We start from the raw sequence: 56889 nt of genomic DNA, 5'->3' as shown, positions 1-56889 counted from the left end.
CGGGTGCGGTCGAGCGGGTCCCGGGACTGCGGTGCCTTGTGCGACGGCCCGCCCGGCGGCGTCATTCGGGCACCACCTCGCCGAGGTCGGGTACGACGACGTCGGCCCCCGCCTCGGTCAGCGCCTCGACGCCCGCGCCCCGGTCGACCCCGATGACCAGGCCGAAGGCGCCGGCGCGGCCGGCCTCGACGCCGCTGATCGCGTCCTCGATGACGATCGACGTGGCGGCCGTCGCGCCCAGCTCCTCGGCGGCGTGGAGGAAGGTGTCCGGCGCGGGCTTGCCGGTCAGGTGCAGCTCCGCAGCGACGCCGCCGTGCACGACGGTCGCGAAGTAGTCGGTGACGCCGGCCGCGGCGAGCACCGCGGGCGCGTTGCGGCTCGAGGAGACGATCGCCATCGGCATGCCCTGGGCGCGCAGCGCGTCGAGCAGGCGCACCGATCCCGGGTAGGGCTGCACGCCCTCGTCCGACAGCACCTTGCCGAAGAACTCGTTCTTCCGGTTGCCCACCCCGCAGATCGTCTCCGCGGTGGTCGGGTCGCTCGGGTCTCCCTCGGGGAGCGTGATCCCGCGTGAGGCGAGGAACGAGCGGACCCCGTCGTAGCGCGGCTTCCCGTCGACGTAGTCGTAGTAGTCCTGGTCGGTGTAGGGCGGGTGGGGTGGGATCCCCGCCGCTTTCGCGTGCTCGACCAAGTAGGCGTTGAACATCGCCGACCAGGCGCGCATGTGCACCTCAGCGGTCGGCGTGATCACCCCGTCCAGGTCGAAGAGGGCGGCGGCGTAGCGGTTCCAGTCCACGGTGTCGTTGGCCGGCACGATGTCAGGGTAGCGGGGCGGGCGCACCCTGAGTGTTCCCTGGGATCCCGCCAGAACTGGCAACCAGGGGGGTGAGGTCTGGTGGAATGTGCGCCATGTTCCCCTTCGGTCTGGCCGGGTCGGTGAAGCGACGGGTCGGCATGTGGCTGCTCAACCGGACGATGCGCGACGGCATCGACCTGCGGAAGCTGCGCTTCCTGCCCGACGGCGTGACCCTCCCGCTCAAGCGCGACGGGCTCGACCCGCTGCCGGAGCTGATGAAGGTGCAGGCCGAGGCGCCCGTCTCCAAGCTCGCGACCCTCTTCGGCAAGGGGGTCTGGCTCGTCAGCGGCTACGACGAGGCGCGCCAGGTGCTCGCCGGCGGGGCCGAGGTGTGGTCCAACGACCTCGGTCAGTTCGTGTCGCAGGAGGGCCGGGCCGCGGAGGAGCAGATCGGGGGACTCGGCATGACCGACCCGCCGCTGCACACCGCCCTGCGCAAGTACCTCACCCCCGAGTTCACGATGCGCCGGCTCGCCCGCCTGCAGCCGGGCATCGAGAAGATCGTCGAGGAGCGGCTCGACGCGATGGAGACCGCCGGCGAGGGCGGCAAGGTCGTCGACCTGGTGCAGGAGTTCGCGTTCGCGGTGCCGTTCGACGTCATCTGCGACCTGCTCGGACTGCCGGTCGAGGACCGCGCGCGGTTCCTCGAGCTCGGTGTCGCCCGCTTCGACCTGACCGAGGGCGGCGCCGGTGCCTTCGGTGCTGCGGCCCACACCCGCGAGTTCCTGATCAACGCGGTGCGCGAGCAGCGCGAGGAGCCCGGTGACGGCCTGATCGGCGCGCTCCTGAAGGAGCACGGCGACGAGCTCGACGACGTCACCCTCGGCGGTGTCGCCGACGGCGTCTTCCTCGGCGGCTACGAGACCAGCGCCTCGATGCTGGCGCTCGGCGCCTACCTGATCGCCACCAACCCCGAGGCCGGGCGGATGCTGCGCTCGGACCCGGAGTCGGTCGACCGCGTGGTCGAGGAGCTGCTCCGCCACCTGTGCGTGGTCCAGCTGGCGTTCCTCCGGTTCGCCAAGCAGGACGTCGAGGTCGGCGGTGAGCTGATCAAGGAGGGCGACGCGGTGGGTGTCTCGCTGCTCGCGGCCAACCGCGATCCCAAGCTGGGTCCGGGCCTCGACGACTTCGACCCGACGCGCGAGCCGACGCGCCACCTGTCCTTCGGCTGGGGGATGCACCGCTGCGTGGGCGCCGAGCTCGCCCGGATGGAGCTGCGCACCGCGCTGCGGATGATGGCCGAGCGCTTCCCCGACCTGGCGATGGCCGCCGACATCGGCGACCTCGACTTCCGCAAGCTCTCCGCCGTCTACGGCGTGGAGGCGCTCCCGGTGCGACTGTTCGGCGCGGAGCTCACCGCCGCGCGCTGACCGCTCGGTGGCGGTCGGCGCGCGGCGGCGGCACCGTCCAGCAGACGTCTCTCAGCGCTCGCCTAGTGCCAGACCTGCGCCTGGGTGGTGGCGATCTCGACCCGTGCTCCGACCGGCAGCCCGGCCCTTGCGGTGTCGAGCACGATCAGCACGCCGATCGTGCGGTAGGCGTGGACCATCCCGTTGCGCACGACCTTCCGGTGCTGGTTGATCGTGACCTTGCCCAGGTTGGCGATGTGGAGCGTCGTGTTGGGCGCGACGTCGAGCGGGATCTCCTCGCCCGCGATCCGCAGGGTCGCGAACGTCATGTCGCCGTCCATCGTCGCTCCACGTGGCGTGATCCGCACCTGCGAGCGGGTGCCGAGCGCCTTGGCGGAGACCAGGCCGTTGAACAGGCTCAGGCTGGCGATCGTCGTCGACTCCGTGACCTGGGAGAGCGCGTCGGAGCGGATGCCCCGCTGCTCGCTGTGGATCGCACCGACGTTGAGGACGCCGCCCAGGTTGACCCGCGCGGTGGAGTTGCTCTCCTCCTGGCCCGCGGTACCGCCGGTGCGCATGTGCACCATCGCGGTCTGGCCGGACTCGACCTCGACCTCGTCGCCGACGTTGGCGGTGACGTAGGAGCCGTACGCCGTGCCGCCGAGGGCGTAGCCGCCCGGGTCGCCGCCGTTGCCGAGCGAGAGGATCTGCGACACGGGGTTGACCGCCACGGTCGCCCCGGCCGTCGTACCGTTGCGGGCGCCGAGGAGCGTGACCCGCAGGCCGGCGCCGAAGATCGCGGCGGAGTCCTTGGCAGCGCCGGTCTGCTGCTGGTTGAGCATGATGCTCACGACGCCGGGGATGGTGATCCCGGTGTTGGGCTTGATGTCAGCCTCGTAGGGCTTGCCCTGGATGGTCAGTCCGAGCAGGCGGGTGGTCATCCGCGTCGTGGGCGTGCCCGACCCGTCGGCGACGATCCGCGCCTTCGTCACGATCGCCGACGCCCTGATCAGCCCGCCGAGGAGCGAGACACCCGCGGTGCGTGACGTCGCCACGAGCCGCAGCCCGTTGGTCTCGGGGTTGCGGTCGGCGATCACCTCGGTCCTCGCGACACCCGCGCTGAGCAGGGTGCCGGCCCGGGCCGAGACGATCTTGTTGCGCTTGCGCTGACTGGTGTTGCCGACGATCTTGGCCTCGGCCGTCGCGTCCGACTGGACCGCGACGCCGAGCGCCTGCACCTGGGTGGCGCCGGCATAGACGTTGTAGGAGTACTTGGGGGGTGCCGCCTCGGCGGCGGGCACGCTGGCAACGACGGCCGCCGTCGCCACGATGGCCGCGCTGGCAGCGCAGATGAGTCGCTTCACCACTTACCTCAGATCTACCGTCGGGAGCATGAAGGGCGAGGTCTGCGCCCGAGTCGCAGTGGACGACGGCAGACCTACGTGTCGATCTGATCAGGAGTATGGCGCATCCGCGCTCATCGGGTCCTTTACTTGCTCGTCGTGCGCCGGTACTGCCGGACCGAGAGCGGGATGAAGACGGCGAGGATGATCACGATCCAGAGCAGCGTGTAGAGCACCGGGTGCTCCATCGACCACGCGTCGGAGCCCGCGAGCATCCGCGGGTCGGCGTTGCCGAACAGCTGACGGGACGCCTCGGTGAGCGCCGAGACCGGGTTCCACTCGACGAGGAACAGCAGCACGCCGTCGAAGTCCTTGAGCGGGACGAACGCGTTGGACAGGAACGTCAGCGGCATGATCACGATGAACGACGCGTTGTTGATGACCTCGACGCTCGGCACGAGCAGCCCGACGTAGGCCATCACCCAGCTGATCGCGTAGGCGAACAGCAGCAGGAGCAGGAATCCGAAGATCGCGTCGAGGACACCCTCACGGATCCGCCAGCCCACCAGCAACCCGGTCAGCGCCATGATGATCAGCGAGAGCACGTTGTAGACGACGTCGGACGTCGTGCGGCCGACCAGCACCGCCGAGCTCGACATCGGCAGCGACCGGAACCGGTCGATGATGCCCTTCTGCATGTCCTCGGCGAGGCCGGCGCCGGTGAACGTCGCGCCGAAGACGACGGTCTGCGCGAAGATGCCCGCGATCAGGAACTCCCGGTAGGAGACGTCGCTCCCCGTCTCGATCGCGCCGCCGAACACGAACGCGAAAAGCAGCACGAACATGATCGGGCTGATCAGCACGAAGACGAGGATCTCCGGCACCCGCTTGATCTTGATCAGGTTGCGCTGGGCGACCACCCAGCCGTCGGTCAGGGCCTCGGCGGCGCTCATCGCGCGACCTCCATCTCGCTGTCGTCGGTGGTGTCGGTGTCGTCGGACCCGTCGACGTCGCTCTCGGCGGCGTGGCCGGTGAGCGCGAGGAACACGTCGTCGAGCGTCGGCCGTCGCAGCCCGACGTCGAGCACGGTCACGGTCTCGCGCTCGAACCCCTGGAGCACGCGCAGCAGGTCGTCGGTCGCCGTACCGCTGACGGCCGCCGTGAGCTCACGCCCGTTGTCGCCGACGCGGACCCCGTCGACGGCGACCTCGGAGAGCACCCGGTGGGCGGCGTCGCGGTCCTCGGCGTCGGCGAGCACGACCTCGATGCGCTCGCCACCCGTGCGGGCCTTGAGCTCGTCGGCGGTGCCGTGGGCGATCGCGAGGCCGTGGTCGATCACGACGATGTCGTCGGCGAGCTTGTCGGCCTCCTCGAGGTACTGCGTGGTGAGCAGGAGGGTCGCCCCGCTGCCGACCAGCTCGCGGATCACGTCCCACATCTGCTGGCGGCTGCGGACGTCGAGGCCGGTGGTGGGCTCGTCGAGCACCAGCACCGGCGGCTCGGCGACCAGCGCGCCGGCGAGGTCGAGCCGGCGGCGCATGCCGCCGGAGTAGGTCTTCGTGGGCCGGTCGCCCGCGTCGGCGAGGTCGAACCGCTCGAGCAGCTCGCGCGCCCGGGCCTGGGCCCGCGCCTTGCCGAGGTGGTAGAGCCGGCCGACCATCACGAGGTTCTCGTAGCCGGTGAGGTGCTCGTCGACCGCGGCGTACTGACCCGAGAGGCCGATCTTCGCCCGCGCGCCGGCGGGGTCGGCGACGACGTCGATGCCGGCGACCTCCGCCGTGCCGGCGTCGGGCTTGAGCAGCGTCGTGATGCACCGGACGGTGGTGGTCTTGCCGGCCCCGTTGGGGCCGAGGAGCGCGAGCACCTTGCCCTCCGGGACCGCGAGGTCGATGCCGCGCAGGGCCTCGACCTCCTTGTAGCGCTTGGCCAGCCCGCTCGCGCGGATCATGTCGCTCATGCCTGCCCCTTCTCTCCAGCCCCCGGGAACCCCGATGCTGCCACCGTAGGGACCGCCACCGACATCGGTTTTCATCGCGACGGGCCGGGCGATCGTGTGCGCTGGGTCACGCAGGGAAGGCTTCCTTGTCTGGAATGGTTCAAGAAAGCGTGGTTGACTGGTGGACATCACCAGCCGAGAAGTCACGAGGAGAGAGGACCCACGATGGCCGTTCTGCAGCACGAGAAGCACGTCTCCCACCCCGCGTTCCAGGCCGACGAGAAGTTCGCCCAGCACCTCCAGCAGCTGCTGGTCGACCTGACCGACCTTTCCCTCCAGGGCAAGCAGGCGCACTGGAACGTGGTGGGCCCCAACTTCCGCGACCTGCACCTCCAGCTGGACGAGATCGTCGACGCCGCCCGCGAGTTCACCGACCAGGTGGCCGAGCGGATGCGCGCGGTCTACGTCGTGCCCGACGGCAGCGCCGCGCGGGTCGCCGCCCGGAGCAGCCTGCCCGCGTTCCCCAACGGCGAGGTCGACAGCGCCGTCGTCGTCGAGAAGATCACCGCTTCGCTGTACGCCGTGGCCGGCACTGCGCGTGAGATCCACGACGACATCGACGCCGCGGACCCCACCACCGCCGACCTGCTCCACGTCGTCATCGAGCGCCTCGAGCAGCTCGCGTGGATGGTCGCCGCCGAGCGCCGCGTCGCCGGCCGGAGCGTCCCCGCGCCGATCCAGGCCTGAGCCCGACCCGTCCGAGCCCTCAGGCCACCGGCGCGCGGAACGCCGCCCGGTAGGCCTGGGGGCTCGTGCCGACCTGGGCCCGGAAGTGCCGACGCATCGACTCGCTCGACCCGAAGCCGGTGGCGTGCGCGACCTCCGTGACCGTCAGCGCCGAATCCTCGAGAAGCGCCCGGGCGCGGGCGACCCGCTGCCGGGCGATCCACGACTGGAGGGACTCGCCGGTCTCCGCGCGGAACCGGCGCTCCAGCGTGCGCGGGCTCAGGTGTGCCTGCCGGGCGACCCGCTCCAGCGAGAGCGGCTCGGGCAGGTTGTCGAGCACCCACGCCATCACCGGCTCGAGCGGTCCGGTCGCACGCACCTGCGGCTCCCGGGCGTACTGCGCCTGCCCGCCCACGCGGTGCGGCGGGCTGATCAGCACGCGCGACACGTCGTTGGCGTAGGACTGCCCGTGGTCGCTGCGCAGGATGTGCAGGCACAGGTCGGTCGATGCCAGCATGCCGCCGGCGGAGAGCACCTGCCCGTCGTCGACGTACATCGCGTGCTCGTCGAGCAGCACCGCGGGGAACGCCTCGCGGAACTCGTCGGCGAGAGCCCAGTGCGTCGTGACGCGGCGGCCGTCGAGCACGCCGGCCTGCCCGAGCACGAAGGCACCGGCGCACAGCGACACCATCCGCTTCCCGTCCGCCGCGGCCTGCTTGATCGCGGCCAGCACGTCGGGGTGCTGCGGCGCCCAGGGCGCCTCGAGCCCCGGCACGACGACGGTGTCGGCGGTCAGGATCTCGGAGACCGGTGCGACGTCGCCGATCGTGAAGCCGAGCGAGGTCTCCACTTCGGCGGGACTGCACACCACCACGTCGTACGGCGCCCGCGCCTCGTCGCGGATCTTCGTGAAGACCGACGGGCGGCGACCGAACGCCTGCGCTGCGACCGCGAGGTCGAGCACGAACGTGCCCGGCAGGGCGACGATCGCCACGCGGTGCCGCGGCTTCGTCATCGCCACCTCCGGGGTCGGGCTCGCTCGGGTGTCCCGATCTGTTCGAAGAATGGCGTCTCGCGTGGTGCCGCGCAGGGGAAACGCCCGAAAACTAGGGCGGACCCCGTCCCGAAAGGACCGCCCCATGCAACCCGATACCATCGTCCTCGTCCACGGCTTCTGGGTGACGCCGCGGAGCTGGGAGCACTGGATCACCCACTACGAGGCCAAGGGGTTCCGGGTGCTCGCGCCCGGCTACCCCGGGTTCGACGTGGAGGTCGAGGCGCTCCGCGCCGACCCGCAGATCATCGTCGACCTCACCGTCCCGAAGATCATCGAGGCCCTCGAGAGCGTGATCTCCACCCTCGACAGCCCGCCGATCATCATCGGCCACTCGGCCGGCGGCGCGTTCACGCAGATCCTCCTCGACCACGGCTACGGCGCCGCCGGCGTCGCGATGAACTCGGCTCCCACCGAGGGCGTGCGCGTCGTACCCCCGTCCCAGGTGAAATCGACGTTCCCCGTGCTCAAGAGCCCCGGCAACCGGCACCGCGCCGTCGGGCTGGACCTCGACCAGTGGCGCTACGCGTTCACCAACACGTTCCCCGAGGACGAGGTCGTGACGACCTTCGAGCGCTATCACATCCCCGCCAACGGCGGGATCCTGTGGGGCTCGGTGCTGGCGAACTTCCAGCCCGGCCACCAAGACACCTGGGTCGACTACAAGAACGACAAGCGCGCACCCCTGCTGTTCGTGTCCGGCTCCGAGGACCACATCATGCCGCCGGCGGTGCAGCGATCGAACGCGAAGCACTACCGGTCGGCGACGGTCACCGAGATCAAGGAGTACGACGGCTACGCGCACCTGCTGCCCGCGCAGGAGGGCTGGCAGGCCATCGCCGACGAGGTGCTGGAGTGGGCACTGGCCCACGCGCAGTGATCCGCGCGAGGATCGGCCGGTGATCATCACCCACATCGGCGGACCCACCGCGATCGTCGAGATCGGCGGCTGGCGGCTGCTGACCGACCCCACCTTCGACCCCGCCGGTGGCCACTACGCCTTCGGCTGGGGCACGTCGTCGGACAAGGTCACCGGCCCGGCGGTCGCGGCCGACGCGCTGGGCGCGGTGGACGCGGTGCTGCTGACCCACGACCAGCACGGCGACAACCTCGACGCTGCCGGCCGCGCGCTGCTGCCCTCCGTGCCGGTGGTGGTCACGACGACCGCCGCGGCGCGGAGGCTCGGGCACGCCGACCCCCGGGGCCTGGCGCCGGGGGCGACCGCGGTGCTCGAGGGTGACGGCCGGGAGCGGGTCGAGATCACCGCGACTCCCGCCCGGCACGGCCCGCCGCTCTCGCGGCCGATCGTGGGCGAGGTGGCCGGCTTCCTCGTGCGCTGCGCCGGCGAGATCGCCTGGGTCACCGGCGACACCGTGCTGTACGGCGGACTGCGCCGCGCGCTGGCCGGCGTCGACATCGACGTGATGCTGCTGCACGCGGGCGGGGTCCGTTTCCCGATCACCGGCCCGCTGCGCTACACGATGACGGGCGCGCGGGCGGTCGAACTGCTCTCGGTCGTGCGGCCGCGGGTCGCCGTACCCGTCCACTACGAGGGGTGGTCGCACTTCCGCGACGGCCGCGCCGGCCTCGAGGCGGCTCTCGCCGCCGCGCCCGCCGATGTCCGCTCCCGGGTTCGGTGGCTGGTGCCCGGCGACCCGACTGCGCTGTAACTCAGTGTGACGACCGCTACCTTGGCGTTGTGACCGGTCACAGCACCGAGGGTGCGGACGTAACACTGAGTTACCGCCCGGGTGGCGGCGAGGCCTGGCGCTCACCCTGGGCGTCCTACGCGTGGCTGCGCGACCACGACCCGGTGCACCACGTCGTGCCGGAGCGGCATCCGGAGCACGACTACTACGTGCTGAGCCGGCACGCCGACGTGGTGGCCGCGGCGGTCGACACCGAGACGTTCTCCAGCGCCCGCGGGCTGACCGTGGCCTACGACGACCTCGAGCGGATCGGCCTCGCCGACAACCCGCCGTTCGTGATGACCGACCCGCCCGTGCACACGGCCTTCCGCCGGCTCGTCGCGCGCGGGTTCACGCCGCGGCAGGTGCGGGAGATCGAGCCCGCGGTGCGGACGTTCGTGGTCGACCGGGTGGAGAGGCTGCGCCGCGACGGCGGCGGTGACATCGTCGCCGAGCTGTTCAAGCCGCTGCCGAGCATGGTCGTCGCGCACTACCTCGGCGTGCCCGAGGAGGACCGCCGCCGGTTCGACGACTGGACCGGCGCGATCGTCGCGGCCAACGCCGCGGAGGGCGCGGACGGCGCTGTCTCGGGCGCGGCGAGCGCGACCGCCGAGCTGCTCGCCTACTTCGGCGACCTCGTCGAGCGGCGCCGGCGCGACCCGGGCGACGACACGGTCTCCCACCTCGTCGCCGCCTCGGAGGCGGGGGAGGAGGGCGCGCCCGACCTCGTCGCGATCCTCGGCTTCGTCTTCACGATGGTCACCGGCGGCAACGACACCACCACGGGCGCTCTCGGCGGCGCCGTACAGCTGCTGGCCGAGGCGCCCGAGCAGCGCGTCGCCCTCGCGGCCGACCCCGCGCTGGTGCCGGACGCCGTGGAGGAGTTCCTGCGCCTGACCTCACCGGTCCAGTGCCTCGGCCGTACGGCGACGCGGGACGTCGAGGTGCACGACACGGTCATCCCGGCCGGTCGGAAGGTCCTGCTGCTGTACGGCGCCGCGAACCGCGACCCGCGCAAGTACGGCGCCGACGCCGACGAGCTCGACGTGCGCCGCCGCCCGACCCAGATCCTGACGTTCAGCCAGGGGCACCACCACTGCCTCGGTGCGGCGGCCGCGCGGATGCAGAGCGTGGTCGCGCTCACCGAGCTGCTGGCGAGCATCCCCGACTTCGAGGTCGACCTCGACGCGGTGACGTGGGCGCCCGGCGCCTACGTCCGCCGGCCGGTCACCGTGCCGCTCGTGTGCCGCTAGACGGCACCACGGCGAGCGGGTCGTCGTAGACCGCGCCGAGCCCGATGGTGCACGCGGCGATCGCCTGGATGCCCGCGCCGAAGCGGGTGAACGAGACCGGCAGCGGCGGCAGCGCGGTCGTGTCCTCGAACGCGAGCACCACCTCGTCGAGCACCCACGGGCAGCCGGTGAACGCCTGCCCGACGAGGATCACGCGGTCCGGCGCGATGATGTCGCGCACCGACGCCGCGACCTCGCCGAGCACCCGTGCGCGCCGGCGGAGGAGGGCGAGCACCGGGTCGGCGCCGGCGGCGCCGTACACGCTCTCGATCGTGGGCTCCGTGACCAGGCCCGCCTCGACCGCCTCGCGGACCACCGCCTCGTCGCCGGCGGTCGCCTGGAGGCAGCCGGTGCGGCCGCACTCGCAGGGGATGCCCGAGCCGGTGGGGAAGTGGGTGAGCGACCCCACCCGGGAGATCTCGGTCTGCACGCCCTTGTCCACCGCGACGGCGAACCCGAGGGTGTCGCGGGCGTAGACGTAGAGCGTCACGCCCGGTGTGCCGTGGCGGCGGTGGAAGAACTCGGTGGCGGCCACGGCGGCGATGTGGTCGCCCGTGCGTACGTCGAGCCCGGTGAGGTCGTGCAGGTCGCGGCCGAGTGCCTCCGGCTCGAGCTCGAGCTCGCGCCACGGGCCGACCAGGCCCGCGGCCAGCGGCTCGCGACCCGGCAGGCCGCCGAGCAGCGTCGCGGCGGCGCGGCTGAGGCGGTCGAGGTCGGGGTCGGCGCCCGGACGGCGCCGCACCGTGTCGTGCGCGACCACCTTGCCGGTGAGGTCGCCGAGGGCGACGGTCGCGATCCGCCGGCCCACGTGCACTCCGATGGTCACGTAGCGCCGGGTGTCGACCTCCACCGGCGTGCCCGGCCGGCCGACGGTGCCCAGCCGCCCCTGGTCGGGCCGCTCGCGGAGCACCCCCGACTCCACGAGGTGGCCGACCGCGCGGCCGACGGTGGCGACGCTGAGCCCGGTACGGGCCGCGATCTCGTCGCGGTGGACGACCCCCGCGGCGCGGACCTGCTCGAGCACCTGCGCGGCGGCGGAGCCGAACCTGCCACGGGCCACGGTGATCATCGGCGACGGTTGCACGTCTGCTCCTTCGGGGTCGGTATCCGGTTTCGACTCGGGATGAGTGCAATATGTCTACCAGATAACTCAACAAACACGAGTAGGCGGTCCGGGTGTCGATCGGGTGTCGACTCGGGCGGGGATCCGGGCGGTGGTCCGGACGGCGATCTCGACGGCCCGGCGGGCCCGCGCTTTCGGCGCAGCGGGATCCGAATCCTTGTCCGCGACGGCGCGGATCCGGACCTTTGGTGGCGGTGCGAAACGTCCCCACTTCCCATCCCGAGAGGACCGTCATGACCACCCTGATCGACCCCGAGTCCGCCACCCGCCCGGGCTACTCCGCGATCACCGTCCGCAAGCTGGGCAGCCGGATCGGCGCCCGCATCGACGGCGTCCGGCTCACCGGCGACCTGCCCGAGGAGACCGTCGCCGAGATCCGCGCCGCGATCCTGGAGCACAAGGTCGTGTTCTTCCGGAACCAGAACCACCTCGACGACGACGCCCAGATCGCGTTCGGCGAGCGGCTCGGCCCGCTGACCACCGCCCACCCGACCGTCAACACCGGCAGCGCCCGCGTGCTGTCCCTCAAGGCCACGCGCGGCATGGCGGCCAACTCCTGGCACACCGACGTCACGTTCGTCGACCGCGTGCCGGCGTTCTCGATCCTGCGCGGCGTCACGATCCCGGAGTACGGCGGCAGCACCAACTGGGCCAACACCGCGACGGCGTACGAGACCCTGCCGCCGCAGCTGAAGGCGCTCGTCGACGGCCTGTGGGCGGTGCACTCCAACGACTACGACTACGCCCACCAGTACGGCGAGGACGGCAGCACCCGCGACGAGGACACCGACTTCTACCGCCAGCAGTTCGCCGCGACGATCTACCAGACCGAGCACCCGGTCGTGCGGGTCCACCCGGAGACCGGCGAGCGGTCGCTGGTGCTCGGGCACTTCGTGAAGCAGTTCAGCGGCTTCAACCAGAAGGAGAGCGCCGTGCTCTTCAACCTGCTCCAGGACCGGGTCACCAAGCTCGAGAACACCGTGCGGTGGACCTGGACCCAGGGCGACGTCGCGATCTGGGACAACCGCGCCACCCAGCACTACGCGGTCGCCGACTTCGACACCCAGGTGCGCGAGGTTCGCCGGATCACGGTGCAGGGCGACGTGCCGGTCGGCATCGACGGCCGCACCAGCCGCGTGATCCAGGGCGACGCCAGCGTCTACAACCGCCTGGACGAGCTCATCCGCTGAGCGTCCTCCCCCGATCGTGGCGGCGAACCACACCACTCCCGCCGCTACGGCCCGAGCCCTCCCGCGCGCACCCGCGGGAGGGCTCGGTCGCGTCGGGAGTCCTCAGCGCGCGAGGTCGAGCGACGCCAGCACGTCGGGGTCGCCCAGCTGCTCGATCTCGACGATCCGGCCCTCGTCGTTGATGACGAAGCCGAACACGACCTGCGGCACCCGGTGCAGCTGCCAGACGCCCGCGGCGTAGCCGTCGAGCGTCGTCGTGAGCACCGCCCGGGCCTGCCCGTTGAACCGCTCGGCGACCGCCTGGGCACCGGCGATCACCGGCTTGCCGCCCATCTTGACGATGCCGCCGTCGGCGCGGATCACCGCGTCCGGGTCGAGCAGCTCGAGGAGCTTGTCGAACTCGCCGGCCTTCGAGGCGGCGAAGAACGCGTCGACGACCCGCTGCTGCCGGGCCTTCGACTCCGCGAGCTCCGCGGCCGACGGGTCCTGCACGCGCCGCCGGCCCCGGCTGGCGAGCTGGCGCACGGCGGCCGGCGTACGGCCGGTGATCGCGGAGATCTCGTCGAACGGAAGCGCGAAGAGGTCGTGCAGCACGAACGCCAGCCGCTCCGCGGGGGAGAGCAGGTCGAGCACGACCAGCAGCGCGGCGTCGACCGAGTCGGCCAGCTCGGCCTCCGACGCCGGGTCGGGCACCGAGCCCGGCAGCTCCACGGGAACGTCGTCCAGCGGCGTCTCGCCACGGCGGCCGCGGCTGCGCAGCTTGTCGAGGCAGAGCCGGGAGACGACGGTCGTCAGCCAGGCCGCCGGCTTGTCGATGTCGGCGCGGTCGGCGGTCGACCACTTCAGCCACGCCTCCTGCACCACGTCGTCGGCGTCGTCGGTGCCGCCCAGCATCCGCACCGCCACCGCGCGCAGCCGGCCGCGCTCGTTCTCGAAGACCTCGGTCGCCTCGTCCACGTGCCCATCCTCCATCGCTAGGTGCTCAGGGTGCTGACGTGTCGGGCTCGCGATGTGTGACAGCGACGCGATACCGCCAGAACACCGGTACGGCGAGCGCGGCCACGGTGACGAGCACGACGACGAGCACCCCGCCACCTGCGGCCGCGGCCGCCGTACCGACCATGACCGCGGTCGCTCCGTGGGCGACGTCGGCGATGCGGGGGCCGCCTGCGACCACGACGATGAAGATGCCCTGGAGGCGGCCGCGCACCTCGTCGGACGCCGACGCCTGGAGCATGCTCATCCGGAAGGCCGCGGAGGCCATGTCGGCGGCACCGCCGACGACGAGCAGGAAGACGGCGGCCACGAGGAACCACCGCGCGGCGGCGGGGAACGCGTCGGCCATCCCGACGGCGATGCCGAAGCCGGTCATGGCCAGGCCCCACGCGACGATCGACCAGACCACGGCCGCGCCCTGCCTGCTGACGCGGGAGACCCAGCCCGAGAAGATGCCACCGACGACCGCGCCGGCCGGGATGCCCGCGAACAGCAGCGCGAAGGCGAGGCCGCCCTCCTCGGGCCCGGCGAAGCTCTCGTGCGCGATCTCGGGGAAGAGGGCGCGCGGCATGCCGAAGACCATCGCGATGATGTCGACGAGGAACGACATCATCAGCACCGGGTGGCCGCGCAGGTAGACGATGCCCTCGATGACCGACCGCAGCCCGGGCGTCCCGCCTGCGGCGCCCTCGACCGGGAGCCGCGGCAGCCGGACCACGGCCCAGAGCGTCGCCAGCAGGAGCACGCTGTCGGCCAGGTAGAGCCAGGCGTAGCCGGTGAACGGGATCAGCACGCCGGCGACGAGCGGCCCGGCGATCGCGCCCGCCTGCAGCACCGTCATGTTGAGGGAGTTCGCTGCGGGCAGCAGGTCGGCGTCGAGCAGCTTGGGCAGGATCGCGTTGCGGGTCGGCTGGTTGACCGCGAAGAACGCCTGCTGCACGGCGAACAGCGACAGCAGCACCCAGACGTTGGCGCCGCCGAGCGCGGCCTGGAGCCAGAAGAGCGCGCTGGTGCCGATCAGGCCGGTCGTCGTGACGACCAGCATCGTGCGCCGGTCGAAGACGTCGGCGAGCGCGCCGCCCCACAGGCCGAACACCACCAGCGGGACGAGCCCGAACACACCGGTGAGCCCGACGTACGCCGACGAGCCGGTCTCGGCGTAGATCTGCGCCGGCACCGCGACCACCGTCAGCTGGGCGCCGATGACGGTGACGATGTTGGCGGTCCAGAGCCGCCGGAAGTGCGGGTTGCGGAGGGGGCGGGTGTCGGCGACCAGGCCCCTCAGGTTCACCAGAAGATGCTAGAGGCCGGAGGTTCCGAGGCTCGTCGCTGGGGCACCTGGGCGTTTCGCGTCCTGCGTCCTCAACCACCGACGGGGGGCCAACAGTAGCGGTAGTAGGGCACGTCGTCGAAGAGAGTTTTCTCGTCCCACTCGCCCTCGACGAAGCTGCCGACCGCCTCGACGCCGCGCAGCAGCTTGCCGAGGGCGCCCTTGTCGAGCCGGCTCTCCTTGTCGACCGGCGACCGGAGCCCGGTCCGGTTGCCGAGCCGGGCCTGGAGGACGTCGCGCTCGTAGGCCGCCCACCGCTGGCGGCCCTCGGCGTACGCCGGCGAGTCGCGGTAGACCACGACCACGCGCGACCCGCCGCGGAACCGCCTGCGCAGCTGCCCGTCGGCCGCGACGTCGCTCTCCGCGCCGGTGGTCGTCACGTGGCCGGTGCCGCCGACGAAGTTGTCGGGGCGGTCCTGCGTGACCTGCGCGCTGTAACAGTCCTGCGGCCGCACGCCCACGATCGACAGGTAGCTGTGCAGCAGCTCGCCGGCCGTGCTCGGCAGGTAGGGGAACGGCGAGGGAACCGGCGGGCGCTTGTCCGGTCGGGGTGCGACGGCCTTGCGCACCTCGCCCCAGTTGAGCACGACGACCTGCGCCTCGGGATCCGGCACCACCTGGAGCAGCCGGGCCGCGGTCATCCGCTCGTGCGCGCCGGCTCCGGTCCCCGCGGGGTGCAGCGCGAGCAGCCCGGTCACGCCGATCAGGACGTACGGCGACGAGCCGCCGCCCTCCGCGCCGCCTCCGCCGCCGCTCGCGTCGACCGCGACCTGCCGGGCGAGCCCGAGGCACTGCTCGGGGCCGAGGTCGGCGAACCGGAGGTACTCCAGGCCCAGGTCCTCGTCGACGATCGACGGCTCGCCCGGGCGGCGGGCGGCCCAGGTATCGCGCGCGTCGAACGCGGCTGCGACCGCGGGCGCCACGGCCGGGAGCGCGGTCTGGGCAGCGTGCACGACCTCCCACTCCACGACCGCGGTCTTGCGGATGCCGAGGCCGCCGGGCAGGTGGTCGGGCACGCGCGCGACGCCGTACACGAGGTCCGGCCGTCCGGCCAGGCCCGAGCTGCCGAGCCACGCGCACAGCTGCTCGACGCTGCTCCTCGGCTCGGTCGCGATCCGAGTGAACGTGATCGGCTGCCGCTCCGGGGAGAGGTACGGCGTCCGCGCCTCCTCGCGCTGCGCGAGCTCGTGCGCCGCCTGCTCGCCGGGGTCGGCGCTCACCGGCGGCGGTGCCACCGGCGCCGGCTTCCTCCCGAGCGGGTTGCGCAGCGTCGCCTTGAGCTCCGCCTTGCTGTAGGCGAGCTGGTGCTGGAGGTTCATGTCGGTCATCCGCTCGCGGTCGGGGAGCGGACCGTAGAGCCAGTCGCCGGCTGGCCCGAACAGCACCCGGCGCTCCATCTCCCGCTCGATCGCCGCGTCGGCGTTCGCGGCCACGGTGGCGCGCGAGTCCGCCATCGCCTGCTCGTACTGCGCCCGCTGCTCCGGCGTCATCGCGGCGAGCTGCTCGGCGGACAGCTGGCCGCCGCTGGCCAGCGACTCCCGGCTGGCGGCCAGGCCCTGCCTGATCGCGTCCGGGCTCAGCGCCTGCCCGATCTGCTTGAGCTTGTTGAACACGGTCCGAGTGTCCGCGAGGCGGCGGGGCGCGCATCGGCGGGAGGGCGGAGTAGATACCCGGCTGATACCGCTGGAAAAAAGTCCGCGGAGGGTGTCGGATCGGGCGGGGGACGTTCGTGGAGAGGTCGTACGGGAGGTCGTCGGGACCCCCGCAACCCGCAGGAGGAGATCCGAGATGGCGCAGTACCTGATGGCCGTGCACGGCAACGAGGAGCAGTACGCCGAGATCGACGAGGCGACGATGCAGCAGATGTTCACCGACGTCGACGCGTTCAACAAGCGCCTCATGGACGAGGGCATCTGGGTCTTCGGCGGCGGGCTCGAGCCTGCCGACACCGCCACCGTCGTCGACGCCACCGGCGACGCGCCGGTCACCACCGACGGTCCCTACCTCGAGACCAAGGAGCACATCGGCGGCTTCTGGGTGGTCGAGGCTCCCGACCTCGACGCCGCGCTCAAGCTCGCCGCCGACGCGTCGAAGGCGTGCCAGGGCAAGGTCGAGGTCCGCCCCTTCCAGCCCGAGCCGCCCGCCGCGTGAGCGCCGCTCCCGCTGCGATCGAACGGGTCTTCCGCGAGGAGTACGGCCGGCTGATCGCCTCCCTGGTCCGCCGCTTCGGTGACATCGACATCGCCGAGGAGGCCGCAGGCGAGGCACTGCTGGTTGCGCTCGAACGGTGGCCCGCGGACGGCGTACCGCCGAACCCCGGAGGGTGGCTCACCACCACCGCCGGCAACCGCGCGATCGACCGGATCCGCCGGGAGAAGCTCCGCGACACCAAGCACCAGGCCGCACTCATGATCGAGGACGACACCCCGCACGAGCCGACCGGGCCGGTCGAGGACGACCGGCTGCGGCTCATCTTCACCTGCTGCCACCCGGCGCTCGCGCCCGAGGCCCGGGTCGCGCTGACCCTTCGGCTGCTCGGCGGCCTCACCGTGTCCGAGATCGCCGAGGCGTTCCTCGTGCCCGAGACGACGATGGGCCAGCGGATCACCCGCGCGAAGAAGAAGATCGCCGCGGCGAAGATCCCCTACCGCGTGCCCGACCACGAGGACCTCGCCGAACGGGTGGCGACGGTGCTCACCGTGCTCTTCCTCGTCTTCAACGAGGGTTACCTCTCGACCGGCGACGGCGCCCCGATCCGCGCCGAGCTGACCGGCGAGGCGATCCGGCTGGCGCGGATCCTGCACGGCCTGCTGCCCGAGCCGGAGGTGAAGGGCCTGCTCGCGCTGCTGCTCCTCACCGAGGCCCGGCGCGAGGCGCGGGTCCGCGGCGGCCAGCTGGTGCCGCTCCACGAGCAGGACCGCGGCGGCTGGGACCGCGCGCTGATCGCCGAGGGCCACGACCTGGTCCGCGAGTGCCTCGCCACCAACCGCCCCGGCCGGTTCCAGATCCTCGCCGCGATCAACGCCGTCCACACCGACGCGCCGACCGCGACGGCGACCGACTGGTCCCAGGTCGTCGCGCTCTACGACCAGCTGCTCCGCATCGACCCCTCGCCCGTCGTCCGGCTCAACCGCGCGGTCGCCGTCGCCGAGCTCGACGGCCCCGAGGTCGCGCTCGCCCTGGTCGACGCGCTCCCGCTCGACGGCTACCACGCCTGGCACGCCACCCGCGCCGACCTGCTGCGCCGGCTCGGCCGCAGCGCCGACGCCCGGGCGGCGTACGACGCCGCGATCGACGCGACCCAGAACTCCGCCGAGCGCGCCTACCTCTCCCGCAAGCGCGGCGAGCTCGTCGACTGACGAACCGGCACGGTTGGCGGGACGAACCGGCAGGGTTGGCGTGCCGAACCGGCACGGTTGGTGTGCCGAGCCGGCAGAAATGCCGGTCGAACGCGCGCGTTCGCTCGCCTACGCTGGCGCGGTGACCCTCGAGCCGCTCGCCCTGCCCACCTCCGACGACCCGACCGCCTGGGCCGACTGGGTCCGCACCCGGTCGCAGACCGAGCTGGACCTGGCCCGGGAGATCGTGGACAAGCTCCGCGGCGCCCCGGTCGAGGAGCCGCACGCCGTGCTGCGTGCCTGGGACGAGGCGGCGACGCACCTCGGCAACGTGGCCGCCTTCGGCTCGCTGTTCGGCAACGTGCACCCCGATGAGGGCGTGCGGGACCTCGCCGACGCTGCCGAGCAGGAGGCGCAGAAGGTCGCCACCGAGTGGAGCCTCGACCGCGCGCTCTACGAGGTGTTCGCCGCGATCGACGACACCGCGGTGGCCGACGACCGCCAGGCCGCCCGCCTGCTCGAGAAGGTCCGCAAGGACTTCCGGCGCTCCGGCGTCGACCGCGACGACGCGACCCGCACCCGCATCGCCGAGATCAAGGAGCGGCTCACCGAGCTCGACCAGGAGTTCAGCCGGGTCGTGCGCGACGACGTGCGCACCATCCGGGTCGAGCCGGAGCGGCTCGAGGGGCTGCCGGCCGACTGGCTCGAGGCGCACCCTGCTGACGACGACGGGCTGGTCACGGTCACGACCGACTACCCCGACGCCGTGCCGACGCGGATGTTCGCCCGCGACCAGGGCGTGCGCCGCGACATGAGCATCGCGTTCCTCGAGCGCGGCTGGCCCGCGACCGAGCCCCTGCTGCAGGAGATGTTCGCGCTCCGCCACGAGCTCGCCACGACGGTCGGGTTCCCTGACTGGCCGAGCTACGACGCCGACGTGAAGATGATCGGCACCGGCGAGGCCATCCCGGAGTTCATCGACAAGATCACCGCCGCCGCGCAGGAGCCGATGGAGAAGGACCTCGCGCTGCTCATGGAGCGCTACCGCCAGGACTTCCCCGACGCGGAGGTGATCGCGGCGTACGACGCGATCCACTACCAGGAGCTGGTCCGTCAGGAGCGCTACGACGTCGACTCCCAGCTGGTGCGCACCTACTTCGCGTTCGACAAGGTGCGGCAGGGCCTCCTCGACGTCACCGGCAAGCTGTTCGGCCTGCGCTACGAGCGTGTCGACGTGCCCGTCTGGCAGGAGGACGTCGCGGCGTACGACGTCTTCCCGATCGACGGCGAGGGCCGGCTCGGCCGCATCTATCTCGACCTCCACCCTCGCGAGGGCAAGTACAAGCACGCCGCGCAGTTCACGCTGACCGACGGCGTCGCCGGCCGACAGCTGCCCGAGGGCGTGCTCGTCTGCAACTTCTCCCGCGGCCTGATGGAGCACGACCACGTCGTGACCCTCTTCCACGAGTTCGGTCACCTGCTGCACCACGTGCTCGCCGGACACGGCGAGTGGGGCCGCTTCGCGGGCGTCGCCACCGAGTGGGACTTCGTCGAGGCGCCGAGCCAGATGCTCGAGGAGTGGGCGTGGCACCCCGACGTGCTGCGCACCTTCGCCACCAACGAGGCCGGCGAGCCGATCCCGGTGGAGCTGGTCGACGCGATGCGCGCGGCCGACGACTACGGCAAGGGCATCTACGCGCGCACCCAGATGTTCTACGCCTCGGTCTCCTACTGGTTCCACGCCGACCAGGCAGGGGAGGTCCGCGACCTCACCGAACGGATGGTGGAGCTCCAGGGGAAGTACGCCGCGCTGCCCTACCTCGAGGGCACCCACTTCTTCGCGGCCTTCGGCCACCTCGGCGGCTACAGCTCTGCCTACTACACCTACATGTGGTCGCTGGTGATCGCGAAAGACATGTTCAGCGCCTTCGACCCCGACGCCGCCGGCGGTGGGCTCTACTCCGACGCCAACCTCGAGATCGCCCGGCGCTACCGCGACCGCGTGCTCGTTCCCGGCGGCCAGCAGGACGCGGCCGACCTGGTCGCGGACTTCCTCGGCCGGCCGTTCTCGTTCGACGCCTACGCCGCCTGGCTGGCTCGCTGAGGGATCGACGTACCTGACGTTCTGGTCGACGATCGCCGCGATTTCCGACCAGTTCGTCAGGTACGTCGCCCCACGGGCTTGAGTCCTGGCTTTCGTCTGCGTACGATCACGATATATCGCGAAAGTCCGCCGATCGATCAAGAGTGAGTCGGCGCGCGATATCCACAGACGAAGGAGGTCCCGCCATGGGACACAGCTACGACCGGAGGATGGGGCCGTTCTGGCTCCAGGGCATCACTGCGATGGCCGATTGCGGGCCCGACCACGGCGCCCGCCACCAGCACCGCGGGGGCCCGTGGTCCTGGGCGACCGAGCAGGGCGGCCACCGCCACGGACCCGGAGGCATGGGCGGCCCGCCGCCGTGGCTCGCCGGGCTCTTCGGCATGGGTCGCCCCGAGCGCGGCCGCGGCCCGCGGGTCCGCCGCGGCGACGTACGCGCCGCGATCCTCGACGTGCTCCGCGCCGCGGCCGAGCGCGAGGAGTCGCCCAACGGCTACCAAGTGATCCAGCAGATCACCGACAAGAGCGGCGGCGCCTGGAAGCCGAGCCCCGGCTCGGTCTACCCGACGATCCAGCAGCTCGAGGACGAGGGCCTGGTCGAGGCCGACGACGAGCGCGGCCGCCGCGCCCTCCGGCTGACCGAGGCCGGTACGGCGTACTGCGCCGACAACGCCACCGAGCTCGAGGCGGTGTGGGTGCCGTTCCAGGAGCCCGCCGCGCAGCCGGGGTCAGGCCAGCCCAACGCCGACTTCAAGGCCGAGGTCGGCCAGGTCATGGGCGCTGTCTGGCAGGTCGTCACGACCGGCTCCGAGGCCCAGCGCGCCGCCGCGGTCGAGGTGCTCGTCGACGCCCGCCGCAAGCTCTACGGCATCCTCGCCGACGGCCCCGAGGCCACCGAGGAGTGAGGCACGCCCCGACGCGCGGCTAGTCTTCCGCGCGTGATCCTCCGCCACCCCGTCGTCGCGCTCGCCGCAACGGCGGGGTGGCTGCTGCTCACCACCGGGTACGGCGCTGCCGCGGCCGAGCCGGGGGTCGACCTGGGCGGCGCGCCGCTGCCGAACGGGAGGGGCAGCGCCGACCCCACGAACCCGACCGTGATCGAGGCCGGCCTGTGGGCCGACACCCTCGGCGCCGGCGCGAGCGACGGGGAGGTGCACCACTTCACCTACCGCCGGACAATGCAGGACAGCACCGTGCACATCGGCGTCATCGGCGCCCCGACGGCGGCGGGCAGCGGCACCGTGACCGTCGACGTGCTCGACCCGGACGAGGACTCGTGCGCGTCGGACTACGACTCGCCGGACTACGCCGTTCCCGAGGCCGTCTTCGGTGCGTCCGTCGTCGTCGGTCCCGACGAGCCTGACGACCGGGAGAGCGCGTGCCTCACCGCCGCCGAGCTCGACTTCACGATCACCCGCAGCAACGGCGAGGAGGGAGATCTCCCGATCGCGATCAAGGTCCTCGAGGAGGCGACGCCGTCCGCGGAGGGCCTCGAGGAGCTGCCCGGCGAGCCGCGCTACGACGTCGGCTCCCCCGGCGGCGACGCCGCGGAGGTGGCCGGCGCGGCGTCGTTCGACGACGCCCCGGAGGTCACCCCCGGCGACCCGGGCGCCGTCGTGACGACGACGATCCCCGAGGGCGAGGAGCGGCTCTGGAACGTGCCGGTCGGCTGGGGCCAGGGGCTGAGCGCGGTGGCCGAGGTGCCCGCCGTGGACCCGTCCGGGTTGTCCGAGGAGGACGCCAGCGAGCTGACCTACACCGCTCCCGGCGTCGACCTGCGCGTCATCGGCCCCGACCGCGACTCGATCAACGTCGGGCGCGACGACGCCGTCAACACCGGCGACTACGGCACCGACCCGCTGACCCTGGAGGTCGCGACCGTGCCGGTGAACTACCTCAACCGGTTCGAGGGCCGGCGCCCCACGCTGCCCGGCGACTTCTGGGTGGCGGTCGCCGTCGAGGACCTCCCGCCCGACGCGGCGCGCGACCGCGTCGACGTACCGGTGGAGCTGACGATCGCCGTCACCGACGGCCCCGACGGCGCGCCGACCTATCCCGGCACCGTGCTGTCGCCCGACGGTGAGGCCGGCCCGGCCGACTACGACCCGGAGACACCCTTCCTCATCGGCCCCGACCAGTTCTCCGCCGTCGCCTCCGACGTACCGGTCCTGCCCGGGGCCGAGGACGACGGCTGGTGGGGCCCGCGGAGGTACGCCGGCATCGGCCTGGCGGTCGCGAGCCTGGTCTGCTGCGGGCTCGGCGTCCGCCGCCTCCTCCTCCGCTGAGCCGCAGCGCTCAGCCGAGCAGCAGCCAGGCGGAGGCCAGCAGGCCCAACACGCCGGCGACGATCAGCGCCACCGCCGGCAAGCGGCTCGAGCCCGCCGGGTACGTCGGCGCCTGGGCGATGGTCCCGTTCGGCACGGCGTGGGTCGGCGGCGGTGGCGGCAGGACCGAGGTCAGCGGGGGGTACGGCGGCCGGGTCGTCGACGCGGTGCCGCCCTGCGTCGCCAGGCTCGGCGGGGGCGGCAGCGCGCCGTACTCGTCCACCACCTCGACGGGGTCGTGCGGGTCCGGTGGCAGCGCGAGCAGCGCGCGCAACGACGCGTGCCGGCGCAGCTCGGTCGCGCCGGGCCGGGCCGCGGGGTCGAAGGACGTCGCCGCCGCGATCAGGTCGACCACCAGGTCATGACGCGGGTCGCCGGTGCGCGGCGGCGCGGCGTCGCCGGCGGCGGGATCCGCCAGCGGTCGCCGGCCGGTGAGCATCTCGAGGGTGACCATGCCGAGGGCATAGATGTCCGCGCTGGGCGCCGGATCCGCGCCGGCCACCTGCTCGGGCGGCATGTAGCCCGGCGTGCCGATGACCATCGCGACCTGGGTGAGGCGCGGCTCGTCGGCGGGCACCGCGATCCCGAAGTCGGTGAGCCGCAGGTGCGGGGTGCCGCGACCCGTGGGCTCGAGCAGCAGGTTGCCCGGCTTCACGTCGCGATGGACGATCGCGGCCGCGTGCACCGCCTCCAGCGCCTGGAGCGTCTGGTCGACCAGGTGCCCGATCCACCGGGGCGGCAGCGCGCCGTACTTCTTGATCAGCCCGGCCACCGAGCCGCCGCGGACGAGCGGCATCGTGAACAGCACCCGGTCGTCGACTCCGGCCCACGACTCCGGGGTGACCACGTGGGTGTGGTCGATCCGCATCGACTGCTCGCGCACGAACCGCAGCAGCATCGCCGCGTCGGTCTGGCGCAGCATCTTCGCGGCCTTGACCCGGCCGTCGGTGTGGTCGAGCACCCGCCAGACGGTGCCCATCCCGCCCGAGGCGATCGGGTCGATCAGCTCGAAGCGCCCGGCGAAGACCTCACCCATGGCCGGGAGCCTAGCCACCCCGGAGCGGCGCGGGGTCAGAGGTTGATCGCGCGATGCACCCAGGTCGAGGACGGCCTCATGCCGACCTTCTCGTAGAGCGACAGCGCGCCGGTCCGGGAGTCGGTCGACAGCGACGACGTCACGGCGCCGTGCTCGCGGCCGGCGGCGAACGCGGCGACGAGCAGCGACTGCGCGAGGCCGCGGTTGCGGTGCTCGCGGGCAACGGCCAGCCGGTCGACGTAGGTGTCCTTCGGGCCGCCGTCCTCGCCGGCGGTGTTCCACACGAACGCGACGCCGGCGACGTCGCCGGCCGGGCCGGTGATCACCTGGAGGTGCCACGGCTCGAAGCCGGGCCGGTCCCACACCTGGGCGGTGAAGTCCTCGAGGCTCTGCCGCTCGCGGTCCGACCACTCGAGGAACGCGTCCTCGACGACCGTCCAGACCTGCTCGCGGTCGGCGTCGGTGGCCTCGCGGAGGGCGTAGCCCTCGGGCAGCGGCCGCTCGGCGATCCGCTCGCCCTCGTCGAGCCGCAGGACCCAGCTGGTCCAGCGCACGTGGTAGCCGAGGGACTCCAGCAGTACGTCGCCCGCGGAGCCCTCCGGGACGGGCATCCCCACGATCGTCGACCCGCGGCTGGCGGCCAGGTCGCGGATCCAGGCGGCGAGCCAGGTGCCGATGCCGCGGCCGCGGTGGGACGGGAGGACGGCGGCGTCGTACCGGTCCTTCCCGTCGAGCTCGGCGTAGGCGACGATCAGGTCGCCGTCGAGCACCGCGATCGAGCTGGCCGACAGGTCGCAGGAAGGACGCTGCCAGTCGCCGACGAGGTCGGCCTCCTCGATCTCGACGCTGCCGACGTCGTGGAGCTCCTGGGCAGCCATCAGCTCCCAGACGGCGCGGGAGTCGTCGATCGTCAGCGGTCGGGTGGTGAGGTCGCTCGGGAGAGCAGGGGCAGAAGTCGCAGGCACCCGGGGAGTGTGACTCACCCGGGTGCCGTGAGCGACCGAAATAACGGGGAAATCAGCCGCGAGGACGAACCAGCGCGATCAGGCGGACTTGATCGCGGAGATGTCGAACTCGAGCTTGATCTTCTCGGACACGAGGACGCCGCCGGTCTCGAGCGCGGCGTTCCAGGTCAGGCCCCAGTCCTTGCGGTTGACGGTGGTCGAGCCCTCGAAGCCGACGCGCACGTTGCCGAACGGGTCCTTCGCCGAGCCGTTCTCCTCGAACTCGATGGTGACCGGGTTGGTGATGCCCTTGATGGTGAGGTCGCCGGTGATCGTCCAGTCGTCGCCGTCGCGGGAGACCTCGGTGGAGGTGAACGTCCACTCGGGGTGCTTCTCGACGTCGAAGAAGTCTGCGGACTGGAGGTGGCCGTCGCGGTCGGCGCTGCCGGTGCTGACGCTGGCGGGACGGATGGTCAGGCTGACCGACGAGGCGGCCGGGTTGGCGGCGTCGATGTGGGCCGTGCCCTCCCAGTCGGCGAACTGGCCGCGGACCTTGGTCACGACCGCGTGGCGGGCGACGAAGCCGAGCCGGCTGTGGGAGGTGTCGAGCGTGTAGTCGCCGGAGATGTCGGTCAGGGCGGCGATGGTCTCGGTCATGGCAGGTAGCTCCTCGAGAGTGGGAAGTCGGATTTGATTGAAACCTCAACCACTCCTAATGAGGGGCGGGCCCGATTCATTCCCGTCCCGGCCGAATTTCTCCCGGGGAGCCGGAGCGGGCGGGAAATGCCGACGACCCGCGCCTCCCGAGGGAGGGCGGGTCGTCGAGAACGTGCGGGTGGGACCGGTCAGGCGGCGGCGTTGATCCTGGGCGCGGCCTGGTCGCCGACCGTGATCCAGCAGGCCTCCATGTGGGTGCGGCCGCGCTCGTCGGTCACCGGGACCCAGCGGAGCTCCAGTCGTCCGGACATCTGCGTGTCGTGCATGTGACACCTCCTGTTCACCTTTCGTTCACCAAGATACCACTTCCCCCACTCGGCGGGCGCATTCGGCCGAAATCCCCCGCTCTTCCTCCACTTCGGCCAGCGCCGGAGAGTAATCCGAGGCGTGAAGCCACCCCGATCTGCCCGAAATCGGGCAGGAAGTTGCCGAAGGCGACTCAGCGGCCGCATGATCGGAAGGTGAACGTCGACCCCCGCCTCCTCCGGCACGTCATGGCCGGCACCGGGCTGAGCGCCGCGGAGGCGACCCGGGTGGTGGAGGACGTCGTCGCGTTCCACGCCGAGCCGGTCGAGGACTACGTCCGCCGGCGGCACGCCGAGCTCAAGACGCACGGCGCGAAGAACGACGAGATCTTCGGCCTCCTGCGCGAGGAGCTCGCCTCCCGCGTCGTCGCGGCACCCGATCTCTCCGAGCGCCAGCTGCGCCGGATCGTCTACGGATAGGAACCCCCCATGTGCGGCATCGTCGGCTACATCGGCACCCAGCAGGCAGCGCCCCTCCTCGGCGAGGGCCTCGCCCGGCTCGAGCACCGCGGCTACGACTCCGCCGGGATGGCGGTGCTCGGCAGCTCCGGCATCCGCGTCCACAAGCGGGCCGGCCGGGTGCGCGACCTCGTCGACGGCCTGCCGAAGCGCTTCGGCGGCAAGGTCGGCATCGGGCACACCCGGTGGGCGACCCACGGCCCGGCCAATGACACCAACGCCCACCCGCACACCGACTCCGACGGCCGGGTCGCCGTCGTCCACAACGGGATCATCGACAACGCGGGGGCGCTCCGCGAGGAGCTGTCCGACGCCGGGGTCGAGCTCGCCTCGGACACCGACACCGAGGTGCTCGCGCACCTGATCGCGAGGTCGGAGGCCGACACCCTCGAGCGCAAGGTGGCCGACGCGCTCGCCCGGGTCCAGGGCACCTACGGGCTCGCCGTCGTGCACGCCGACTTCCCCGACCAGGTCGTGGCGGCGCGCAACGGCAGCCCGCTGCTGGTCGGCGTCGGCGAGAAGGAGATGTACGTCGCCAGCGATCTCGCCGCGATCGTCCGCCACACGACGACCGTCGCCCACCTCGAGGACGGCGAGATGGCGACCGTCACGGCAGGCGGCTTCACGACGTACCGCCTCGACGCCAGCGGCCTGGCCGCCGCGCCGCGCCACGCGAAGCAGCTCGACGTCGACCCCGACGCCTACGACGCCGGCGAGCACGACTCGTTCATGCACAAGGAGATGCTCGAGCAGCCCACCGCGGCCGCGCGCGTGATCAGCGGCCGGCTGGACGAGCGGTTCGGCACCGGCCACCTCGGCGGGCTCAACCTCGACGCCCGGGAGCTGCGGGCGATCCGCCGCGTCAAGATCCTCGGCTGCGGCTCGGCGTACTACGTCGGCCAGATGGGCGCCACGCTCATCGAGGACCTCGCGCGCGTCCCCGCCGACGCCGAGCCCGCCTCGGAGTTCCGCTACCGCAACCCGATCGTCGACCCCGACACCCTCTACGTCGCGGTCAGCCAGTCCGGCGAGACCATCGACACGCTGCTCGCCGTCCAGGAGGTACGCCGCAAGGGCGGCCGCGTCATCGGGCTCGTCAACGTGGTGGGATCGGCGATCGCGCGCGAGGTCGACGGCGGCATCTACCTGCACGCCGGTCCGGAGGTCGCCGTCGCGTCGACCAAGGCGCTCACCAACTCGTTCCTGGCGTTCGCGATGCTCGCCGTCCAGCTCGGCCGGGTGCGCGACCTCTCCATCGCCGACGGCCGCCGCCTGATCGCCGGGCTGCAGGCGCTGCCCGACCAGGTGGGCAAGATCCTGGCCGGGGAGGACGAGCTCGCGACCACCGCGCAGCGGCTCGCCGAGGCGGAGAGCCTGTTCTTCGTCGGCCGCGTGCGCGGGTTCCCGGTCGCGCGCGAGGGCGCCCAGAAGTTCAAGGAGATCAGCTACCGGCACGCCGAGGCCTACCAGACCTCCGAGCTCAAGCACGGGCCGCTGGCGCTGATCTCACCGGAGGTGCCCACCGTGGCGATCGTCCCCGACGACGAGCTGGTCGAGCGCAACGTCGCGGCACTGCACGAGATCGCCGCGCGCGGCGGGCCGCTGGTCGTCGTCACCCACGAGGGGGTCGACCTCGGCGGGCTGTCGTGCGAGCGGATCGTCGTGCCGGCCAACGAGCGCGAGCTCGACCCGATCCTGCTGACGATCCCGCTGCAGCTGCTGGCCTACCACGCGGCGCTGCACCTGGGCCACGACATCGACAAGCCCCGCAATCTGGCCAAGTCGGTCACTGTCGAGTGACGGCGCGGCCCGCCGCACCGAGGTGCGACGGGCCGCCCCGTTCCTCTCGTGGTCGGGTCAGCAGAGGTCGGCCACCGCGTTGCGCGCCCTGCGGACCGCCGCGCGCAGGCGACGGATCTTCTGCGGTCCGGCGTCGTTCTCGATCGCGTTGCGCAGCCGCAGCTTGGCCGCCGCGAGCTTGTTCCGCGCCTCCTGGCAGAGGTCACGCAGCACGAACGACCGGGTGGCCGGCGTCGCATCGGTGTTGGGCACCTCGTCGTACGCCCGCACCGCGAACGTGTGCGGGCCCGGGGGCACGGCCACCTGGAACGGCGAGCCGCACGGCTCGTAGGCCCCGTCGTCGATCGAGCACTCGAAGCCCGCGACATCGGCGTCCGGGGAGGTGAACCCGTAGGACGGCGGCTGCTTCAGCCGCGCGCCGTCGGCCGGCCCGCTGGAGATCTGCGTCTGCGGCGCCGTCGTGTCCGGTGTGTAGGTGTAGGACCGTGCTGCCGGCGTCCCGTCGACCTGGCCCGCCAGGTCGACCGCCCGCACCTCGAACGTGTGCGGTCCCGTCGAGGGCTCCGACCTCGGGCTCGTGCAGGTCGACCAGCCCCCACCGTCCAGCCGGCACTCGAACCGGAGGATGTCGGAGTCCGGCGACCCGAACACGAACTTCGGCGGGTTCGAGACCGTCGAGCCGTCGGCCGGGCCGGACGTGATCTCGGTGTTCGGCGGCGGGTCGGGGACCTGGTTGTACTGGCGCTGGACCGGGACGCTGAAGTTGCCCGACGTGTCGACGGCGCGGACGCGGAACGTGTGGACGCCGAGCCCCAGGTTCAGGGTTCGGGGGCTGGTGCACGGGACGAACCCGCCGCCGTCGGTGGAGCACTCGAACCGCAGTAGGTCGTCCGCGCCGGTCGAGAAGGTGTAGGTCGGGTTCGAGTTGACCGTCGCCTCGTTCGCCGGGCCGCTGTTGATCACCACATTGGGCGCCGTCACGTCCTGCTTGAAGCGCAGCTCGACGCCGTTGACGCTGCCGGTGCCTCCCTGGTCGGAGTCCCAGACGATGACCTTCCACGTGCCGTTGGGGTTGAAGATGTTGGAGAAGGTCGACATCGGCTGCCGCGGCGCGTAGTAGCCGGGTGGGATGACACCACCGCCAGCAGCCGCGATGGCATCCGGGAGGCTGGCGCTGCCTGTCTGGAAGCTGTACCAGCCGTTGAAGTCCGCTCCCGAGTTCGGGGTGCAGTTCAGGGTGCCGAACAGGCGGCTGTAGGGCTGGCCGTCGGTGGGATAGGTGCTTCCCGGCGGCACCAGGTCGATGATCACGTCGCTCGCATAGCTGTGGGTGAGGTTGACCGTGGCAAAGACGTCGGTGAGCCGACGGGTGGTCGGCAGGCCGGCGACGGGGATCGTGACGTCGCGGCGACCGTAGGCGGCGCCGCAGGTGGCGTTGGGGCCGTCGGGGATGGCGCCGAGCGTGCCGGCGTTGGCCGGGAACGGCCCGGTGAACGTGTCCGCGTGGGCAGGCGCGGAAGGGAGCAGGGTGGTGCCGAGGATGCCGATCAACAGGACGAGCAGCGCCCGCCTCGTCCGTCGGCTCCCGGATCGCGCAGTGGTCGGGATCTTCATAAGGTTTCCTTGCATGAGGCCGTCAGGGGCCGGGCCGCGCGCCGAGACGTACGGCGGAAGCGCGGCCCGCCGCGCCGGTGGTGCAACGGGCCGCGCCTGTGGTGACCGATCGAGCGGTGGTCGTCAGCAGAGGTCCCTGACCTCGGCCTTCCACTTGTTCACCTGGCCGCGCAGCCGCCGGATCTTGCGCTTGCTGGCGCCGTCCTCGATGGCCTCGCGCAGCTTGATCCGCGCCTGACGGAGCTTGGCCTTGGCCTCCGCGCACAGGTCGCGCAGCTTGAAGGTGCGCAGCGCCGGCGTCGGGTCGACGTTGCCGGCCTCGTCCACCGCGGACACCTCGAAGCTGTGGTTTCCGGGCGCGATCCCGCTCACGGTGAACGGCGTCGTGCACGGCTTGAACGCCTTGTCGTCGATCGAGCACACGAAGCCGTCGGCGTCACTGTCGGGCGAGGAGAACCGGTAGGTCGGCGGCGACTTCACGCCCGCGCCGTTCTCCGGCCCGCCGATGATGTTGGTCTGCGGCGGGGTGGTGTCCGGAGGCGTCGGGTCGTAGGTGAAGTCCCGGCTCGACGGCGTCGGGTCGACGTTGCCTGCCGGGTCCTTGGCGCGCACCGCGAACGTGTGCTCCGCGGCCGACGTACCGTCGGCGACCTGGTACGGCGAGGTGCACGCGGCGTACGCCCCACCGTCGAGCGAGCACTCGAACGTCGCCGTGTCGTCGTCCGGCGAGTTGAACGAGTACGACGGCAGCACGCTCACCGTGTCACCGTCGGCCGGACCGCCGGTGATCGCGGTGTTGGGCGGGGTGGTGTCCGGCGGGGCTGCCGTTTCCCAGGTGTAGAGGTCCGGCGTCGGGTCCGTGTTGCTCGAGGTGTCGACTGCCTGGACCGACAGGCTGTGCGACCCGGGACTGGCGTTCGTCGTGTACGGCGAGGTGCACGCCGTGAGCGGCCCTCCGTCGAAGCTGCAGTTGAAGGCTCCGATGCCGACGTTGTCGGTGCCGTTGAAGTGGACCTCCACGGGACCCGCGGGCGAGCCGTTGGCCGGACCCGAGGTGATGGAGGTGTTGGGGTCGGTGTCGTCCAACACGATCTGCAGCCGGAAGAAGTTCCCGGCGGTGCCGGTGTCACCACCGAGGAGGTCCCAGATCCGGAGCGTCCAGATGCCGTTGGGGTGGGTCAGGCCGGAGAAGGCGTTGACCATGTTGTCCTGCGGCTTGTACCAGGTACCGGCCGTCGGCGGGTTCGCGTTCGTCATGGACGTCGGCGCGGTGTCGTCCCAGCCGTAGACGCCGCCCAGGTTGTCGCCGTCGCCCGCGCATCCGGGCAGCAGGGTGGCTGCCGCCCCACCGGGCGCGGTGAGAGTCATCCTCAGGTCCGCCTGGTACGTGTGCGTCAGGCCGACCTCGACCCGAATGCCGGAGATGCGCTGGGACGGAAGCCCGGCGACGTTGATCGGGATCTCGACGGGCGAAGCGGGGCTGACCCCACACGAGCCGATGGCTTCGGGAATGTTGTGCGGTCCGCTGAAGGCCGGCGCGAAGTACGTGTCGTCCTGGGGGCCGATGACGGCTTCGCCAGGGGGAGCGGCGGCGAGCGCCGCGGTCACGAGTAGTGGCGCCAGGAAGACGCCGAGGGCTCGCGTGGCGAGCCGGGAGGAGGACATGAGCGAGGGTCCCTTCGTCCGGAGCGCCCCGAGCCGCTCGAGCACAATGTTTGGAGTGGTTTGTCATCATGTGACGCTCCCGGGACCTTGGTCCCAGTGGTTGCGGCACCTGTCTGTCGCTGAAACAAATGCGCCTCCGGGCGCTCCGCGGAATCGAGTCCGGACCCCTGCGGCGACTACCGTTGGACGGTGACTTCCGCAGAGACGACCGAGCAGCAGACGTTCGCCGACCTCGGCCTCGGGCCGAAGGTGCTCAAGGCGCTCTCCGACGTCGGCTACGAGAGCCCGTCCGCGATCCAGGCGGAGACGATCCCGCACCTCCTCGAGGGCCGCGACGTGATGGGCCTCGCGCAGACCGGCACCGGCAAGACCGCGGCGTTCGCGCTCCCGATCCTCGACCGGCTCGACATGTCGCAGAAGTCCCCGCAGGCGCTGGTGCTCGCCCCGACCCGCGAGCTCGCGCTCCAGGTGTGTGAGGCGTTCGAGAAGTACGCGTCCCACCAGCGCGGCGTGCACGTGCTGCCGGTCTACGGCGGGCAGGGCTACGGGCCGCAGCTCACCGCCCTTCGTCGTGGCGTCCACATCGTCGTCGGCACGCCCGGCCGGATCATGGACCACCTGGAGAAGGGGACTCTCGACCTGACCCAGCTGCGCTACCTGGTGCTCGACGAGGCCGACGAGATGCTCAACATGGGCTTCGCCGAGGACGTCGAGACGATCCTCGCCGACACCCCGGACGACAAGCAGGTCGCGCTGTTCTCGGCCACGATGCCGAAGCAGATCCGCAACCTCTCGCAGAAGTACCTGCACGACCCGGTCGAGATCGCGATCGAGCGCAAGACCCGCACCGCCGAGAACATCGCGCAGCGCTACCTCATCTGCAGCTATCCGCAGAAGGTCGACGCGCTCACCCGGATCCTCGAGGTCGAGAACTTCGAGGCGATGATCGTCTTCGTCCGCACCAAGAACGAGACCGAGACGCTCGCCGAGAAGCTGCGGGCGCGCGGGTTCGGCGCGGCCGCCATCAACGGCGACGTCGCGCAGGTGCAGCGCGAGCGCACCGTCAACCAGCTCAAGGACGGCAAGCTCGACATCCTGGTCGCGACCGACGTCGCCGCGCGCGGCATCGACGTCCCGCGGATCACCCACGTCGTCAACTACGACATCCCCACCGATACCGAGTCCTACGTCCACCGGATCGGCCGCACCGGCCGTGCCGGCCGCAGCGGCGACGCGATCTCGTTCATCACGCCGCGCGAGCGCTACCTCCTCAAGCACATCGAGAAGGCCACCCGCCAGCCGCTGACCCAGATGCAGCTGCCGAGCGTCGAGGACGTCAACGCGACCCGGCTGACCCGCTTCGACGACAAGATCACCGAGGCCCTCGAGTCGCCGCAGATCGGCTTCTTCCGCGACGTGATCGGCCACTACGTCAAGAACCACGACGTGCCCGAGGCCGACGTCGCCGCCGCGCTGGCGATCGTCCTCCAGGGCGACACCCCGCTGATCATGGAGGACCAGCCGGAGCCGCAGCGCCGGCCGCGGAAGGAGTACGACGACCGCGGCGATCGTGGCGGGCGCGACCGCGGCAGCAGGGGCCCGCGCCGCGGCCCCAGCCAGCCGATGGCGACGTACAAGATCCAGGTCGGGAAGCGGCACCGCGTGGAGCCCCGCCAGATCGTCGGCGCGATCGCCAACGAGGGCGGCCTCGGCCGCAACGACTTCGGCGCGATCACCATCCGCGGCGACTACTCGCTCGTCGAGCTGCCGGCGAAGCTGCCCGGCGACGCCTGGGACAAGCTCCGCGAGACCCGCATCAGCGGCAAGCTGATCGAGCTCTCCCGCGACTACGGCCCGAAGAAGGGCAAGAAGCCGGCCCAGGACTGATCAGGCCGCGGGCTCCTCGGCCGTGCCCTGGTGGATGTCGAGACGGAGCGTCCGTGCGGCGATGTCGACGAGTGGGCCGAGCAGGACGATGACGGCGATCGTGCCGGCGCCGATCGTGGCGCCGAGCAGCCACCCGACGAGCGCGCCGCCGCCCTGCACCGCGCTGTAGCTCCAGCGGAACGGGACCGGCGGGTCCCAGGCGAGCGCGGCGCCCTCGGCCGGACCGGCGCCGGTGCGACTGCCGAGGTAGCCGGCGATGCCGAGCGCGAGCACCGGAAACGCGACGGCGAGCAGGCCGATCCGCGCCGGGAGCGTGCCCGGAGTGCTCATCAGGCCGAGCACCACGGAGACCGTCACGCCGACCAGGCCGATCTGCACGACCGTGCCGATCCCGGGGCGCACCCGCCGGGCGGCGGCGAGGGCGACGAACGCCGCACCGACGGCCAGGTTGACGATCCAGAAGGAGAGCCCGGACTGCAGGGCGATGCCGTTGACGAGCGTCGAGTAGCCGTCGGAGCCGAGGTCCGCGGCGAGCAGCACCGCCACGCCGGAGCCCAGGACGACGCAGCCGCCGAGCAGGAGACAGGAGCGCCCGAGCCAGTCCACGGGGCCACTATGGCGGGCAGCGGCAAGCGCGACGAGCGAATATCGCTCACAATGGTCGGCATGGGGGGCAGGAGGACCGTGCTGGGCGCCGTCGTCGTGACGGCGCTCCTGGGTGCGTGCAGCGCGCCGGCGGAGGTCACGGAGGCGGAGGGGTCGCCGTCCGCGCAGGCGTCCTCCCCGACGCCATCGTCGTCCTCATCGTCGTCGTCCTCGGCCGAGCCGTCGCCGTCGGGCCCGCGCAGCGGGATGTCCCGCGAGGGCGGCGCCCGCTTCGAGGTGCCCGAGGCCGTGATCATGCAGCAGCTCGCACGCGTTGCTGAGCGGATCGCCCGCCGTACGCCGATCACGAAGCCGCCGCCCGCCGACATCGACCCCGGCAGCAACCGGGCGCTGGGCTACCAGCTGCTGCTCGACTTCGGGTTCCCGGCGGCGCAGTGGAAGTACCTCGACGCGCTCTGGCATCGCGAGTCCGGCTGGAACCACCTCGCCGAGAACCCCAGCTCCGGCGCCTACGGGATCCCGCAGTCGCTGCCCGCCACGAAGATGGCCGTGGTCGGGAGTGACTGGCGGACGAACCCGGAGACCCAGATCCGGTGGGGGCTGGCCTACATCGCCGCCCGGTACGGGTCGCCGGAGGCGGCGTGGGCGCATTCGGAGCGGGTGGGTTGGTACTAGCCCGCCCTCCCGCCGCGGTCGCCCCCGCCGGTGGTTGAGGTGCGAGGCCGCCTGCGGCCTTGGCTAGTCCTGAGGTGCGAGCTTGCGAGCCTCGAAGGGCTCGAAACCTCCGGCTGATGGGGTGTCAGACCTCGGCGAGGCCGAAGTCCTCGGCGCCGAGGGAGCGGACGCAGTCGGCGGCGGCGACGAGGCCGGCGGCGGCCGAGGTCAGCACGGCGGAGAACGGCATCGGGAGGTCGCGGGACTGGGCGAGGTCGCCGGCGGCGTACACACCGTCGAGGCTGGTGCGGCCGAAGCCGTCGATGAGCACGGCGCCCATCGGCGACATCTCGAGCCCGAGCTGCTCGGCGAACGGGGCTGACTGCGACCACTGGGTCGCGACGATCAGGCCGCCGTACTCGGCGTCGGTGCCGTCGAGGTCGAGCCGTACGCCGAGCGGGCTGCGGCAGGCGCCGCGGACCGGCTCGGTGCGCACCTCGACGCCCATCCGGGCGAGGGTCGCGGCCGTCTCGGCGTCGAGGTCGGCGCCGCCGGTGAGCACGGTGACGGCCGACGCGATGGGCGCCATCATCGCGACCAGGCGGGGCAGGTGGGAGTGGGCGCCGAGGATCGCGACGGGCGCGTCGCGCAGCTCGTAGCCGTGGCAGAACGGGCAGTGGGCGACGACGTCGCCGAAGAGCGGCTCCAGCCCGGGGATGTCGGGTAGCGCGTCGACGACGCCGGTCGCGAGCAGCACCCGCCGGACGCGCACCGGGTCGGCGCCGTCGACGTCGACGATGAACGCGTCGCCGTCGGGCTCGACCGAGAGGACGCCACGGTCGACGAAGCTGATCGTCGGGTACTGCTCGACGTCCTTCCGGGCGGCGGCACGCAGCTCGGCCGGCGGTGCGCCGTCGTGCCCGAGGAAGTTCTGCATGTGGGTTGCGGGGTCGTTGCGGTAGCGGTCGGTGCCGAGGACGACGGCGGTACGCCGCATCCGTCCGAGCGTGAGAGCGGCCTGGAGGCCGGCGGTTCCTGCGCCGATCACGGCGACGTCGTAGTCAGTGTTGGTGTCCATGCAGACCAGCGTGCGACTTCAGGTTGACCTGAAGTCAAGCCGTGTGAGTTCATGTTCACATGAAGTCGGACGAGTCGATCAGGTGGAGCGTCGGACAGCTGGCTGAGCGGTTCGGCGTGGCGACGCACGTGCTGCGGCACTGGGAGGACATGGGGCTGCTGACGCCGGAGCGGGACTCCGCCGGGCGGCGGGTCTACGGCGAGCCCGATGCCTACCGGGTGGCGGCGATCCTCTCCAGCAAGGCGGCCGGGATGAGCCTGGAGCAGATCCGTGCGCTGATCGACGCCGACGCCGCCGACCGGCGGAAGGCGCTGACCGCCCACCTGGCCGACCTCGAGCAGCGGATGGCGGAGATGGAGCGCTCGCGGCACATGACCCAGCACGCGCTCGACTGCCGGGCGCACGACATCACCCAGTGCCCCAACTTCCGGTCGCACGTCGCGGGGATCGTCTCCGGCGAGGAGGCGACGTTCCTCATCCGTTGGAAGAACCTGCACGAGAGGTCTGGTCAGCGGTCACCACGTGGTGCTTGAGTGACGTGGCTCACACTCCCACGTCGGAAGGACGTCCATGTCCGCACCCTCCCGGCGGCGCCTGCTCCCCGCCGCCGCTGCCGCACTCGTCGCCCTCGTCACCGCACTCGTCGCCCTCGCCGTACCTGCCGCGCCCGCGCAGGCCGCGGCGGCGCCGTACGTCGCCCTCGGCGACTCCTACTCCTCCGGCGTCGGGACCCGGACCTACTTCGACTCCACCTGCAAGCGCTCCAACGCGGCCTACCCGCGGCTGATCGCCAACGCGCGCGGCTACGCCCTCAACTTCCAGGCCTGCTCCGGTGCGACGGTCTCGACGGTGACCAACAACCAGCTGGCGGCGCTCACCACCGGCACGGAGTACGTCACGCTCTCGGTCGGCGGGAACGACGCCGGCTTCGCCGACGTGCTCACCGAGTGCGCGATGCCCGGATGGGCGTCCAACTGCAGCGGCGCGGTCACCACCGCCCGCAACTACATCAACAACACGTTGCCGGGCCGGCTGAGCACGCTCTACTCCTCGATCCGCACCAAGGCACCCAACGCCGTCGTGGTGATCGTCGGCTACCCGCGCATCTTCATGGGCGAGGACTGCAACGCCGGCACCTGGTTCTCCCCCTCGGAGATGACCAGCCTCAACGGCACCGCCGACCTGCTCAACTCCAAGCTCGCGGCCGCCGCGTCCGCTCGCGGCTTCAAGTTCGCCAACCCGACCACCCGCTTCACCGGCCACGCCGTCTGCGACTCGACCGAGTGGATCAACGGCCTGTCCAACCCGGTCGCCGAGAGCTATCACCCCAACACGCTCGGCCACTCCTCGGGCTACACGCCGCTGGTGAGCCCGCTGCTGGTCGGCTGACGCGGGGCGGCGTACGCGGACGCGGGGTAACTCAGTGTTACGAACGCTTGCTGGGTGCTGTGACCGGTCACAGCGCCGAGGGAGCGGATCTAACACTGAGTTACCCCACAGCCCCGCCCGCCCGCCGGACCGCCCGCTTCGGACCCGCTGGTAGAACAACGGGCATGCGGCGACTCTCGGCGGTCCTGGCTCTCGTCCCTCTCGTGCTGGTCTCCGCGTGCAGCGGCGACGCCGCCGAGGAGGACGGTGCGCCGCCGGACGACCTGGCCACCGACCTGGCCGCCGGGCTGGAGCTGACGGCAGCCGCCGTCGGCACCGACAAGGAGGAGGACGTCGCCTCCGGCGCCGGGCTCGCGGACGTCGCGTTCGTCGGCCAGGACGTGTCCGAGGTCGCGGAGGAGTACGTCGAGGTCGTCGCCGGCATGAACGGCATCGCTCCCACGGTCGAGGGCGAGGTCTCGGGTGACGCGATCACGCTCACCTGGTCGTGGCCGGTCGTCGAGGGCGAGGAGCCGTGGACCTACGAGACGACGGCCGAGGTCGGCGAGGACGGCGACTCGTGGGCGGTCGTCTGGGACCGGACCGTCGTCGAGCCCAGCCTCAAGAAGAACGACACGCTCGAGGCGACGACCGTCCCCGCCCGCCGCGGGGAGATCCGCGGCGCGGGCGGCAAGGTGCTGGTCACCGAGCGGCCGGTGTTCCGCTACGGGATCGACCGGGTCCAGGTCTCGGGCGCGAAGGCCGCCGCGTCCGCGCGCGAGCTCGCCGCGCTGGTCGGCATCGACGTCGCGCCGTACGTCGCCGCGGTCAAGGCCGCGGGCGACCGCGCGTTCGTCGAGGCGATCACCTACCGCGAGGACGAGGTGCCGCCCGCCGTACGGCGCACCGCGCTCGACATCGAGGGAGCGCTGGCGATGGCCGACGAGATCGCGCTCGCGCCGACGCGCGAGTTCGCCGCACCGATCCTCGGCCGGGTGGGCCCGGTGACGGCGGAGATGATCGAGGAGGACCCGGACGCCTACGAGATCGGCGACATCGTCGGCATCTCCGGGCTCCAGCAGCGCTACGACGAGCAGCTGCGCGGGTCCGACGGCCGCGTGGTCGAGGCGGCGAACCCCAACCGGGCGCGCGGGCGCGAGCTGTTCCGGGTGCAGGCGACCGACGGCGAGACCCTCGCGCTGACGCTCGACGAGCGGCTGCAGACGGCCGCCGAGTCGCTGCTCGCCGACGTCGGTCCGGCGAGCGCGATCGTCGCGCTCCGGCCGAGCGACGGCTCGATCCTGGCGGCCGCCAACGGCCCGGGCACCGAGGGCCTCAACCACGCGACCTACGGGCAGTTCGCGCCCGGCTCGACGTTCAAGATCGTCAGCAGCCTGGCGCTCCTGCGCAGCGGGCTGGAGCCGGGGTCGACGCTGCCGTGCACGGCGACCACGAACGTCGACGGCAAGCAGTTCAAGAACTACGACGACTACCCGAGCAGCGCGCTCGGCGACGTGCCGTTCTCGACCGCGGTCGCCCAGTCGTGCAACACGGCCTTCATCTCCCAGCGCGGCGAGCTCGGCAAGGGCGACCTCGCCGGTGCCGCGGCGGCCCTCGGCCTCGGCATCGACCACGACCTCGGCTTCCCGGCCTACTTCGGCCAGGTCCCGCCGCCCGCCTCCGAGACGGAGGCCGCCGCCGACCTGATCGGCCAGGGCAAGATCCTCGCCTCGCCGATGGTGATGGCGACGGTGATCGCCAGTGTGCAGGAGGGCGCGGTCGTCGTACCCCGTCTCGTCGAGCAGGTCGACGTCGAGGCGCCGGACGTCGAGGCGCTGACCCGCACCGAGGCCGACCAGCTCCGCGGGATGCTGCGCCAGGTCGTCACCGAGGGCTCCGGCAGTGCACTGGCCGACGTGCCCGGTGCGCCGGTGATCGCCAAGACCGGCACCGCCGAGTTCGAGCGCGACGGCCGCATCGAGACCCACGCGTGGATGGTCGCCGCGCAGGGCGACCTCGCCGTCGCGGTCTTCGTGGAGCTCGGCGAGTCGGGCTCGCAGACCGCCGGGCCGATCCTGGAAGAGTTCCTCCGGGCGGCGGGGTAGGCCAGCCGCCCGGCAGGCGGACTCCCGCAGGCCGAGCCCCGCAGGCCGAGCCCCGCAGGCCGAGCAAGCCGGTCTTGCCGCCAGCGGCGCTGGCACCGAGCCTGCCTCGACTGCGGGGCGGAGCAGGCCGGCCGGCCGCGAAGCGGCATCGGCCGCGAAGTCCGGGGCGGAGCCTGCGGAGCCCCCGGACGAGCGGTCGATCGTCGGCCTGGCGCCGACCAGTCCCAAATGAGCGAGCCCCCGGGACGGCATGGGGTCCATCAACCGGGGGCTCTGTCGTCTACTGCCCACCATGACGGTGGGCTATCGGTGCTCCCTCCGAAGTAAAACGACGCGCTCAGGATAGCAAGGGGGTGGGCACCCTCGGCAAGGATCCCCGGAGAAATCCCGACCCGATCCGGCTCAGGCCGGGTCGTCCTCGGCGGGGACGATCTCCGTGACCCCGTTCGAGGCGCGGGAGACCGACTTGTGCAGCATCGCCTCGACGTCGACCCCGGTCGCCGTCTTGAGCATCTGGAGGGTCTGCGCGACGTTGTCGGTGACCTGCTTGGGCAGCGCGCCGGCGCCGTCGGTCGACAGCACCGTGAGCTGGTCGATCGACGCGATGGGCGCCGCGACCTCCTTCGCGATCTGCGGGAGCACCTCGATGAGCATCTGGAGCACCGCGGCGTCGTTGTAGTGCGCGAACGCCTCGGCGCGCTTGTCCATCGCCTCCGCCTCGGCCTGGCCCACGGCCAGCGTGGCGGCCGCCTGGGCCTCACCCTCCGCGCGGGTCGCGTCGGCCTCGGCGACACGGCGGGCCTTCTCGGCCTCACCGCGCTTGGCGCCCTCGATCGCCTCGGCCTCGGCGAGCGCCGCGCGCCGGGCCTTCTCGGCCTCACCGGTGAGCCGCTGCTCCTCCGCGTTGGCCTCGGCGGCCGCGATCGTCGACGCCTTGCGCGCCTCGGCGGCCGCGATCTCCGCCGTACGGCGTGCCTCCGCCTCCTGCTCGACGCGGTAGCGCTCGGCGTCGGCCGGCTTGCGGACCTGGGTCTCGAGCTCGCGCTCGGTCAGCGCGGCCTTGCGGACGGCGACCTTCTCCTGCTCGGTCAGGATCGCCTGGTCCCGGTCGGCCTGGGCGAGCGGGCCGGCCGCCGCGGCCTGGGCGGCAGCGGCGTCGGTCTCGGCCTTGATCTCGGCCTGCTTGAGCGCGAGCGTGCGCTGGGAGACCGCGATCTCCTGCTCGGCCGCGATCTGCGCCTGCTCGGCGGCGCGGCGGGCGTTGGCCTCCGCGATCCGCGCCTCCTGGCTGGCGCGCGCTGCCTCGGGACGACCGAGGTCGGCGAGGTAGGTGCCGTCGTCGGTGACGTCCTGGATCTGGAAGGCGTCGAGGATCAGGCCTTGGCCGGTCAGCGACGACTCGGACTCGTCGGCCACCCGCTGGGCGAACGCCGCCCGGTCGCGGATGATCTGCTCGACGGTCAGGCCGCCGACGATGGAGCGCAGCGCACCGGCGAGCACCTCCTGGGTGAACGACTCGATCTCGGCCTGCTGGGCGAGGAACCGCTGGGCGGCGAGGCGGATCTGGTCGGCGTTGCCGCCCACCTTCACGATCGCCACACCGTCGAGGTTGAGCTTGATGCCCTGGCCGGAGACGGCCCCGCGGATCTGCACCGAGATCCGGCGGCTCGACAGGTCGAGGGTGGCCAGCTTCTGCACGAACGGGATGACGAAGACGCCGCCACCGAGCACAACCTTCTGGCCGGACAGGTCGGTCGTGAGCTCACCGGTCTCCGGGTTGACCACGGCCTTGCCCTTGCGGCCGGTGACGATGAACGCCTGGTTGGGGCCGGCGACCTTGTAGCGGCTGGTGATGAGCAGCACCAGCAGCACGAGGAGTACGACGATCCCGGCGATGGGAAGCAGCAGTTCCATGACGATCCTTCTTCTGGCCTTCTCTGGCGTTCGGTGAGGGGGGCGTTAGCTCGGGGACTTCCACACCGCGGCGACGTTGACCGCCGTGGGGGACACGACGCCGATGACGTTGACCTCGTCACCGGCCTCGATGGGCGTGTTCGCGCGGGCGTTGTAGGTGACGGTGTGCCCGCCGACGACGACGCGGATGACGCCGTAGCCGTCACCGGGGATCGCCGTGACGACCTTGCCGACCTGGCCGACGGTGTCGCTGATCGAGATCGTGCCGTCGCTGGGGCCCTCCTTGACCAGGCGCGTGAGCCACCAGGCGAACCAGCCGACCAGGAGGCCGGCGCCGAGTGCCACGGCGACGGACACCGGCCAGGGCGCGTCCGCCGCATCGGCAGCGGCGCCACCGAAGCCGAACGCGGAGACGAACCCGCCGATCGCGGCGCTCCCGATCCAGTCGGCCTCGAGCGCGTCGAGCGCGCCGTCGAGGACGTCGCCGGCGACCAGGGACACGAGCACCAGGACGAGTCCGGCGATGCCGAGGGCGAGGAAGACGGTCACGGGCTCTCCGGGGAAGCGGGGCGGGGTGACGTGATCGTATCCCCGCGACACCGCCCCAAACCGGGGGTCGCCAGGACTGCTGGGCGCCCGCTTGACCTCAACTTCACTTGAGGTTGTCTGCTTGTCCCATGCACGCCATCCGACTGCACGAGCACGGTCCCGCCGACAACCTCCGACTCGAGGAGCTGCCCGACCTCGATCCCGGTCCGGGCGAGGTCCGGATCGCGGTGGAGGCCGCGGGCGTCCACCTCCTCGACACCACCCTCCGCAAGGGCGAGCCGGGGCCGTTCCCAGCCCTCCCGCTGCCCACGATCCCGGGCCGCGAGGTCGCCGGCGTCGTCGACCGGGTCGGCGCCGGTGTGCCTGACGAGTGGCTCGGACGCCGGGTCGTGGCCCACCTCGGGATGGTCCCCGGCGGGTACGCCGAGCAGGCGGTCTGCGACACCGGCCTGCTGCACGCGGTGCCCGATGGCGTGGACCCGGCCGCCGCCGTGGCCGCCATCGGCACCGGCCGGACCGCCCAGGGCATCCTCGAGCTGGACCCGCCCACCAGCGACGACGTCGTGCTGGTGCCGTCCGCTGCCGGCGGCCTCGGCTGGCTGCTCGCCCAGTCCGCCCGGCGCGTGGGGGCACAGGTCGTCGCCGCGGCGGGCTCGCCCGACCGCGCCGCCGCGCTCGACGGCCTCGGCGCCGACCTGGTCGTCGACTACGGCGCCCCGGGCTGGGACGAGAAGGTGCGGGCGTCGTACGACGGCGGCGTGACGCTGGTCTACGACGGTGTCGGCGGTGCCGTCGGCCGTACGGCGCTGGAGCTGCTCGCGCCCGGCGGCCGGCTGGTGATGTTCGGCTACTCCTCCGGCGCCGCCACCCGGCTGACGACCGACGACCTGGTGAGCCGCGGCATCAGCGCCGGCTGGTCCCTCGGCCCGCGGATGCAGCGGCTGCCCGGCGGCATCCCCGGCCTCGCCGCCCGCGCGCTCGCCCGGGTCGCGGCAGGGGAGTGGGAGCCACTCGTGACGGCGTACCCGCTGGCCGACGCTGCCCGCGCCCACGACGACCTCGAGGGCCGGCGCGCCCTCGGCAAGGTCGTGCTCGTCACGTCGCACGCTGCCGCGCGATGAATCGGGTGGCCGATGTCGGTCCTCACCCCCAGACTGTGAGGACCCCATGACCGACCAGCTGACCACCGATCCCCTCGGCAACGACGCGCCCCCGCCGGCGCCCTCGGGCCGTCGTCTCCCGCGCGCGCTGACGCCGTTCCGCCACTCCGCCTACCGCCGGCTCGGCAGCGCCCTGGTGCTGACCTCGTTCGGCAGCGGCGTGTGGATCGTGGCGCTGGTGTGGGAGGTCATCCGCATCGGCGGCGGCCCCGCGCAGCTCTCGATCGTCTCGACCGCGAGCGCGGTCGGCGTGCTGCTGCCCGCCCTGCTCGGCGGCGTGGTCGCCGACCGGATCCCCCAGAAGCTGATCCTGATGGCCGTCGCCGGCGTCGAGATCGTCGGCATGGCGCTGGTCGCCGCGCTGTCGTGGGCCGACCTCACCCAGGTCTGGCACCTGGCGGCGGTGTCGTTCGTGACCGGCATGGCGATGGCGTTCTACTACCCCGCCTACTCGGCGTGGCTGCCGGCGCTCGTGCCCGAGTCCGACCTGATGGCGGTCAACGGCTTCGAGGGCATGGTGCGCCCGACCGTCGGGCAGGCGCTGGGGCCCGGCGCCGCGGGCCTGGTCGTCGGCGCGGCGTCGTCGTCGGCGGCGCTGTCGATCGCGGCCGGGGCCAACCTGCTCGGCCTCCTGGTCCTGACGTTGGTGCCGCTCACCGCCGTACGCCGTGAGCTGGCGGAGCCCGGGCCGGGCGGCGCCGCCCATGCCGTCGCGACCGCGCTGGCCGACATGCGCGAGGGCTTCGTCTACATGGTGCGCACGCCCTGGCTGCTGGCCACGCTGCTCTTCGCCTCGGTGATGATCCTGGTGATGATGGGCCCGCTCGAGGTGCTCGTGCCGTTCCTGATCAAGGACGAGCTGGGCGGTGGTCCGGGCGACCACGCCCTGGTGATGGCGATGTTCGGCATCGGCGGCGCGGTCGGGTCGATGGTGATGGCCTCGCTCCGGATGCCGCGGCGCTACCTCACCTGGATGAACCTGCTGTGGGGAGTCGGCTGCCTGCCGTTCCTCGTCGTCGGGTTCGCGACCGAGGTGTGGCAGGTCGCTGCCGCGGCGTTCGTGATGGGCGCGCTGTTCTCGGCGCCGATGGTCATCTGGGGCACGCTGCTCCAGCGGCGGGTGCCGCCCGCGCTGCTCGGCCGGGTGGCCTCGCTCGACTTCTTCGTGTCGATCAGCCTGATGCCGGTCTCGATGGCGCTGTCGGGCCCGGTCTCGGAGTGGCTGGGCCTCGGGACAACGTTCGCGATCGCGGCGCTGGTCCCGGTGGTCGCCGCCGTGGTGGCGGTGGTGTGGGCCAAGCTGCCCGCCGACGAGCTCGCCCACCCGCTCGCCGACTGACCCACGTGCTGGCGGCCCCGGGCTAGCTGCGCAGCGCCGCCAGCACCTCGGCGTTGTGGCGGTGGCCGACCGTTTCGTAGCCGAGCACCGTCACCCACGGCGTGAGCGAGAGCACCAGCAGGCACGTGATGAGACCGGCGCCGCTGGCCGCCATCAAGACCGGCGCGACCAGGAGCACGACCGTGACCGCCATCAGCAGCAGGTGGAACGGGTCGGCGCTCCAGCTGATCAGCGCGTAGAACAGGTACAGCCCCAGCGTGTAGATGCCGAGCGGGACCGCCACCGTCAGGACGGTGGCCACCCGGGTGAGGTCGCTGTGGTGGTCGACGTAGTAGGCGGCCGCATGGAGACCCGCCCCGACCGCGACGATCGCGCCGAACAGGGGCATGTGGCCGTAGCCCCACACGAACGACCGCTGCCGTCGGTAGGTGAGGATCTCGGCGTGCGGCAGCACGAAGTAGGTCCACCACATCCCGAACGTCAACGCCGTGCCGGCAAGCGCGAGCAACGCGACCTCGAGCGTGAGCCCGTCCTCGGTGAACGGCGTCAGCGCCGCCATCGTGCCGATCATCCCCTCGCCGAGCGCGATGATCACCATCAGCCCGTAGCGCTCGGCGATGTGGTGGGGGTGCCACGGCGGCCCGCCGTACCGGCGCTCGGCGACGTACGGCCCGGAGACCTCGATCAGGAACGGCACCATCATCGCGACGAACGTCGTGGTCACGGGGAGGTCGACGATAGCGAGCACGCACCACAGGACCTGGGACGCGACGATCGAGACGCCGTACACGGCGTGCACCTGGCGCCGGCCTGCGTCGTGGCGCGACGCGCGCCACCACTGGGCGAGCATGGCCACGCGCATCACGACGTAGCCCCAGACCATCACGTCGTTGTCGAGGGTGTCGCCGTGGTGGATCGACTCGAACATCGGCGGGAGGCCGAACGCGAAGACCAGCACGCCGACCATCTGCAGCATCGTGGTGAGGCGGTAGATCCAGTCGTCGGTGTCGTACGCCGACGCGAACCACGTGAAGTTGATCCACGCCCACGAGATGCCGAACGTGGCGAACGCGAAGCCGACGATCCCGGCGACGACGTGGTCCTCGACCAGCGCGTGGGAGAGCGAGTTGGCGGCCGTCCCGAAGGCAACGACGAAGGTCAGGTCGAAGAGGAGCTCGAGCGGTGTTGCTGCGCGGTGCCCCTCGTCGGGGTCGCGGCCGAGCATCCGGCGACGCCTGTGCTGCAGGGTCTCCTCAGGCATGGGCGCGAGTCTAGGACCGCAGGTGCGCCGTGCAACCCGCCCTGGCTTCAGGCCGCGCGGCCGAGCAGCGCCAGCAGCCGGCGGGCGGGCCCGGCGCCGTCGGGCACCGGGACCGGCGGCCCGAACTCCCCGTCCTGCTCGAGCGCGATCGCGAGCGCCGTCGGCATCAGGGCCTCGGCGAACGGAGCGGGAACCGGTACGGCGGAGCCGGTCGCCTGGTGCACGTCCCACCCGTGGACCGTGATCTCGACCGCCGCGAGCCGGGCGATCGTGCCGACCGGCATCGGCCGCCCGCCGACCAGCACGATCGGCGTGGTGGCGCTCGCCCAGGCGCCGAGCAGGTGGCACGCCTTGAGGCGGATGGCGTCGAGCCGCTGCGCGAGCGGCGCCGGCGCGGCGCTGTGCAGGCCGATGGCGCCGTCGGCGCCCTCGGAGAACGCGTCGAGCGCGTCCTCCATGTGCGCGAGCAGGTCGCCGAGCCGCCACAGGTCGCAGGGCGTCGGGTGGCACAGGTGCTCGGGGCGCACCGAGGCCAGCGCACCCCGTGTGTAGTCGAGCGCGCGCTGGAGCAGGTCGACCCCCGGGTCCGCCGTGGGGCCGGGGAGTGCGGTCACGACGCTCAGCTCGCCGCGGGCAACGGCCGGTAGTCGGCCGGCAGCCGGTCGGGCAGGCCGAGCCGGGTGAAGTGCTCGGCGCCGAAGAACGCCGTGACGTGGCGTACGGCGGCGCGGTCGCCGTCGAGCTCGAGCACCTGCACGTGGAACGGCACGAAGTGGCCGTCGCGCTGACGCATGTAGAGCCCGAACGCCGGCTGCCCGTTGGCCATCGTCGCGATCATCGGCATGTCCTCGACGCCGCCGGGGCACTTGGAGCCGATCAGCTCGCCGATGGTGGCGGCACCGCGGTAGTGGTTGAGGAACGGCGGCATGTCCCACGTGGCGTCGTAGGTGAGCAGCTTGACGATGCGGTCGATGTCCTTGGCCCAGAACGCCTCGAGGTAGGCGTCGAGCAGGGCGCGCTGCTCGACGGTCAGCTCGGGGCTCACGGTGTCGGGGGTCAGGCCGCGCTCGCCGAGCTGGGCGTGCGCGCGCTGGAGCGCGGAGTTGACCGCCGCGGTGGTCGTGTCGAGCGCGGTGGCCGTCTCGGCGGCCGTCCAGCGGAGCACGTCGCGCAGGATGAGGACGGCGCGCTGGCGGGCCGGCAGGTGCTGGAGCGCGGCGACGAACGCGAGCCGGATCGTGTCGCGCTCGGCGACCTCGACGGCCGCGTCGGGGATCGGCTCCAGCCACGGCACCTCGGCGTCCTGCTCGAGCGCGTCGCCGGCGAGCGAGTCGGCGGTGCCGAGCCCGGCCGGGAGCGGCCTGCGCGGACGGCCCTCGAGGTTGGTCAGGCACACGTTGGTCGCGATCTTGTAGAGCCACGTGCGGACCGAGCTGCGGCCCTGGAAGCTCGCCGACGCCTTCCACGCCCGCAGGAACGTCTCCTGCACGAGGTCCTCGGCCTCGTGCACCGACCCGCTCATCCGGTAGCAGTGAGCCATCAGCTCACGCTGGTAGCGCCCGGTGAGGGCGTCGAAGTCCGCCAGCTCGTCCGGCGTCGTGGTTGCCTGCTCGGTGTCGGTCACTGCCGTCCCCATTGCTCGCTCCCCAGGGTTGTCGAGTCTGCCTCAGAGGTCGACTCGCGTCGACCCGGAAATTCATCGGGGCCGGATTCATGGGATTTGTGTCGGGTCGGGATCGTGTCGGGGTGCGGCCGGACGCCGGGCGCTGCCCGTGTCGAGATGGGGTGGTCCCGGTCGTGTCGGGGCGCGTCCGGGCGCCGGCCGCGGCTCCCGGCTTGCTCGCTCCGCCGCGCGACGGCGCTCTGTGGTTGCGCGCCGCTCAGTGCGGGGCGCCGGCGCGTCGTCGCGAAATCGCCGGGAGCCGCACCCGTCGCCCGGCCGCACCCCACCAAGGTCGCGGGGTGGGGATCAACCGGTGGCCATGCGGGTTCGTATCTGATTGGTCTGCGGTCCCATCCCACCGGCGACCGTGACGGTCACGCGCAGCGGTGCGGTCCGGGAACGGGGTTGCTTCCCGGCGATTTCGCGACGACGCGCCGACGCCCCAGCCGAAGCGGCGCCCAGCCCGAGAGCGTCGGACGCGGAGGAGCGAGCAAGCCGGGAAGCAGCGCCGGGCCCGGGCCGGACCGCACCCAGGACCGCCACGATCCAACAAATCAAGCTCAGGCAGAGGCCCCCACGAGCTCCAGGGCCCGTCGCGCCAGCGGCTCGGCAACGGTCCTATCGAGCGGGACAAGGCCGACCCGGGTGCGCCGGTCGAGGAGGTCGTCGATGTCGTGGGCGCCCTCGTGGGTGATGCCGAAGACGAGCTCGGCGAGGGTGACCGGGACGGTGTCGCCGGCCGGCGCGAGCAGCGCGGCGTCGGACAGGCCGGTCGCGGCGGCTGCGGAACCCAGGACGAGGGCGGCGTCGACGCCGTACCTGCGGACCAGCCGGGCGAAGCCGGGGCGGCCGTCGGCGGCGGCGAGGGCGGTGAGCTCGGCGCGGGGCGCCGCGCCGGAGAGCGGGAGGGTGCGGGTCACGCACGCGCCGGCGGCGAGGCCGGCACGGGCGACCGCGGCGTCGACGGCGTCCTCGGCCATCTGGCGGTACGTCGTCAGCTTGCCGCCGACGATGGTGACGACCCCGGTGCGGCTGACGACGGTGGCGTGCTTGCGGGAGAGGTCGGCGGTGTGGTCGTCGCCGCTGTCGAGCAGCGGCCGGAGCCCGGCGTACGCGCCGACGACGTCGGAGCGGCGCAGCGGTCGCTCGAACGACGCGGACACGACGTCGAGGAGGAAGCCGATCTCGACCTCGGTCGGCACGGCCACGTCGGGGATCGGTCCCTCGACGGGCTCGTCGGTGAGGCCGACGTAGATCGTGCCGTCGGGCTGGGGCAGCACGAGCACGAAGCGGTTGGACTCGCCGGGGATCGGCGCGAACACCGCCGCCCCGAGGCCCGGGAGCGTGTCGGCGCGGAGCACCAGGTGGGTGCCGCGCGACGGGCGCAGCTTGATCTCGTCGACCAGGTCGCCGGCCCAGACGCCGGCGGCGTTGACGACCATGCGGGTCCGGACGTCGCGTACGGCGCCGGTCAGCTCGTCGCGGAGGGTCACGAGCGTGCCGGTCGCGGACAGGACCCGGGCGCGGGTGTGGACGGCGGCGCCGTGCTGGGCGGCGGTCCGGGCGATGGTGGTGACGAGGCGGGCGTCGTCCTCGAGCTGGCCGTCCCAGCCGAGCAGTCCGCCGCGCAGGCCGTCGTGGCGCAGCGGCGGGGCGTAGCGCAGCGTGTCGCCGCGGTCGATCCGCCGGGGCCGGGGGAGGGTGCCCTCGCTCGTGCGGGCGGCGCGGCGCAGCAGGTCGCCGGCGAAGAGACCGCCGCGGGCGATGGTGGCGTGCAGCCGGTCGACCGAGGCCGAGAGCGGGATGAGCGTCGCCATCGAGCGGGTGAGGTGGGGGGCCGTGGTCTCCATCAGGATGCCGCGCTCGACCGCGCTCTCGTGGGCGATGCCGACGTGGCCGCTGGCGAGGTAGCGCAGGCCGCCGTGCACCAGCTTGGACGAGAAGCGCGACGTACCGAAGGCCAGGTCGTGGGCGTCCACCGCGAGCACCCGGAGGCCGCGGGTCGCCGCGTCGAGCGCGACGCCTGCGCCGGTGACGCCGAGGCCGACGACGACGAGGTCGACGTCGGACGGCGCGCCGGCCAGGCCGGGCGTGATGCGGGTCGGGGTCACGGGGCGAGCACCTCCACGACCAGGCGGTGCAGCTCGGCCTCGAGCGCCTGCTCGGTCACGGCGTCGTCGACCATCGTCTGGGCCGACAGCACGAACCCGTGGACCGCGAGCAGCAGCGTGCGCGCGATGGTCTGCGCGTCGCCGGCTCGGACGCTGCCGGCGTCCTGGCCGGCGAGGATCGCGGCGACCAGCACCTCGAGCACGAGGTCCTGCGACCGACCGCGGCGGGACAGCAGGTAGGGGAGGATCAGCTCGGGGTCGAGCTCGACGATCCGCACGAACAGCTCGTTGTCGCGCAGCGCCTTCACCGCGCGGACCAGGGCGTCGGCCACCTGCTCGGGGCCGGGCACGGTGCCGTCGTCGGCGCTGGTGGTCTCGGCGACGAGCTCGCCCCACTCACGGGTCATCAGGTCGGCGAGCAGGCGCGGCATGTCGGCCCACGTGCGGTAGATCGTCATCCGCGAGACGCCCGCGCGGCGGGCGACCTCGGTGAGCGTCGTGCGGCGCCAGCCGACGTCGAGGATGCAGGCGCGCGCCGCGTCGAGGTAGGCGTCGCGCGGGCTGCGGTCCGGCTCCGGCTTGTGACGAAGTGACGTCATGTGTCACACTGTAACACATGACCGAGCTCAGCACCGACCGCCGCCAGCCCGAGATGCCCGCCACCCGGTGGGGCGACCCGGCCGAGGCGGGCCCGCTCCCGGACAGCGTCCGCGGCCTCGTCGGCATGGTGTTCCCGCTCGGCGACACCCCGGCGCGCGAGGACGTGACGGTGCCCGCGCCGGCGCTGGCCGCCGAGCTGCTCGACTCCCTCCGCTCCCTCCTCGGCGAGGAGCAGGTGATCGTCGACGACGAAATACGGCGGGTGCGCACCCGCGGCAAGTCGACGCCCGACCTGCTGCGCCAGCGCGCCGGCGACCTGTCCGACGCCCCGGACGTCGTGGTCCGCCCCCGTGGGCACGACGAGGTGCAGGCGCTCCTCGGCTGGGCGGCCGAGCACCGGGTGGCGGTGACCCCGTTCGGCGGCGGCACCGCGGTCACCGGCGGCCTGGCCGTCGACCGGGCGGGCTTCGCCGGCGTCGTGTCACTCGACCTCGGCGGCATGCGTCGCCTGCTGTCGGTCGACCCGGTCTCGTCGACCGCCGTCCTCGAGCCGGGCCTCCGCGGCCCCGAGGCCGAGGCGCTGCTCGCCGAGCAGGGCCTGATGCTGGGCCACTACCCGCAGTCGTTCGAGTTCGCGTCGATCGGCGGCTTCGCCGTGACCCGGTCGAGCGGCCAGTCGAGCGCCGGCTACGGCCGGTTCGACTCGATGGTCGTCGGGCTGCGCGTCGCCACCCCCAGCGGGGACGTGCGGCTCGGCTCCTCGCCGGCAAACGCGTCCGGCCCCGACCTGCGCGAGCTGTTCCTCGGCTCGGAGGGCGCGTTCGGCGTCATCACCGAGGTGACCGTGCGGGTCCGACCGCTGCCGGAGGTCAAGGTCTACGAGGGCTGGCACTGGCCGTCGTTCGCCGCCGGCGCCGACGCGATGCGGGCGCTCGCGCAGTCCGACCTGCTGCCCACCGTGCTCCGGCTCTCCGACGAGAACGAGACCGCGATCAACCTCGCCCGCCCCGACGCGATCGGCGGCGAGGGCTCCGCGGGATCCGTTGCCTCCGGCGGCTGCCTGATGATCGCCGGCTACGAGGGCACGCCCGAGGCCGTCGCGGCCAAGCAGGCGGCGGTCACCGCCGCGCTCGAGAAGCTCGGCGGCACCGCGCTCGGTCCCGAGCCCGGCGAGTCCTGGTCGGAGGGCAGGTTCGCGGCGCCGTACCTCCGCGACTCGCTGCTCGACGTCGGCGTGCTGGTGGAGACGCTGGAGACCGCGACGTTCTGGTCCAAGCGCGACGAGCTCTACCGTGCCGTGTCCGCGGCGCTCACCGAGACGCTCGGCGAGGGCACGCTGGTGCTCTGCCACATCTCCCACGTCTACGCGACCGGCTGCTCCCTCTACTTCACGGTCGCGACCGAGGGCGGCGAGCAGCCGCTCGAGCGGTGGCTGCCCGCCAAGGCGGCCGCGTGCGAGGCGATCGTCGCGTGCGGCGCGGCGATCAGCCACCACCACGCCGTCGGCACCGACCACAAGCCCTACCTGGCCGCCGAGATCGGCGAGGTGGGCGTCGCGGCGCTGCGGGCGGTCAAGGCCGCCCTCGACCCGCAGGGCGTGCTGAACCCCGGGGTGCTGATCCCGTGACGCGGTCCTACAGCTTCCTGGTCAACCCCACGTCCGGCGGAGGTACGGCGCCGCGGGTCGTCGTGCCGGTCGCCCGGCGGCTCCGGGAGGCCGGTGCCGCGGTCGAGGTGACCTACACGAGCTCGGCGGCCGACGTACCCCCGCTCGTGAAGGCGGCCGTCGCGGCGGGCTCGGTCGTGGTCGCCGTCGGTGGCGACGGGATGCTGTCGTCGGTCGCGGGCGAGGTCGCCCGGGCCGGCGGCGTGCTCGCGGTGCTGCCCGCGGGGCGGGGCAACGACTTCGTGCGCCAGCTCGACCTGCCGGCCGATGCCGACGCTCAGGTGCGGTTGCTCGAGACAGGCGAGCCGCGGCCGATCGACCTGCTCGCGGTGACCGGCGGCGCGGAGGTGCTGGTGGCGGGCTCGGTCTACTGCGGGGTCGACGCGCGCGCCGGCGAGCTGGTCAACCGGTCACACTGGCTGCCGTCGAAGCTCCAGTACCCGGTCGCCACGGTGCGCGCGTTGGCGACGTACCGCCCCTTCGACCTCGCCGTCACGCTCGAGGGTGACGACGGTGTGCAGCACTCGCAGCACCGCGCCGCGTGTGTCGTGGTGGCCAACTCCGGCTATTACGGCAAGGGCGTCCACATCGCGCCGTCGGCCGTGGTCGACGACGGCGCGCTCGACGTGGTCGTCATCGAGGCGGCCGGACGCCTCGACCTCATCAGGTCGCTGCCCAAGGCCTACGACGGCAGCCACGTCGCCCTCGACGAGGTGACCGTGCTCCGCGGCCGGCGGGTCACGATCAGCGGCACCTACGACGACGGCAGCGCGGTCCCCGCCGGCGCCGACGGCGAGCCGCTCGGCTCCCTCGGCACGGCCGCCGACCCGCTCACCGTCGAGCTCCGCCCCGGCGCCGTCCGCATGCTCGCCTGACCGCCGAGTCGCGAGTGGTGGTCCGCCGAGTTGTGAGTGATGGCGGGTCGAGATGTGCCTCGGGGTGAGAGCGGCGTCGTACGTCGCCGCCGCAGGACAGGTCGAATGACCATCACCTCCAACTGGGCGCGCCATCACCTACAACTCGGCGTCAGGGGAGGGACCACACCAGCAGGTCGGTGGGTACGCCGGCCGCGACCTCGTGCGCGGGCTCGTCGGTCATGAGGAACGCGTCGCCGTCGTGCAGCGGCTCGGCCAGCGAGGAGCGGAGCAGGGCACCGGAGGCGACGTACACGTGGAGGCGCGGGGCCGCCGGCAGGGTGAGCGTCTCGCCCGCATCGAGCCGGGCGACGGCGTACGCAGCGCCGGCGACGCCGACCGGGAGCGGGCCGTCAGCGCCGGCCACCGGCACCAGGCCCGCGCCCGGCGCCGCATCGACAGCAGCGGACGCGTAGGCGGGATCGCGCTCGGCGTCGTCCGGCGTGAGCCAGACCTGCACGAATCGCGCCGGCCCGGCGGTCGACGCCATCTCGGAGTGCCGAACGCCCGCGCCGGCCGACAGCACGGCCACCTCGCCGGCGCCCAGGGTGCGCTCGGTGCCGGTCGAGTCGGTGTGCACCAGCTCGCCGGAAAGCACGGTCGTCACGATCTCCAGCCCGCTGTGCGGGTGCTCGTCGAAGCCCCGGCCGGTGCCGAGGAGGTGGTCGTCGTGGCAGACCATCGGACCGAACGACGCCCACTCGGGGTCGTAGTGCGCCCCGAAAGCGAAGGCGTGCCGCGTCAGGAGACCGGGGTTCCGGTCCAGGAATCGGGCGTTTGATCTGCGAACCTTCACCGTCACAGGCAGGATTGTGCCGTGGCCTCCGACGCGCCGGGTCCGGCGCCGTACCCAAGGCTGCCTGGGGGCTTCCGCTTCGGCGTCTCCACGGCGGCGTACCCGATCGAGGGCGCGACCGTCGAGGACGGGCGCGGCCCGAGCATCTGGGACGCCTTCGCGGCCCTGCCCGGCGCCATCGACGACGGCACCGACGCGAGCACGGCGGCCGACCACTACCACCGCGTGGAGGAGGACGTCGCGCTGCTCGCGCGGCTGGGCGCGCCGGGCTACCAGTTCTCGATCGCGTGGCCGCGCGTGCTGCCGACCGGGCGCGGCGAGGTCAACCAGCGCGGCCTCGACCACTACGACCGCCTCGTCGACCGGCTGCTCACCGCCGGCATCGAGCCGGTGGTCTCGCTCTACCACTGGGACCTCCCGCAGGCGCTGCAGGACGACGGCGGCTGGCTCAACCGGTCGACGGTCGACGCGTTCGCCGAGTACACCGCGGTCGTGGGCGAGCGGCTCGCCGACCGGGTCCACCAGTGGATCCCGATCACCGAGCCGAGCGTGGTCGCGATGCGCGGCTACGGCATCGGGGAGCACGCCCCGGGCCAGCACCTCCTCTTCGACTGCCTCCCAGCGGCTCACCACCTGCTGCTCGCGCACGGCCGCGCCGCGATCGAGCTGCGGCGCCTCGGCGCGGCGGAGGTCGGGTGCTCCAACAACCACTCGCCGATGTGGCCGGCGAGCGACGACGAGGCCGACGTCGGCGTGACGAAGCTCTTCGACCAGCTCTGGAACGGGATGTTCCTCGAGCCGATGATCTTCGGCCGCTATCCCGAGGACGTCGCCGAGGTCATGGACCAGTACGTGCAGCCCGGCGACCTCGCGACGATCCGCCAGCCGCTCGACTTCTACGGCGTCAGCTACTACAGCCCGCTGCGGGTGGCGGCCACGACCGACGAGAACGCCGACAGCCCGTTCCGGTTCATGGAGGTGCTCGGCCGGCCGAGCACCGACGCGGGCTGGGCGGTCGTGCCCGAGGCGCTGCGGGAGTGGCTGATCATGACCCGCGCCCGCTACCGCGCGGGCCTGCCGCCGCTCGTCATCACCGAGTGCGGCGCGGCGTACGTCGACACGCCCGACGAGACGGGCGTCGTCGACGACCAGCAGCGGATCGAGTGGCTCGCCGCGCACGTGGAGGCCGTCGCGGCCGCCGTACGGCGGGGCGTCGACGTGCGCGGGCTCTACGTCTGGACGCTCCTCGATGCCTGGGAGTGGCGACGCGGGTACACGGCGCCGTACGGCCTGGTGCACGTCGACCGCGAGACCCAGCAGCGCACGCCGAAGCGGTCGTTCGAGTGGTACGCCGGCCTGATCGAGGCCAACCGCGACCGGATCGAGGACGAGCCCGCCTGACCGGCGCGGTGACTCGGTCCGCGAAAATGGTTGCGTGATCGCCCGCCTCCGCTCCCTGCCGGCCGACCGGCTGCACCTGTGGCTGATGCTGGCGCTGACGTTCTCGGCGGGCATCAACGACGCGGTCGGCTTCCTCGGCCTCGACCGGGTGTTCACCGGCAACATGACCGGCAACGTGGTCATCCTCGGCATGGGTGTCGCCGGCGGCGAGGACCTGCCCGTGCTCGGCCCGGCGCTGGCGCTGGCCGGGTTCATGGCCGGCGCCGCGCTCGCGGGCCGCGCGCTGCGACGGGCCACGACCTCGTGGACACGCGCGACGACGGTCCTCTTCGCCATCGTCGCGGTGCTGATGTTCGGCCTCGCCGTGGTGCTGTTCGTGGTCGGCGAGGACCCCGAGCAGCACGTGCGCGTCACCGCGACGACGACGGCGGCCGTGGCGATGGGCGTGCAGGCCGCGACCGCCCGTCACGTCGCGGTGCCGGAGGTCTCCACGGTCGTCGTGACGTCGACGATCATCGGCTTCGCCGCCGACTCGGTCTTCGGCAACGGGCGGCACCACCACGGCTGGCGCCGGTTCCTGGCCGTGTCGCTGATCGTCCTCGGCGCCGCCGCCGGCACGCTGATGCTCGAGGTGCACCTGGCGGTGGGGCTGCTGGTGGCCGGCGTGATCACCGCGGCCGTCACGGTGACCGGCGCGCTGCACGCACCCGCGGCGCAGGCGGCGTCAGCGGTCCAGGGCGGTCGCCAGCAGTAGGTGCAGCTCGGTCATCACGTCGTCGAGCGGCGCGATCGACCGCTCCGCGCGGCACAGCGCCACGGCTCCCTCGACGGCGGCGATCAGCGTCCGGGCGAGGCGCGGCGCACGCTCGCTCGCGACGCCGGCGTCGGCCAGCACGCTCTCCAGCCCGGACTCCCACGACGCGAAGACCTCGGTGGCCACGCCGGCGAGCGCCTCGTCGTCCTCGGTGGCGACAGCGAGTACGGCGCACCCGGTGCGGAACTCGGTGCTCTCGAGGACCGCCCGCCACTCCTGCGAGAGGACGTCGAGGGCAGCGCCCGCTCCGCGCTCGCGGCCCGACTCGATGATCCGGGTGATGTGGGCGCCGATGGTGCGGACGGCCTCCTCGACCAGCTGCTGCTTGCCGCCGGGAAAGTGGTGGTAGGTCGAGCCGAGGGGCACGCCGGCCTCCTTGGCGAGCTCCCGCAGGCTGGTGCGCCCGGCGCCACGGGTGCCGACCATGCGGGCGGCGCCGTGGACCATCCGGGTGCGTGTGTCGCGGGCCATGGGCACATCCTATTGCGCGGACTATGACGACTGTCTTAGAGTCTCACCATGAACTATGACACCCGTCATAAGACCACGGTCAAGGGCTCGGTGGTCGCCGACGACGGCAGAGCGCTGGAGACCACGACGTTCGAGCCCGACGACCGGCCCCGCGGCGTCGTACTCCTCGTGCCGGCGATGGCGACGCCGTCGCGGTTCTACGCATCGTTCGCCCGATGGCTCGCCGACCGCGGCTTCCGCGCGGTGACGTTCGACTACCGCGGCATGGAGAGCATCGCCGCGATGAAGGCAGAGCGCGCCGACGTCGACCGCTGGGCGGCCGACGCCCGGGCGGTCCTCGACGCGGTGGCCGACGACGCCGGCGACCTGCCGGTCACGTGGCTCGGCCACAGCCTGGGCGGGCAGGTGATCCCGTTCGTCGACCACTCTCGCATCGCCCGGATCGTGACGGTCTCGGCCGGCAACGGCTACTGGCGGCACAACGTCGGCGCGATCAAGTGGATCGCGCCCGCGATCTGGCTGGGGATCTCACCGGTCGCGACGCGGGTCGCGGGCTACTTCCCCGGCAGCCGGCTGCGCCTGGTCGGCGACCTGCCGACCGGCGTCGTACGCCAGTGGGGGCGGTGGTGCCTCCACCCCGACTACCTGCACCGCGACCACCCCGACTCGGCGGCCCTCTTCGCCGAGGTGAAGGCGCCGATCATGTCGCTCTCGTTCACCGACGACGAGCTGCTCGGTGCCTCCAGCATCGCCTCGCTGCACGACTGGTACACCAACGCCGAGCAGGTGCGGCAGCGCTACTCGCCCGACCAGCTCGACGGTCGCCGTACCGGGCACCACGGGTTCTTCCGGTCCTCCCACGAGGACCTGTGGGACGAGCTGGTGCTGCCGTGGGTCGCCGGCTCGCAGCGCCAAGACTGACGGTTCGGCACACCAACCCTGCCCGTTCGGCACGCAAACCGTGCCCGTTCGGCACGCCAACCGTGCCCGTTCGGCACGCCAACCGTGCCCGTTCGGCGGGAGTCAGAGGGCCGCGACGACCTCGGTGGCCTGGCGGATGGCGCGCTTGGCGTCGAGCTCGGCGGCGACGTCGGCGCCGCCGATGACGTGGCGGTGCTGCTGGTTGTCGGAGGTGGTGTCGACGAGGTCGCGCACCGACTCCTGGCCGGCGCAGACGACGACGTGGTCGACCTCGACCACCTCCGGCTCGCCGTTGACGGTGAGGTGGAGGGCGACGCCGTCGGCGAGGTCCTCGATGCGGTCGTAGGTGGCGCCGCTGATCTGCCGCACGCCCGACTGCTTGAGCACCGCGCGGTGCGCCCAGCCGGAGGTCTTGCCGAGGC

Annotated in this window: 53 protein-coding genes (2 of these 53 running past the window's edge); 25 read left to right on the top strand and 28 right to left on the bottom strand. The window is 72.5% G+C overall.

Annotated elements, in window-relative coordinates:
* A protein-coding gene (locus tag HNR19_RS21120; protein WP_179669792.1) for a glycoside hydrolase family 65 protein crosses the window boundary here: on the bottom strand, positions 1–65 show its 5' portion. The gene continues 2482 nt to the left of window position 1, outside the view; only the first 65 of its 2547 coding nucleotides appear in the window; its start codon is at positions 63–65; the stop codon falls past the left edge of the window.
* Positions 62–814 (bottom strand): HAD family hydrolase, encoded by a 753-nt coding sequence (locus HNR19_RS21115; protein ID WP_343047309.1) that lies wholly within the window; start codon positions 812–814, stop codon positions 62–64. The genes HNR19_RS21120 and HNR19_RS21115 overlap by 4 nt, the downstream gene beginning before the upstream one ends.
* A gap of 95 nt (positions 815–909) precedes the next feature.
* Here HNR19_RS21115 and HNR19_RS21110 point away from each other — a divergent pair, with 95 nt between their 5' ends.
* The gene (locus HNR19_RS21110) at positions 910–2226 is read left to right on the top strand and encodes a cytochrome P450 (protein WP_179669791.1); all 1317 of its coding nucleotides are present in this window, start codon (positions 910–912) and stop codon (positions 2224–2226) included.
* 62 nt (positions 2227–2288) lie between these two features.
* On the opposite strand, the gene HNR19_RS21105 is transcribed toward HNR19_RS21110, so the two are convergent.
* From HNR19_RS21105 to HNR19_RS21095, 3 genes are all read right to left on the bottom strand, one after another.
* Positions 2289–3569 (bottom strand): choice-of-anchor P family protein, encoded by a 1281-nt coding sequence (locus tag HNR19_RS21105; RefSeq protein WP_179669790.1) that lies wholly within the window; start codon positions 3567–3569, stop codon positions 2289–2291.
* Positions 3570–3694: 125 nt separating this feature from the next.
* A complete protein-coding gene (locus tag HNR19_RS21100; RefSeq protein WP_179669789.1) occupies positions 3695–4501 on the bottom strand; it encodes an ABC transporter permease in 807 nt (268 codons plus the stop codon).
* Positions 4498–5505: an ATP-binding cassette domain-containing protein gene (locus HNR19_RS21095; protein WP_179669788.1), complete on the bottom strand. Its 1008-nt coding sequence runs from the start codon at positions 5503–5505 to the stop codon at positions 4498–4500. The genes HNR19_RS21100 and HNR19_RS21095 overlap by 4 nt, the downstream gene beginning before the upstream one ends.
* A 204-nt stretch (positions 5506–5709) precedes the next feature.
* Here HNR19_RS21095 and HNR19_RS21090 point away from each other — a divergent pair, with 204 nt between their 5' ends.
* Positions 5710–6231: a Dps family protein gene (locus HNR19_RS21090; protein ID WP_179669787.1), complete on the top strand. Its 522-nt coding sequence runs from the start codon at positions 5710–5712 to the stop codon at positions 6229–6231.
* Positions 6232–6250: 19 nt separating this feature from the next.
* On the opposite strand, the gene HNR19_RS21085 is transcribed toward HNR19_RS21090, so the two are convergent.
* The gene (locus HNR19_RS21085; protein WP_179669786.1) at positions 6251–7225 is read right to left on the bottom strand and encodes a GlxA family transcriptional regulator; all 975 of its coding nucleotides are present in this window, start codon (positions 7223–7225) and stop codon (positions 6251–6253) included.
* 124 nt (positions 7226–7349) lie between these two features.
* Between HNR19_RS21085 and HNR19_RS21080 the strand changes: the two genes are divergently transcribed.
* From HNR19_RS21080 to HNR19_RS21070, 3 genes are read left to right on the top strand one after another with little or no spacing between them, the layout of a single operon-like run.
* Positions 7350–8144, top strand: a complete 795-nt coding sequence (locus tag HNR19_RS21080) for an alpha/beta hydrolase (protein WP_179669785.1) — start codon at positions 7350–7352, stop codon at positions 8142–8144.
* A 19-nt stretch (positions 8145–8163) separates the two neighbouring features.
* Positions 8164–8934 (top strand): MBL fold metallo-hydrolase, encoded by a 771-nt coding sequence (locus HNR19_RS21075; protein WP_179669784.1) that lies wholly within the window; start codon positions 8164–8166, stop codon positions 8932–8934.
* 29 nt (positions 8935–8963) lie between these two features.
* Entirely contained in the window at positions 8964–10205 is a 1242-nt protein-coding gene (locus tag HNR19_RS21070; RefSeq protein WP_343047308.1) for a cytochrome P450, read from the top strand.
* On the opposite strand, the gene HNR19_RS21065 is transcribed toward HNR19_RS21070, so the two are convergent.
* A complete protein-coding gene (locus tag HNR19_RS21065; RefSeq protein WP_179669783.1) occupies positions 10180–11328 on the bottom strand; it encodes an ROK family protein in 1149 nt (382 codons plus the stop codon). The two genes, HNR19_RS21070 and HNR19_RS21065, sit on opposite strands and share 26 nt — an antisense overlap.
* 272 nt (positions 11329–11600) lie before the next feature.
* On the opposite strand from HNR19_RS21065, the gene HNR19_RS21060 reads away from it, so the two are divergent.
* The gene (locus HNR19_RS21060; RefSeq protein ID WP_179669782.1) at positions 11601–12557 is read left to right on the top strand and encodes a TauD/TfdA dioxygenase family protein; all 957 of its coding nucleotides are present in this window, start codon (positions 11601–11603) and stop codon (positions 12555–12557) included.
* Positions 12558–12659: 102 nt separating this feature from the next.
* Here the strand turns inward: HNR19_RS21060 and HNR19_RS21055 are convergent, their stop codons facing one another.
* The 3 genes from HNR19_RS21055 to HNR19_RS21045 form a co-directional block, all read right to left on the bottom strand.
* Positions 12660–13514: a sigma-70 family RNA polymerase sigma factor gene (locus tag HNR19_RS21055; protein WP_343047307.1), complete on the bottom strand. Its 855-nt coding sequence runs from the start codon at positions 13512–13514 to the stop codon at positions 12660–12662.
* Between the two features lie 25 nt (positions 13515–13539).
* Entirely contained in the window at positions 13540–14844 is a 1305-nt protein-coding gene (locus HNR19_RS21050) for an MFS transporter (protein WP_343047306.1), read from the bottom strand.
* A gap of 71 nt (positions 14845–14915) precedes the next feature.
* Entirely contained in the window at positions 14916–16496 is a 1581-nt protein-coding gene (locus tag HNR19_RS21045) for a hypothetical protein (RefSeq protein WP_179669780.1), read from the bottom strand.
* Between the two features lie 175 nt (positions 16497–16671).
* Here HNR19_RS21045 and HNR19_RS21040 point away from each other — a divergent pair, with 175 nt between their 5' ends.
* From HNR19_RS21040 to HNR19_RS21020, 5 genes are all read left to right on the top strand, one after another.
* Complete coding sequence (locus HNR19_RS21040; RefSeq protein WP_179669779.1) at positions 16672–17034, top strand: YciI family protein; 363 nt, start codon at positions 16672–16674, stop codon at positions 17032–17034.
* Positions 17031–18242, top strand: a complete 1212-nt coding sequence (locus tag HNR19_RS21035; protein ID WP_179669778.1) for a sigma-70 family RNA polymerase sigma factor — start codon at positions 17031–17033, stop codon at positions 18240–18242. The genes HNR19_RS21040 and HNR19_RS21035 overlap by 4 nt, the downstream gene beginning before the upstream one ends.
* Before the next feature lie 121 nt (positions 18243–18363).
* On the top strand, positions 18364–20325 hold the full coding sequence (locus HNR19_RS21030) for a M3 family metallopeptidase (protein WP_343047305.1): 1962 nt from the start codon (positions 18364–18366) through the stop codon (positions 20323–20325).
* A 185-nt stretch (positions 20326–20510) separates the two neighbouring features.
* Positions 20511–21230, top strand: a complete 720-nt coding sequence (locus HNR19_RS21025) for a PadR family transcriptional regulator (RefSeq protein WP_179669776.1) — start codon at positions 20511–20513, stop codon at positions 21228–21230.
* 33 nt (positions 21231–21263) lie between these two features.
* Positions 21264–22610, top strand: a complete 1347-nt coding sequence (locus HNR19_RS21020; RefSeq protein ID WP_179669775.1) for a hypothetical protein — start codon at positions 21264–21266, stop codon at positions 22608–22610.
* Between the two features lie 10 nt (positions 22611–22620).
* Here the strand turns inward: HNR19_RS21020 and HNR19_RS21015 are convergent, their stop codons facing one another.
* From HNR19_RS21015 to HNR19_RS21000, 4 genes are all read right to left on the bottom strand, one after another.
* Positions 22621–23685 carry a serine/threonine-protein kinase gene (locus HNR19_RS21015; protein WP_179669774.1) on the bottom strand — a complete coding sequence of 355 codons (1065 nt, stop codon included), beginning with the start codon at positions 23683–23685 and terminating at the stop codon, positions 22621–22623.
* Positions 23686–23720: 35 nt separating this feature from the next.
* The gene (locus tag HNR19_RS21010) at positions 23721–24650 is read right to left on the bottom strand and encodes a GNAT family N-acetyltransferase (RefSeq protein WP_343047304.1); all 930 of its coding nucleotides are present in this window, start codon (positions 24648–24650) and stop codon (positions 23721–23723) included.
* 78 nt (positions 24651–24728) lie between these two features.
* A complete protein-coding gene (locus tag HNR19_RS21005) occupies positions 24729–25286 on the bottom strand; it encodes a YceI family protein (RefSeq protein ID WP_179669773.1) in 558 nt (185 codons plus the stop codon).
* A 188-nt stretch (positions 25287–25474) separates the two neighbouring features.
* Entirely contained in the window at positions 25475–25612 is a 138-nt protein-coding gene (locus tag HNR19_RS21000) for a hypothetical protein (protein ID WP_179669772.1), read from the bottom strand.
* Positions 25613–25807: 195 nt separating this feature from the next.
* Here HNR19_RS21000 and HNR19_RS20995 point away from each other — a divergent pair, with 195 nt between their 5' ends.
* Positions 25808–26071 carry a hypothetical protein gene (locus tag HNR19_RS20995; protein ID WP_425490700.1) on the top strand — a complete coding sequence of 88 codons (264 nt, stop codon included), beginning with the start codon at positions 25808–25810 and terminating at the stop codon, positions 26069–26071.
* 9 nt (positions 26072–26080) lie between these two features.
* Positions 26081–27910, top strand: a complete 1830-nt coding sequence (gene glmS, locus HNR19_RS20990; protein WP_179669771.1) for a glutamine--fructose-6-phosphate transaminase (isomerizing) — start codon at positions 26081–26083, stop codon at positions 27908–27910.
* Positions 27911–27967: 57 nt separating this feature from the next.
* On the opposite strand, the gene HNR19_RS20985 is transcribed toward glmS, so the two are convergent.
* Both HNR19_RS20985 and HNR19_RS20980 read right to left on the bottom strand, forming a co-directional pair.
* Entirely contained in the window at positions 27968–29524 is a 1557-nt protein-coding gene (locus tag HNR19_RS20985; RefSeq protein WP_179669770.1) for a hypothetical protein, read from the bottom strand.
* 123 nt (positions 29525–29647) lie between these two features.
* On the bottom strand, positions 29648–31189 hold the full coding sequence (locus tag HNR19_RS20980; protein ID WP_179669769.1) for a proprotein convertase P-domain-containing protein: 1542 nt from the start codon (positions 31187–31189) through the stop codon (positions 29648–29650).
* 189 nt (positions 31190–31378) lie between these two features.
* Between HNR19_RS20980 and HNR19_RS20975 the strand changes: the two genes are divergently transcribed.
* Positions 31379–33076, top strand: a complete 1698-nt coding sequence (locus HNR19_RS20975) for a DEAD/DEAH box helicase (protein WP_179669768.1) — start codon at positions 31379–31381, stop codon at positions 33074–33076.
* On the opposite strand, the gene HNR19_RS20970 is transcribed toward HNR19_RS20975, so the two are convergent.
* Complete coding sequence (locus HNR19_RS20970; RefSeq protein WP_179669767.1) at positions 33077–33682, bottom strand: YczE/YyaS/YitT family protein; 606 nt, start codon at positions 33680–33682, stop codon at positions 33077–33079.
* A gap of 60 nt (positions 33683–33742) precedes the next feature.
* On the opposite strand from HNR19_RS20970, the gene HNR19_RS20965 reads away from it, so the two are divergent.
* The gene (locus HNR19_RS20965; protein ID WP_246303562.1) at positions 33743–34357 is read left to right on the top strand and encodes an aggregation-promoting factor C-terminal-like domain-containing protein; all 615 of its coding nucleotides are present in this window, start codon (positions 33743–33745) and stop codon (positions 34355–34357) included.
* 124 nt (positions 34358–34481) lie between these two features.
* Here the strand turns inward: HNR19_RS20965 and HNR19_RS20960 are convergent, their stop codons facing one another.
* The gene (locus tag HNR19_RS20960; protein ID WP_179669765.1) at positions 34482–35414 is read right to left on the bottom strand and encodes an NAD(P)/FAD-dependent oxidoreductase; all 933 of its coding nucleotides are present in this window, start codon (positions 35412–35414) and stop codon (positions 34482–34484) included.
* 59 nt (positions 35415–35473) lie between these two features.
* On the opposite strand from HNR19_RS20960, the gene HNR19_RS20955 reads away from it, so the two are divergent.
* From HNR19_RS20955 to HNR19_RS20945, 3 genes are all read left to right on the top strand, one after another.
* Positions 35474–35947 carry a MerR family transcriptional regulator gene (locus HNR19_RS20955; protein ID WP_179669764.1) on the top strand — a complete coding sequence of 158 codons (474 nt, stop codon included), beginning with the start codon at positions 35474–35476 and terminating at the stop codon, positions 35945–35947.
* 37 nt (positions 35948–35984) lie between these two features.
* Entirely contained in the window at positions 35985–36803 is an 819-nt protein-coding gene (locus tag HNR19_RS20950; protein WP_179669763.1) for an SGNH/GDSL hydrolase family protein, read from the top strand.
* 164 nt (positions 36804–36967) lie between these two features.
* On the top strand, positions 36968–38887 hold the full coding sequence (locus tag HNR19_RS20945; protein WP_179669762.1) for a penicillin-binding transpeptidase domain-containing protein: 1920 nt from the start codon (positions 36968–36970) through the stop codon (positions 38885–38887).
* A 402-nt stretch (positions 38888–39289) separates the two neighbouring features.
* Here HNR19_RS20945 and HNR19_RS20940 read toward each other — a convergent pair whose 3' ends face one another.
* On the bottom strand, positions 39290–40801 hold the full coding sequence (locus HNR19_RS20940) for a flotillin family protein (RefSeq protein WP_179669761.1): 1512 nt from the start codon (positions 40799–40801) through the stop codon (positions 39290–39292).
* A gap of 45 nt (positions 40802–40846) precedes the next feature.
* On the bottom strand, positions 40847–41350 hold the full coding sequence (locus tag HNR19_RS23340; RefSeq protein WP_179669760.1) for an NfeD family protein: 504 nt from the start codon (positions 41348–41350) through the stop codon (positions 40847–40849).
* Positions 41351–41478: 128 nt separating this feature from the next.
* Here HNR19_RS23340 and HNR19_RS20930 point away from each other — a divergent pair, with 128 nt between their 5' ends.
* A complete protein-coding gene (locus HNR19_RS20930) occupies positions 41479–42471 on the top strand; it encodes a zinc-binding dehydrogenase (RefSeq protein WP_179669759.1) in 993 nt (330 codons plus the stop codon).
* A 46-nt stretch (positions 42472–42517) separates the two neighbouring features.
* Positions 42518–43849 (top strand): MFS transporter, encoded by a 1332-nt coding sequence (locus HNR19_RS20925; RefSeq protein ID WP_179669758.1) that lies wholly within the window; start codon positions 42518–42520, stop codon positions 43847–43849.
* Between the two features lie 22 nt (positions 43850–43871).
* Here HNR19_RS20925 and HNR19_RS20920 read toward each other — a convergent pair whose 3' ends face one another.
* From HNR19_RS20920 to HNR19_RS20900, 5 genes are all read right to left on the bottom strand, one after another.
* The gene (locus tag HNR19_RS20920) at positions 43872–45110 is read right to left on the bottom strand and encodes a low temperature requirement protein A (protein WP_179669757.1); all 1239 of its coding nucleotides are present in this window, start codon (positions 45108–45110) and stop codon (positions 43872–43874) included.
* A gap of 47 nt (positions 45111–45157) precedes the next feature.
* Complete coding sequence (locus HNR19_RS20915) at positions 45158–45724, bottom strand: TIGR03086 family metal-binding protein (protein WP_179669756.1); 567 nt, start codon at positions 45722–45724, stop codon at positions 45158–45160.
* Between the two features lie 5 nt (positions 45725–45729).
* Positions 45730–46746 (bottom strand): sigma-70 family RNA polymerase sigma factor, encoded by a 1017-nt coding sequence (locus tag HNR19_RS20910; RefSeq protein ID WP_179669755.1) that lies wholly within the window; start codon positions 46744–46746, stop codon positions 45730–45732.
* Between the two features lie 587 nt (positions 46747–47333).
* A complete protein-coding gene (locus tag HNR19_RS20905) occupies positions 47334–48884 on the bottom strand; it encodes an FAD-dependent oxidoreductase (protein ID WP_179669754.1) in 1551 nt (516 codons plus the stop codon).
* Positions 48881–49483, bottom strand: coding sequence for a TetR/AcrR family transcriptional regulator (locus HNR19_RS20900; RefSeq protein WP_179669753.1), 603 nt, complete (start codon positions 49481–49483; stop codon positions 48881–48883). Before HNR19_RS20900 ends, HNR19_RS20905 begins: the two co-directional genes overlap by 4 nt.
* A gap of 17 nt (positions 49484–49500) precedes the next feature.
* Here HNR19_RS20900 and HNR19_RS20895 point away from each other — a divergent pair, with 17 nt between their 5' ends.
* Together HNR19_RS20895 and HNR19_RS20890 are read left to right on the top strand one after the other, a co-directional pair.
* Entirely contained in the window at positions 49501–51111 is a 1611-nt protein-coding gene (locus HNR19_RS20895) for an FAD-binding oxidoreductase (RefSeq protein ID WP_246303561.1), read from the top strand.
* Positions 51108–52025, top strand: a complete 918-nt coding sequence (locus tag HNR19_RS20890) for a diacylglycerol kinase family protein (RefSeq protein WP_179669752.1) — start codon at positions 51108–51110, stop codon at positions 52023–52025. The genes HNR19_RS20895 and HNR19_RS20890 overlap by 4 nt, the downstream gene beginning before the upstream one ends.
* 151 nt (positions 52026–52176) lie before the next feature.
* Here the strand turns inward: HNR19_RS20890 and HNR19_RS20885 are convergent, their stop codons facing one another.
* Positions 52177–52866, bottom strand: a complete 690-nt coding sequence (locus HNR19_RS20885) for a pirin family protein (protein WP_179669751.1) — start codon at positions 52864–52866, stop codon at positions 52177–52179.
* A 15-nt stretch (positions 52867–52881) separates the two neighbouring features.
* Between HNR19_RS20885 and HNR19_RS20880 the strand changes: the two genes are divergently transcribed.
* Positions 52882–54261, top strand: a complete 1380-nt coding sequence (locus tag HNR19_RS20880; RefSeq protein WP_179669750.1) for a GH1 family beta-glucosidase — start codon at positions 52882–52884, stop codon at positions 54259–54261.
* Positions 54262–54295: 34 nt separating this feature from the next.
* The gene (locus HNR19_RS20875; RefSeq protein ID WP_343047303.1) at positions 54296–55015 is read left to right on the top strand and encodes a YoaK family protein; all 720 of its coding nucleotides are present in this window, start codon (positions 54296–54298) and stop codon (positions 55013–55015) included.
* Here the strand turns inward: HNR19_RS20875 and HNR19_RS20870 are convergent.
* On the bottom strand, positions 54986–55546 hold the full coding sequence (locus HNR19_RS20870) for a TetR/AcrR family transcriptional regulator (RefSeq protein ID WP_179669749.1): 561 nt from the start codon (positions 55544–55546) through the stop codon (positions 54986–54988). The two genes, HNR19_RS20875 and HNR19_RS20870, sit on opposite strands and share 30 nt — an antisense overlap.
* A gap of 48 nt (positions 55547–55594) precedes the next feature.
* Between HNR19_RS20870 and HNR19_RS20865 the strand changes: the two genes are divergently transcribed.
* Entirely contained in the window at positions 55595–56467 is an 873-nt protein-coding gene (locus HNR19_RS20865) for an alpha/beta hydrolase family protein (protein WP_179669748.1), read from the top strand.
* Positions 56468–56569: 102 nt separating this feature from the next.
* Here HNR19_RS20865 and HNR19_RS20860 read toward each other — a convergent pair whose 3' ends face one another.
* Positions 56570–56889, bottom strand: the 3' end of a protein-coding gene (locus HNR19_RS20860) for an NADPH-dependent 2,4-dienoyl-CoA reductase (protein WP_179669747.1). The gene runs 1699 nt beyond the window's last position; the window shows 320 of its 2019 coding nt (coding positions 1700–2019); the start codon falls outside the window, past its right edge; it ends in the stop codon at positions 56570–56572.

The organism is Nocardioides thalensis (genome assembly GCF_013410655.1).
Taxonomy (GTDB): domain Bacteria; phylum Actinomycetota; class Actinomycetes; order Propionibacteriales; family Nocardioidaceae; genus Nocardioides; species Nocardioides thalensis.
Note: the sequence above shows the minus strand (reverse complement) of the source record. Positions and strands in the feature narration are given on the sequence as shown.

What these genes read in the sequence shown, in the direction of transcription:
- HNR19_RS21005 (WP_179669773.1), bottom strand. Translation starts at nt 25,286, where the DNA reads ATGACCGAGACCATCGCCGCCCTGACCGACATCTCCGGCGACTACACG.
- HNR19_RS21110 (WP_179669791.1), top strand. Translation starts at nt 910, where the DNA reads ATGTTCCCCTTCGGTCTGGCCGGGTCGGTGAAGCGACGGGTCGGCATG.
- HNR19_RS21025 (WP_179669776.1), top strand. Translation starts at nt 20,511, where the DNA reads ATGGGACACAGCTACGACCGGAGGATGGGGCCGTTCTGGCTCCAGGGC.
- HNR19_RS20910 (WP_179669755.1), bottom strand. Translation starts at nt 46,746, where the DNA reads ATGGGGACGGCAGTGACCGACACCGAGCAGGCAACCACGACGCCGGAC.
- HNR19_RS21085 (WP_179669786.1), bottom strand. Translation starts at nt 7,225, where the DNA reads ATGACGAAGCCGCGGCACCGCGTGGCGATCGTCGCCCTGCCGGGCACG.
- HNR19_RS20925 (WP_179669758.1), top strand. Translation starts at nt 42,518, where the DNA reads ATGACCGACCAGCTGACCACCGATCCCCTCGGCAACGACGCGCCCCCG.
- HNR19_RS21100 (WP_179669789.1), bottom strand. Translation starts at nt 4,501, where the DNA reads ATGAGCGCCGCCGAGGCCCTGACCGACGGCTGGGTGGTCGCCCAGCGC.
- HNR19_RS20870 (WP_179669749.1), bottom strand. Translation starts at nt 55,546, where the DNA reads ATGGCCCGCGACACACGCACCCGGATGGTCCACGGCGCCGCCCGCATG.
- HNR19_RS20965 (WP_246303562.1), top strand. Translation starts at nt 33,743, where the DNA reads ATGGGGGGCAGGAGGACCGTGCTGGGCGCCGTCGTCGTGACGGCGCTC.
- HNR19_RS21040 (WP_179669779.1), top strand. Translation starts at nt 16,672, where the DNA reads ATGGCGCAGTACCTGATGGCCGTGCACGGCAACGAGGAGCAGTACGCC.
- HNR19_RS20920 (WP_179669757.1), bottom strand. Translation starts at nt 45,110, where the DNA reads ATGCCTGAGGAGACCCTGCAGCACAGGCGTCGCCGGATGCTCGGCCGC.
- HNR19_RS20945 (WP_179669762.1), top strand. Translation starts at nt 36,968, where the DNA reads ATGCGGCGACTCTCGGCGGTCCTGGCTCTCGTCCCTCTCGTGCTGGTC.
- HNR19_RS20980 (WP_179669769.1), bottom strand. Translation starts at nt 31,189, where the DNA reads ATGTCCTCCTCCCGGCTCGCCACGCGAGCCCTCGGCGTCTTCCTGGCG.
- HNR19_RS21000 (WP_179669772.1), bottom strand. Translation starts at nt 25,612, where the DNA reads ATGCACGACACGCAGATGTCCGGACGACTGGAGCTCCGCTGGGTCCCG.
- HNR19_RS20900 (WP_179669753.1), bottom strand. Translation starts at nt 49,483, where the DNA reads ATGACGTCACTTCGTCACAAGCCGGAGCCGGACCGCAGCCCGCGCGAC.
- HNR19_RS21060 (WP_179669782.1), top strand. Translation starts at nt 11,601, where the DNA reads ATGACCACCCTGATCGACCCCGAGTCCGCCACCCGCCCGGGCTACTCC.
- HNR19_RS20950 (WP_179669763.1), top strand. Translation starts at nt 35,985, where the DNA reads ATGTCCGCACCCTCCCGGCGGCGCCTGCTCCCCGCCGCCGCTGCCGCA.
- HNR19_RS21095 (WP_179669788.1), bottom strand. Translation starts at nt 5,505, where the DNA reads ATGAGCGACATGATCCGCGCGAGCGGGCTGGCCAAGCGCTACAAGGAG.
- HNR19_RS20895 (WP_246303561.1), top strand. Translation starts at nt 49,501, where the DNA reads ATGACCGAGCTCAGCACCGACCGCCGCCAGCCCGAGATGCCCGCCACC.
- HNR19_RS20865 (WP_179669748.1), top strand. Translation starts at nt 55,595, where the DNA reads ATGAACTATGACACCCGTCATAAGACCACGGTCAAGGGCTCGGTGGTC.
- HNR19_RS20940 (WP_179669761.1), bottom strand. Translation starts at nt 40,801, where the DNA reads ATGGAACTGCTGCTTCCCATCGCCGGGATCGTCGTACTCCTCGTGCTG.
- HNR19_RS21090 (WP_179669787.1), top strand. Translation starts at nt 5,710, where the DNA reads ATGGCCGTTCTGCAGCACGAGAAGCACGTCTCCCACCCCGCGTTCCAG.
- HNR19_RS21015 (WP_179669774.1), bottom strand. Translation starts at nt 23,685, where the DNA reads ATGGGTGAGGTCTTCGCCGGGCGCTTCGAGCTGATCGACCCGATCGCC.
- HNR19_RS20985 (WP_179669770.1), bottom strand. Translation starts at nt 29,524, where the DNA reads ATGAAGATCCCGACCACTGCGCGATCCGGGAGCCGACGGACGAGGCGG.
- HNR19_RS20930 (WP_179669759.1), top strand. Translation starts at nt 41,479, where the DNA reads ATGCACGCCATCCGACTGCACGAGCACGGTCCCGCCGACAACCTCCGA.
- glmS (WP_179669771.1), top strand. Translation starts at nt 26,081, where the DNA reads ATGTGCGGCATCGTCGGCTACATCGGCACCCAGCAGGCAGCGCCCCTC.
- HNR19_RS20960 (WP_179669765.1), bottom strand. Translation starts at nt 35,414, where the DNA reads ATGGACACCAACACTGACTACGACGTCGCCGTGATCGGCGCAGGAACC.
- HNR19_RS21080 (WP_179669785.1), top strand. Translation starts at nt 7,350, where the DNA reads ATGCAACCCGATACCATCGTCCTCGTCCACGGCTTCTGGGTGACGCCG.
- HNR19_RS20955 (WP_179669764.1), top strand. Translation starts at nt 35,474, where the DNA reads ATGAAGTCGGACGAGTCGATCAGGTGGAGCGTCGGACAGCTGGCTGAG.